Raw genomic sequence first — 56,432 nt, 5'->3', positions numbered from 1 at the left:
GCGAGTGTATACCTGGAATACAGAAATAAAAAGAAAATGCAAAAGGCTCTACAATTGATCAATGAGGTTAGTGAATCTTATTCCAGCCGTTTAGAGACCCTGGATGAAATTATTAAGGATTACACAGAAGCTTATCAAAAAATGAAGAAACTTGAGAAGGAGTCGACGCTTCAGCAACAAACTGGGACGTTTCTGCAATGATTTATATAGTTATCGGAATTATTAGCCTGCTTTTGGCCGTGTATTGTTGGATGTCTGTAACGGAGCGGAACATTAGGAAATGGGAGGATGATCGCTGATGAGACATCTCTACAAAGTAGGGGACTACATCTTCCTTACACACTTTAAGAAAGTAGTACAGCTTAAAAAGGACCACATGGTTCGCACAGCTTATGATGCAAAGGCCTCTGTCCGCCCCGCTACAGAGAAAGAAATCAAGAAATATCAGCGGAAAAGGAGAGAAACACAATGTTGAAATTGACCGCTGGGGAAAACATTCAAAGAGCCAAGCGAGATAGTGGAAGTCACACAGGCGTCCAAACAATTGAAGGGGGAAGAACAATGAAATTCTACGAAATCCATGATCCATATTACGCGCTTATTAAAGCAACAGACAAGGCAGATGCCGAAAAAGTTTACATCGAGAGCGTCGCCGACACGGACGATTACGAAAATTTTCAAGAGGAAGAAATCCGAGAAGTAGAACGAGACTATGCGCTTGTTATGTTTTCTCAAATACAAGATCATGACGGCACTTGCGCGGGCTATGACTTTATTTCGAAAGCGTTCAATGACCCTGATTTCAAACTTCTTAAAATGGACGGTTCGCTCTGATGAACACAGCATACAGAGTTTGGGACGGCGGGAAAATGCATTATTGGGATGATAAATATTTAAGCCTAGTAATTGAAGGTGGTGTATGTTGGACTTTATGGCGTTATGGTAATAAAGGATATTTAGTCGCACATTACGCTGATGATAAATGCGCCTTTATGCAAGGCACTGACCAATTTCAAACGAGTGGAAAACTCAAACGAATTTATGCAAGGGACATCGTGCAGCAGGAGGAAACAGCGCCCGGCGGTTTGTATGACCCGGAGCCATTCATAGGAGAAGTGAAAATGATTGACGGCTCATGGTGCATCGTCAACGAGAAAAAAGGAGAGTGCCGGCCGTTGTTTTCTGAGACGGCGACAAATAAAGTCATCGGCGACGTTTACCAAAATCCTGAGTTATTGGAGGGCGCGGGATGACTACCAAAAAAGTTAAAAAAGTAACAGTCGAAATTACAGCAGAAAAGGGAATTGTCCGCCTGTTCAGCGCAGATGGGGAAGAAATCAACAGATCAGAGACCTTCCATTCTTCCCCCGGAGGGACTACAACATCTTTTGACAAGGGTGATTTTGAGACGATGGATGACGAAGTGCTTTCGGAAGAACTGTGGTTTGCGATAGAACAAAACTTTTTTGTATACCATGTACTCAAAGCTTTACACATCGACGCTCAGGAGGGCGCGGAGTGAAATTTGCATTTAGAGTATTGATGCTTGTCATAATGTCGGCCGTTGCCGATTCCATAGGAATAATTCTGGCGTATTATTTCGACAATCCGAGTTTGCGATTAAATTGTGTGTCAGTTACTTCGGCGATCAGTGGGTACTTGGTTCGTGGGTGGTGGCCGCCGGAAGAGAAGAAGGACGCGGAATGAGTCTTGAAGAAAAGTTTAAGCTGATGTCTGAAAAAACAGCTCTACAACGGGGTAACTCAGAATTGAAGTACGAAAACGAAAAATTACAAGAAAGATGTATCGAACTGGAAACACGCAATGAGGATTTAGCACGGACTATTAAGAAGCAAAACAAAATGATCCGAGGGCAAAACTGGCGAATTCTGTTTTTCGCCCTCTCTTGGGTCGTATATGGCGCTGTGAGTGCTATGGAATATTTCTGGGGGTGACGGAATGATTGAATTTACAAGGCCTATACCTATTAAGAAAACATGTACACTGCATTCGTTCAAAAAAGCAGTAAGATCAGTGTCGTTCACTGATGACACCAACCATACCACAACCATTACTCTGTGTGAGATATGCCTAAATGAATTGCGATTCAAAGCGGGGGTTGAATTTGAAAAATTCACCAATGAAGGAAATCATCCCGAAGATGTTCCCGAACCTTCACAACCTGACAAAAAAGAATTTGAAATCGGTGATTATGCCTATCTGACATTGTTACGTCGCACCTTCAGAATAGAGACGTCTGTGGATGTGGAAGCCGCTAACACAACGAAGCTCATCCGTCCCGCTACTGAAGAAGAAATCATTGAATACAAAAAGAAACTGGGGGAAGAAGCATGAAAAAACTATTCAAATCAATCATTCTATCAGCGGCATTACTTACGGGAGCGGCGGCCGTTGCACCGTCAGCTTACGCCGCATGGTCGCCGTGGGGAAATTATAAAGGCGGCAAGATGCGGGTATACACGGACGCGACGACGTATACAGCGAAAGCTACCACCATCGACTATAAAATCCAAAAGAAAGGCAGCAAGAAATATTATTACAAAGCGATCCTGTACAAGTGGACGGATTCTGGATTGATCCACACGGGACAATATAGTTCCGGATCATTCACAGGCTCAACGCCGCTCAAAAGCTTTAGTGTGACATCTGCCCGGAGAAACACCGGAAATGGAACATACATCGTCAAATGTAACATGTATACTAAATCAAATTGGACTGGATTCGTCGGAAGTCCAACAAGTAACTGGTTTTTTATCACATACAACATGTAGGAGGCAAAAAGAGAGTGGAAGAATCAATCAATGATATTCACTGTGCTCTAAATTCCGTGTGTAACGAGTTTTATTATATGAAAAATATAAAAACAAAGCAGGGGAATCCCCTGCTGAGGGGGCATTGGCATGGTAAACAGATATAACTGGTCCGAAAAATTATACCTTGAAACATTGAAAGAGCAGAAAGCCGTTATTGAGGAAAATGAGCGCCAACAGGAAATTGCTGTCGATCAATTCCGGCAGGCTCAGGAAGAGATTCAACGGCTGCAGGCGGAGAACAGCAATTTAAGGAGGTTGCTTGCTACTTTCAGCGATGAAGAGAACGACCCTTTCGGAGTAGTAAAGCGGGCGTTAAACAGCCAGCTTCCTGCGGCATGGGAGGGTGATGCGGAATGAATATCATCAAAATCCGGTATGCATTCCGCCATAAAAAGACCAATGAAATTGCCTTGCATTATTACACCTTGAGCGAAATTGAATTTTTCGGAGAGACAATCTACTCAGATAAAGAAGGTTACGAGTTGATCAGTCGGGATGTGTGGACGGGCAAAAAGCTTATGGGAAAAGAAGTATATGCCGGAGATATTATCTGTTATAAATCACACGGCAGAGTGTTTAATCTAGTCGTTAAATGGTCAGACGAGGATGCCGGATTTTATGCGGGTGGAATACGCTGGGATTTTGTTCAAATGTATGGTGAATTAATCGGCAACGTGCATCAGAATCCTGAATGGCTAGGTAGTGGAACGAAATGAGTTTAAAAAAAGAAGAATTGCATGGATACCACTGCGATGACTGTGATGAATGGACGTTTATTAAAAATCTCAAGTATCCGGCAAGTGTCCATTGCGCATACTGCGGTGTTCAGGGTTTTGCGATAACATCTGAAGGTTTGAAAAAACTCACGGCTGAATGAAAGAAGGCATTGAAAGGAGGTGGTGAATTATGTAAAACATGTAGGACGAAATTTAACACGCGAAATGTTCCGACGGCAGTTACGTCAGAGAAGAAGTTAAAAATTAAAAATGGAGAGTGGTATGTGTGGTTCAAAACAAAAACAGAATAGTGGCACCCTCAAAAAAGGTTAAGGGGGCAGAGAAGGGGAGCTTTGGCGGGCCATCCCTTCTCTACCAAGCACTTCGCAGAGGCGCGAAGCTATATAAGTATAGCATGCTCCTACTTATTTTTTCAATGGTGTTTACCGGATTCGGTATTACATCAGGTGGAAACGACGCATTAGCTGCGGACAAGTACCGAAATTTTGAGGACTTGCGGGCAAATGAGGATCCTGGTAATTACAGCATTTTCACTAAGGATCTCGAGACTCCAGCCTTAATTCTTGCTCCTCATGGTGGTGGTATTGAGGGCGGCACAAGTGAGCTAGCAAGGGAGCTCAGCGGATCGTACTCTACTTATCTCTTTGAGGCGCTAAAAGTACCGGGTGCTTCCGACCTGCATATTACAAGCACCCACTTCGACGAACCTCAAGCGCTGGATATGCTGGGCAGGCACGATCTGACTATCTCGCTTCACGGCTATGCTTCAAGCGAAAAGCATACATTAGTAGGCGGAACGGACCGAGAGTTGGCCGCGAAAATGACAGATGCTCTTAACAGCGGAGGCTTCTCTGCAGAGTTGCTGGCGAGCAATGCACCGTTAGCCGGTACCAACCCGAATAACATTGCAAACAGAAACCGTACAGGGAAAAGTATTCAGCTTGAGATAAGTACAGGCCAGCGGCGATCGATGTTTGACAAATTTTCTATAACCGGACGAGCTGGTTCGAAAAATGCGGAGTTCTATCAATTTACCAATCTCATCGCGAAATTCGTTGATGAAAACGTAAATGAAATGGCGGGTGACCGTCGATGACCAATCCGGTGAATCAGTTGCAATACTCGCTCTCTATCGTTCCTGAAGACTGGGGGATAAATTCGAATGGTGAAAATCCAACAGAAACTACCCAGGGTTTCAATGACGCCGTTCAATATGCGGCGCAGCAGTCATTAAGTCATGTTTACATTCCTAAAGGTGACTATTTGATCGATGCCGTAAGCAAGTTCGGACGGCTTCCGGAGTTTGGCGGCGGGATTCGCGTACCGTCTAACATAGAAATTGAAATGCACCCGGAGGCGCGGTTTCATGTCCTTCCTAATAGCTCGCAGGGTTATTCATGCTTTTATGTAGGACAGGCTGAGAATGTCAAAATAAGCGGCGGGAAAATCATCGGCGATCGGGAACTGCACGATTATACGGTTCCAGAGGGGAGTTTGAAAAAGACGCATGAATGGGGTTTCGGGATCCATATTCACGGCAGCCGAAATGTATTAATCGAACATGTTCATATTTCTGATTGTATAGGGGATAACATTTGGATCGCTGCCGATGGCATGATGAACTGGTCGGGTACCTATACGCCGGCCAAAAGCGTAACGGTGAAGAAATGTGTTTTAACCAGGGGCCGCAGAAACAATTTAGCGACGAACGGATGTGAAGGGTTGCTTGTGGAAGATAACGACATTGAGGAAGCGGGCGGGGCCGAGATAGGCCCGCAGCTCGGCATCGATCTTGAAGGCTACGGGGATAAAGGCGTTAAATATGATCACCCGTATGAGCTTAGAATTGTAGGGAACAGGTTTAGGCACAATGGACGGGGGGCATTCCGAGCCCACACGAGCGGAAAAGTGATTGTTGAAGGTAATTTTAGCGATGATGTTTTTTCTTACGGTTACAGTACAGACGTGCTCATCAAAGATAACCACATCATAAATGAGAGCGGGAGATTGAAAGATTACGGTATTGACTCTATAGGCGTTTCAAGTACGGAGACAGGCAACCGCGTGAACATTTCCGGAAATACCATCCGCGGTTTCAGAACCGGTATTTGCGCCAGAGGTAAAGGAGTCATTGTCACCGAAAACACGTTGGAGGAAATCACATCAGTAGCAATTCATGCGTACCAGTGTGAAGACGTTCTTATAACGGGTAATCGTATTGACGGTAACTGTATTCATTTTCAGGTGCAGCTAGGTCTCGACGTAACGATTAGTAATAATAAAAGTAAAGGATCCACAGATAAATATACCATTAAGCTAATGGATTCTGACACTGTTTCACTTAGTAACAACAAAACAAAAGGATATGGAGGCCTGTACTGTGAGCGGTCTACAGGAGTCCAAGCCATGAGGAATGATTTCACACTAACCGCTTCCGGTTACGGGGTTTTCTGGGAGAAGCAAAGTGAGGTTCATTTAGAAGGTAACATCATAAGAAACGCGCAAAATACTGCAATCCTTGGGTATGCGGACCGCTACATTAGTTTCATTCGAGATAACCGAATCATTGACTGTAAGGCGATTATCGCACTTCACCTTATAGGCGGCCGAGCTCATTCTATTTTCGGAAATACCCTGTTGTTCAATAGGACAAAGGATCAGGGTTATGGAGTGTACTTAGACGGTACAGACGCAACGCGGTTAATTCAAAATGAGATCCATTCCGTGAGTGACAAGAAACTGACATATTCGTTTTACACAGAAAAAGCTAACAACTCTGAGCTAATTTACAACACGTATAGCTGCGGTGTAGTTAAAACGGCCGAGAATGACTTATTAATTGAATACACTAGGAGGTAACGCATGGCGGATCAACAGTACTTCGATTTATGTGAAACAGTAAAACAATCTGGTGTAGTAAAAGATGATCGAACAGGCACCGGGGCTATATCGTATTTTGGGTATCAAATGCGGTTTAACCTTCAGGAAGGTTTCCCGCTGCTTACGACGAAAAAGTTGCATTTTAAATCAATCGCACACGAATTGCTGTGGTTTCTTCGGGGTGATACAAACACGAAATATCTTACGGAAAACGGAGTCCGCATCTGGAACGAATGGGCGGATGAAAACGGAGAACTCGGACCAGTTTACGGCAAGCAATGGCGTAGCTCGGAAAGCCTAGAAATAAAAAATTCACAAGGGCTGAAGATTGTAGATGGGAATTCTATTGATCAAATCAAGAACGTAATCAATCAGATACGGACAAACCCGGACAGCCGCCGGCATATCGTCAACGCGTGGAACATTGGAGATCTTGAGAAAATGGCGTTGCCTCCTTGTCATTTGCTGTTTCAGTTTTATGTATCGTATGGGCAGCTGTCTTGTCAGTTGTACCAGCGGTCGGCCGATATTTTTCTAGGCGTTCCATTTAACATTGCGTCATATGCGTTACTTACTCATATGATCGCACACGTTACCGGGCTGCAGGTAGGAGAGTTTATTCATACGATTGGTGACGCTCATATCTATCTGAACCATTTGGAACAGATCGAACTGCAAATGAAAAGAGAGCCGCGACTGTTACCACGACTGGATATCAATCGTACTGTGACGGATATCGACGACTTTAGATTTGAAGATTTCGAAATTCTTGGATACGATCCGCATCCTCATATCAGCGGGAAAGTATCAGTTTAATTAAATAAAGGCGGGTTGCGATATGCGGCCCGCTTCCCTGAGAGGTGCTGTATTAGTGAAAACGATAAAACTGGGTAGGGAGTTTTTTGCGGAACTACCGATTGTACAAGGCCCGATAACTGCGCCTTCTGATAAATCAAAGTGGCGTACGGCGTATGTTGTAGGACGCACTGTCAAAGAAGCTAAAGCGATGTGGAAGAGGGTGAAAGCAAGATATCCAGAATGTAAGAATCCTTGCTTTGTCTCACGTAACGCTTACTTGCTGGACGCTATAAATCCGGAACTCGTATCGTTGTTTTTGCTGCCGGGTTATGAAGGAAACCCGATCGTGGATAATCCGACGTTTCGGTGGGTAATCGATAATGCATACGAAGTGACCTACGTTGAGGGCGTACAGACTCGCATGGACGGATTGATTACCTCTGAAGAGCTACGAGGAACTAATGCTCAGCTCAAACGCGATAAGCTTACAACATATCATACAGGTTTAGATCAAGAGAGGGGCCCGGACGAATGAAGATAAACATAAGAAGGATCGAGCGTTTGGAAGTTGAGAACGTCTATAACGGGGACTGCTTATTGACATCGTTTGCTTTCGGTATGAAAGTCGAAGCTATTATCGAATTCGATTCCGGAAATCGTTCGGAAGTTGATTTCGAGTTTCCTAAAGCTACTGATTTCTCATTCGCTGAAGCTGAGCGAATGATACGGAAGGAGTTATCGGATGAATCGGACAACAGTGAGGGCCCGGTAAGCATAGCAGAAGCTGCCGCGAATCTAGCCGAAGCAGCACAACCTGGAGACATTGACACAAGCAGGCTTAAAACAGGACTAGCAGAAGGATTGAAAAAATATGTCGGCGCATTAGAGGCCGCTGCACGAAAGGGGAAACACTAAATGCGAGCGATATGCAAAACCACGTCTGGAGAAACAATCGCCCTAACAGGTGCCGCGGTAAAAATTCTGCGTGAACATATAACTCAAGGTTCCGAAAATAAAATTAGCCCTGCGATCCCGCTAGGGTGGATCACAATTGGAAATACCGCTGTGAACTTCGCAAATGTAGAAACAGTGTTTTTCGAAGAAGGTGAGCGGGATGAAAGGGTTTGACATAAGAGGGCGGATTCAATTAAACGACTGCACGTACTTAACGATAGAAGCAAGTGATAGTGTAATCGAACAGCTGAGACGACACTTCGAAGATCCTGATCTTAGTTTTGATGAAGTTGAAAAGATTTGTTATCGCTTTTACCGAGTGCAGCGTGATTACCCCGAAGAGAATCTTTACGGGAGTAATGGTCTAATAGTGCCAAGAGATCCTGTATTATCATTGGAGGACCGTTACAAACCGGGATTCTTGTATAGACCGGACCTACCTGAAAGCCTTTATTTACGCTTAGACAGCGACGGTGTTTACGCTCACTCTTTTGGCGCATTATCTTGGTGAAAAACAGTTGATGGACTGGAGACGATAAAAAATGACAGACAAGCGCATATTCATCGAGCAAGTAATTGGCGGCTTTTATCATGCAAATACAAACGACTTTACAAGCGCGGTAATCGAGATTTTAAAATCTGACGGGAGTGTAGACGTATTTCACCGCTCCTGGATTACTTCGGAAGCTTTATATAATCATACAGACTTAGTCCGTGATGACATACGGGAGTTATACCGTAAAGGTACCTTTGAGCTGGTACATTCTAAATACTTAGACTATACATTCGTGTCTGACTGGTTCGTGGAATACAAAGAGAAAATCCCAATTGGCGCGATTGGTTACGATCCTTATAACGGAACTGCGCTTGCTAATCACTTAGAAGATCTTGGATTCAATACGATTCCGATACGGCAAGCAGCATTAACTTTAAATAAACCTACCGAGCATCTGATCCGAATTGAATCAGCAGGAAAAATAACATTTGATAACATGATGCGCTGGTATTTCTCGAATGTTGAAATAAAGAGCGATAAAAATACAAATCATTTTCCCGGTAAAAAGAAGCGAACGTGTAGCATCGCTGGGTTTAATGCCTTAATAAACGCACATGCCGCGTCCCTCTTCCGGGTAACGGTTTAACGAGAGGGGCTTCATTTATATGAAGGTTAACTGCGATACGTGCAACAAATCGTTTGACGTTTGGGCTCAAGAAAGGCAGCTTGGCAAAGGGATCGTGGAGACATTCTTCGTCTGTCCGCATTGCAAACGGCATTATACATCAGCTGTTACGAACCATGAAATCAGAAAGAAGATAGCCGCTCTGAAAGTACTCTGGGAAATCGAGGGACCGCCAACCGATAAAGAGGCGCGGAAACGATACGACGCCAAGGCTGCAAAACTTAAAACGACAATCGATCAGAAGATGGCCGAACTCAAACGAAAGGTGTGCGGTAAGAATGAACGAAAACCAGGGAACACAACTGCCGGATATTAATTCGTTAGTCGAGCAAATAAAGACGGCTTTAGAAAATGTAAGAGCTGAGGGGAAAAGGCCGCCAGATGAAATATTGATAAGTACTGATATTAAGGAAATGCTTGAGTCTGAATCCGGTTATCAAGCCACACGAGTTCGAAGTCCAAAAACAGCTTTTGGTATCCCTATCGCCGAAGCTGAGATTAACGAACCGTTTATGTTCTGCTGGATAGCCACTTGTTTACCAGGTAATGCAATAGATAACCCGGAAAAAAGAAAGAGGATATACGAAAGCAGCGCCTCGTTAATATTACTTGATGAATATGTAAGGTCAAGAAAACAAAACGAGCAGTAAACAGGAGTAATCGAAAGAAAACGAGAGGTTCGTAACTAGTATAACTGAGTTTCCGAAACGCCGGAATACGAGGGAATATGGACGAATATCAGAACTCCAGTAAAAATATATTCTTTGCGGTTTTTACGAGGGGGGTATACAGAGTTGAAAAACTCCAGTGAATAAAAACGAAAGAACAATAACCCCCTAAAAGAATTATATACACTATATATAAATAAATAATACATTATATTAATTTTATTATTATTTATTATATGTAGTTATTAATTATTAATTATTAATAACTAAGAGGTGGTCTTTTTGGAAGGGAATGTCCGTGTGGAGGATTTCATGAGCAAGAGCACTATTAAGAAGCTATTAGAAAACTATACGGAGCTCGCTGCCGGGGAGCGGCCGGACGATGTTGTATCCTCTGGGGGACCGAAGGCGTATGACGGAGTGACTGGAACGCAGCTGAATAAAATCATGCTAGACTCGGCTATCGAGAACTTGCCGCCGACTGTCCGCTCCTGTGTTAAATGTCGGTATGTATACAAACTGCCGATGAGCTTGGCGATTGATACACTTGGGATACCGAAGAAGGCTTATTACAAAGGCTGCAGTAAAGCTATTGATTTAATCTATAAGGAACTCAATGGGAAGTCTGCTAACGCAAAGGCTTTCCTTGAAAAAATTATAAAATAATGCTTGACAAAATAGGGGATTCAAGGTATCATTTGTGGTAAGGTGGTATTACTATGTGAACCACAGAGTGCGAAAAACAATCTTATATATAATAACTGATAAGCGTCCATTTGATGGGCGCTTTTTTTATTGGGGTGATAACTTTGATTGTCTTATGTGAGGGCTGCGGCAGGCAGTTGGACAGGCGTGAGATACCTAATTGGAGATACTTCTGTGATGACGAGAAGTGCCGGCAGGAGGCGCGCGAAGCTCACCTCAAGTCATTAGGTGAAGCCGAGTGAATTACTATGACAAGCATAAGAGAGACCAGCAGTCGCGCTCCTTTTATAAGAGTAAGGAGTGGCAAAGGTGCCGGCAGTTTGTTCTAAGGAGAGACAACTACCTATGTCAAGACTGTCTAAAGAACAAGCGGATCACTCAAGCCGATACTGTACATCACATCGATGAATTGAAAGACAATCCTGAAAAAGCATTAGATGAATCTAATTTGATTTCATTATGTTTCAGTTGTCATAACAAGCGTCACCCGGAAAAGGGCCGTAGAAGCGGCGGAGAAACGCCTAAGAAGCGGAGAATAAATATCTATGTAGAAAAGGCCAATCCGGAGGTATAGCCCCCCCTACCCTTAAATGTGCTTATTCAGAATTAAGGGACCGGGCGGGGCCCGTCGCTCACACCGCGCCGAAATTTTTCATGAAAGGGGGGTACTTACCCATGGAAAGAAAAAAGACATTCGAGCGGATAAAACGGTACTTAGGCGAATCTTATCAAGAATCCGACGACGAACTCATTCACATTTATTGTGATACGTACGAATTTTATTGCAGATTACGTGATGAAGTATCGAAATCCAAATTAATGATGCAGCACACGAATAAAGCGAAAGAGACAAATCTGGTAAAGAATCCGTTGGTCATCGAACTAACAAAAGCTACGCAAACGCTGAATAACTTGCTGAGATCGCTCGGCCTGACAGCGGCACAACGCAAAACGGTGCTGAAAGAAGGCGATAGTGATGAATTACCTGATTACTAAGCCGAGTGATACGCTTCTAACGCACTTGTATGCTGAAGAAGTGATCCAAGGTGATATTTTAGCGAGTAAAAAGGTTATCTTAGCTTGTAAACGACACATGAAGGATTTAGACCGCGCCGGAACCGAGGGTTTTCCTTGGGTGTTTGATGAAGAAAGAGCACATAACCCGATTAGATTTATGGAGAAGTTTTGTAAACCGTCCCAAGGTGATTTTAGTTCGCTAGTACTGCAGCCTTGGCAGCATTTTATTGTTGGGTCATTATGCGGCTGGGTACATAAAGACACTGGAGTTCGCCGGTTTAGGGAAGGTTTGGTGTTTATCGGGCGAAAAAACGGTAAAACAACCATGATTTCAGCACTTTCAAACTACTTTTTGATGGCAGACAAGGAGCCTGGAGCTCGTATATATTTATTGTCAAATGCCAAGGAGCAGGCTAGACTTCTTTTTGATGAATCGAAAGCCATGGTCGACAGTTCGCCGGTCTTAGAGAAACGGCTGTTGAACTTACGTGACGCAATAAAGCACCCAAAATCAAAGTCGAAAATCGAGCCGCGCGCCAGTGACAGTAAAAAGCTTGACGGTTTAAACACGCATCTCGCTGTATTCGATGAGATCCACGAATTTGTTGATTATAAACTCATAAATGTTATAAAAAAGTCACGTGGATCACGGAAACAACCTTTAATTCTTTATATAACAACGGCGGGGTACCAGCTTGACGGTCCGCTGGTTAATTATTATGAGCAAGGTGCTGACGTTTTGGACGGTGTTTTTCCTGACGAGCGTACGTTTTATTACCTGGCGGAGCTTGATTCCGCTGAAGAATTCGATAAACCTGAGACTTGGGTAAAAGCGAATCCAAGTATGGGTCTGTCTTTAAACCTAGAAATTCTCAAAGAGGACTGGGAAAAAGACAAAAGGACACCAGAAGAAAGGCTCGATTTCATAACAAAGCAGTTTAACTGGTTCTCGAGATCGTCGGATTTGTCTTACCTGGATTATGAAACAATACAGAAAAACAAAAAAGTGATAGACATAAACGATTTGAAAGGTAAGACCTGCACAGGAGCTTATGACCTTTCAGAGACTGAAGACTTTACGAGCGCGTGTCTTGAATTCCCTCTGCCGGAAACGGGAGAGATTTTTGTGTTGTCACATTCATGGATCCCTCGTAAAAAAGTTCTTGCAGACAACGAGAAAATACCATATACGGAATGGGCAGAGCAGGGTTTACTAACGATAACAAAGCATGATTATGTTCAATACGAGCTGGTATATGACTGGTTTATCGAACAAGCTCAAAAGTACCAAATAGACCTAATCAAATACGACAGAGCAAATGCCTTCAGACTCAACAAAGATTTAGAGGCTTATGGTTTCAAAACGGAAAAAGTTCGTCAAGGATTTGAAACTCTGAGTCCTGCTATGAAAGATTTAAAACATTTGTTTATTGACGGCAAGGTAATATCAAATCAAAATCAGCTGCTTCGGTGGTATATCAACAATGTTAAGCTCGTCAAAGACAGAAACGGGAATTTAATGCCTACAAAACAGAACAGGTATCGCAAAATTGACGGTTTTGCGGCTCTTTTGAATGCTCATACAAACGTAATGACGGATCTCACTGCGCCGGTCTCTACCGGAAATGTTAAGGTGTGGTCAATCAAAGAATTGATGGGGAGGTGACAATTTGGGCTTATGGAATAGGGCAGTGGGAGGCTTGCGGAACATCGTTAAAAATGGCATGCGAAAGGTTTTTTCGTCGGTTAAAGGTCCTGGATACGACTTTTCTCGTTGGTTTTTCCCTTACAGTAGTGGTTTTGGCACCAGAGCAGAGCACTCGTTAACCAGCAGTGAGCCTGTGTATGCCGCGGTATCTCGGCTTGCGAACTCGCTTAGCAGCATGCCGTTGAAGATGTATAAAGCGTACAAGCCAACAGAATCCAGTTCCTCAGCACTTCTTACGGATCAACCAAACAACAACATGACAACTGAGGAATTCATAAACCTCCTAGAGGTACACCGAAATGTCTACGGTAACGGCTATGCAATCAAGAAATACGACAGGTATTTTCAGGTAGAGGGGCTTGAGATACTTGATCCTTTGCGTGTTTTTCCTGTTTACGAAGAAGGAACTAAGGAGCTTTGGTATGAAGTTCACGGCGACTACAACGTCTATCATGTCCATAACACAAGCATGATTCATGTACACACTACCACGAAAGATGGAAAAAAAGGTATCTCTCGATTGGATGTGTTACGGGGAACCTTGAACTTTGACACTGAAGTCCGCACTTTCGCGTTGGAGCAGATGGATGGAGCTAAACTATCATTTATTTTGAAACTCGAAGCGAACGTAAATGAAGAAAAAATCGATAAAATGAGAGAAAGTTTTCAGACCTTTTACCGAGATAATGGCGGTGTTATTATACAAGAGGCTGGGACTGAATTAAAGGAACTTGAAAAGCAGTTTATCGATAAAAGTGTGTTTGATGTGGACAAAGTAACGCGATCCCGGGTCGCTTCAGTTTTTCATCTCCCTTTGTTTATGGTCGGGGAGTCGGATGGTAACGGCGTAACTCAAAAAACAGAAGAATTGTACAGTAATTTCGTAAAAGGTACGCTTCTTCCCATCGTCAGACATTATGAAACCGAATTTAACCGTAAACTGCTCACAACAGACGAACGAACATCCGGTTATTACTTTAAATTTAACATGAATGCGCTGCTACGGGCAGATACAGCGGTTCGTGGAACTTTTTATCAGCAAGGGATTCGAAACGCTTTTCTGACGCCGAATGAAGTTAGGGCGTGGGAAGAATTACCGCCGCTTCCGGGAGGGGACGTTCTACTCGCAAGTAAGGATCTATTTCCACTGGAGCAAGTAGCAAACCAAAAAATCACGGAAGGCATGGAGCCGGGAACGCCGAAGGAGAATCAAGCACCAGAAAAAGAAAAATTAGATGATGATATCGGTAATGCCTCAGGTAGGGGACGAAATTACGGGTTATAAAGCCGTTTGTTTCTTTATTTCGTGTGTTTGTGAACGATTTATTTAATTTAAATTTAAACACTTGAGAGGAGGTGAGTTAGAGATGTCAGTAAAAAAGGCAAAAAAATTCTGGGAAGTAAAAGCGACGGCTAACGATAGTTCAGTCGGAGAAGTGAGCATTTACAGTGAAATAGATTCTTCTGTTTGGTGGGGTGACGAGGTAACCGCTCAGACATTCAAAGAAGACCTAGATGCTTTGGGGGATGTAAAAACCCTGAATGTGTATATCAACTCACCTGGAGGAGACGTTTTCCACGGATCAGCGATCTACAGCATTTTAAAAAGGCATAGCGCTACGGTCAATGTTCACGTTGACGGTGTAGCGGCCAGCATCGCAAGTGTCATCGCAATGGCGGGTGACACTATTTTTATGCCTGCGAACACGATGATGATGATTCATAATCCTTGGACTTTCGCTATCGGTAATTCTGAAGAATTACGAAAACAGGCAGACGATATGGACAAGATACGTGACAGCATGATTGAGACCTACTTGGGGAAAGCCGGCGAAAAACTTGATAAGGATCATCTTATCGAACTGCTTAACGCTGAGACATGGTTAACAGCCCAGGAGTGTTTAAACCTGGGACTATGTGACGTTGTCGGAGAAGCGAAAAACGTGGCAGCAAATTGGAACAAAGAGCTGTTCGCTAAATACCGCAATACGCCAGCTGCGCTACTTAATGCGCAACAAACAGCGCCAACTGCTTCACAGTCAGAAAAGGATCGATTATTCCGGGAACGCTTAAAGGCTGAAGCTGAGACCGAGCTTATGGAAATTAACAAAACATTGGGGGAACTATAATGAATCTTTATCAATTAAAAAACTCACTTACAACTGTAGGGGCTGAATTAAAACGTGTCGAGGAAGAGATCGCAAATACCGCAGGAGATCCTAATATCGATATCAGTAACATAGAAAATTTAGAAAGACAAAAAATCAATTTGAAAAAGCGTTTTGACATTTTAAAGAACCAGCACGATTCCCTGGAACAAGAACAAGAACAAGAAATCAAGGCTCGGGCTAATCAAAACGGAGCTAGTCAAGTTAAGGGGATGGACAGTCCAGATCCTAAACAGCGAAAAATTGCGGCAAAAGCTGAATTGTTCCGTGCTACTATGCGCGGCAGGGAAGTCTCAGAAGAAGTCAAAGCACAACTGGGTGGGGTGAAAGCGGTCCTTGGCGATAACGGGGATTCCGGCGGCGAAAAGCTATTGCCTACAACTATGACAACTGAACTGTTACATGAACCATTCGTCAAAAATCCGCTGCGGGGACACTCAACATTCACGAATGAGATCAACTTGGAACTGCCTAAAATCTCATTCCAATTAGATGACGATGAGTTTATCGGGGATACAGAAACAGCAAAAGAGCTCAAAAGCACTGGGGACATCGTAAAGTTCGGCCGAAATAAATTTAAGGTGTTTGCTCCTATTTCTGAGACAGTCTTACGAGGAACAGATACGAATTTAGTTCAGACCGTAGACCGTGCTTTAGAAAGTGGGCTCGCTGCTAAAGAAAAGAAAGTGGCGTTTGCAACAACGCCTAAAAAAGGCGAGGAACACATGTCTTTTTACTCAGCCGAGATTAAAACAGTTGAAGGCAGTACTAAATTAAAAGCAATTAAAGCGGCTATTGCTGATTTACACGAGGATTACCGTGCAAATGCAAAAGTTGCGATTACCTATGCAGAATATATGGATATTGTTGAAGATCTTACTAACGGAAACGCTACGCTTTTCAATGCTCAACCGGAGCAGATCTTAGGAAAGCCTGCAATTTTCTGTGATGCTGCTGTGGACCCTATTGTCGGTGATTTTTCATACTCTCATTTCAACTATGATCTGCCTGTCACGTATGAGCGGGACAAAAATGTAAGAACAGGTATTGAGGACTTCGTTTTAACCGCTTATATCGATCACCAAATTAAATTAAAGTCCGCTTTCCGTATCGTTAAAGTAAACGATACACCCTAATGCGCCCCAAGGGTTAACGGCGTCCGTTACGGATACAGAGGTATCCCTTAATTGGGATGCCGTTACCTTTGAAGGGGGCATTAAAGAGTATGAAGTATACAGGGACGGCGTCTCATTAGGCACTCGTGTTAAAACGTCGTTTTCAGAAAGCGGCCTGAAACAGGAAACAACATACCGTTATCAGGTTAAGGCGATTTCTACAGCTGGAAAAGCCTCACCATTAAGCGACGAATTAATTGTTACGACAAAGTCTACGGATCCAACAAGCGTAACTGTCGAGCCGACCACGAAGACATTAGCCGTCGGCGAGACTTTTCAAATAAAAGCATCTGTATTACCGGCCGAAGCGAAACAGGATGTAACCTATACTTCCAGCACTCAGACGGTGGCATCGGTTAGTAGCGGGGGGCTAGTGACAGCAAAAACAGCGGGGAATACAACGATCACTGTCTCTTCAAAACACAAGACATCCGTGAAAAAGTCTCTAACTGTTACCGTTACACAACCAACTGTTCCGGACGGTGAGTAACATGGCTGTGAATTTAGAGGATATGAAAGGCTATTTAAGAGTAGACGGAGATGAGGAGGACAACCTTATCTCCTCCTTAATTTCTGCGGCGGAAAAGCACCTGCAAGAATCAGGAGTTAAGGACACTGAGAATGATCTTTATTCGTTGGCCGTTAAAATGCTCGTAACCGAGTGGTATGAGCATCGGGGCGCAACAGATGAAGGCAATAAGAAACTGTCGTATTCTCTCCAGAGTATGATTCTTCTTCTGAAATGAGGTTTTTTTAATGAAAACCGGGGATTTTAACCGCCGTATCTCAATTTTATCGCCTGAAACCGCGACAAATGAGGAAGGTTTCACCATTGAAACGTGGGAGATTGTGGCTGAAGTATGGGCGGCAGTAAAAACGACACAAGGACGAGAATTTTATGCAGCGGCCGCTGTTCAAGCTGAACGGAAGCCGCGATTTGTTATCCGATTTTCTAAACGGATGAAGAGCCTTCTGTGCAACGATTTGCGCATCGGTTATGACGGAAGACAATTTGAAATTACAAGCGTTATAAACGATAACGAGGCAAATGTAACATTCACCATAGCAACCGAGGAGATTGGTATCAAATGAGCATGCGAGTTAATGGGATGCGGCAACTGGTATCAGAGGTCAGAAAACTCGGAAATCGAGCTAAATATGTCGAAAAGGGCGCATTAGAGGCCGGTGCGGAACCGGTTTTTAACGAAATGGAAGCCAACAAGCGAAGCTCACAAAGTGTCATCCTTAAAGGTGAAGTGAAAAATGGAGTTATTGATATCGGGCCTAGCGAACTTGATTTTATATCACGGTTTGCAGAGTTTGGTACAAGCCCGCACTTAATCGAGCTGAAAAACAAAAAGGTCATGTCTGATGGGTCAAACATCTACGGTAAGAAGGTAGATCATCCGGGTCATAAAGCTGAGCCTTTTGTAGAACCCGCTTTGATCAATAAACAAAGTGAGGCGCTAAATGAGATGAAAAAATATCTGCAAAGGAACTTAATTAGATGAATGTACGTGAAATTGTCGTGAAGAGCCTTAAACCACTAGGAGTACCTGTGGAGTTTCTTTCTTACAAAGGAAAAGACGATACCTACATTCGCTTTTTTTTCTATAATCAGAAGTCGGCTTTTTCATCTGAAGATGACGAAAAAGTGAAAGGTCATTATGTACAAATTGATATCTTCACTAAAAATGGGAACGAGTTTTCAAGGCTGGAAAAGGAAGTCCCAAGCCAGTTGAAGGCTGCTGGGTTCACATTTAGAAATCAATATGACGATTACGAGCATGAAACGGAGATCTATCACAAGATTCTCCGTTTTTTTTATGCCCAAAACACAGAAGAGGAGTGATTAACCTATGGCTGAAGGAGTACGCGTAGGTCTAAAAAATATTCATTTCGCGCCGATTATTGAAGAAACCGAAACATCAGTTACTTATGGAAAACCTGTAAAAATCGGTAATGCGATTGAGGCTAGTATTTCACCAAGCACAAACAGTGAGACATTGTACGCAGATGACGGTCCGTCAGAAGTTGAGACAGCTCAAGGTGCTACAGAGGTCGAAATAGGAACAGATCAGCTTTCGACAAAATCTCAAGCGTTACTGCTAGGACATAAAATTAATGCCGACGGTGTTTTAGAAAAACGCGATACAGACCAGGCACCGTACGGCGCTCTGTTATTCGAATCCGCCACTACTGGCGGTAAATCGAAGCTATACGCTCTGTATAAAGGCAAATTCATGCCGCAAGAGGAATCTTTTGCGACAAAAACGGATAGTCCGGAATTCCAAACCGATTCAATTTCGGGCACGTTTGTACGTCGGGAGCATGACAACTTATGGCAGCGCTCTGTTTTTACAGGTGACGATGGGGTCAAACCGGAAGTAATTGCAAATTGGTTTAAAGCGGTATACGAGCCATCTACGGGATCGGCTGAGGCAGTGTCTTTGAGTAAAAGCAGCACTGTGTCTGGATCAAAAACATCTTAAAGAGAGGGGAAATCCTCTCTTTCTTTTTTGTGCAAAAAACAATAGGAGTGTGTTGTTAAATGCAATTAACATTAAAAATTAACGGTGAGGACAAAGTATTCGTAGCCCCATTTATCAAAGGACGCTTGTTAAGAAACGCGATACAGCTGTCAAAAGAGACTAATTTCGACGAATTAACTGAAGAAACTCTTGATAAATTAGTGAATTATGTGGTTGAAGTGTACGGAAAACAGTTTACACAGGATGACTTCTATGACGGCATTTCAGCTCCGGACATGATAACCACCATCACTGAAACAATTCACCAAGTCGTCGGTACGACAAATGTAAAACAAAACGAACAGGTAACAGGCCTTGATGGTGAGCAGCACGGCGAGGTCGTTGGTTTGGAAAAAAACTAACGCCGGGGTACTTGTTCCCGCTGCCTTTCTTGGAGGAGATGGAACAGGACCTCAAAAAACTATACTTAGAAAATGCAGAACGGCCGGCTGATATTTACTATCTCGACGAGATGGATATCAGCTGGTTTTTTGAATTAAGTCATTTTGCAGACGGAAATTCGCCTCAGGTCAGTAAACAAGGCGCTATAAGAACGAAAAAACAGCCAAAACTCGGCTTCATTGATCAAATTCCAGGTTTTTAGAGGGGAGGTAACCTAATTGGCAGCAGAATCTATAGGCTCGTTACGCGTCAGCCTAGGTTTAGAGAGTCTTGATTTTTCTAGAGGGCTCAAGAACGTAAATGAAAAATTAAAGGCTTTGGACGCGGAGTTTAAGGCCGCCATGGCGGGTGCTGGGAAGTTTGATAACAGTTTAAGCTCCCTTCGATCAAAGGCCGATGTGTTATCGAAAACCATACAAACCCAAAAAGCAAAATTAAGTGAACTAAAACGGCAGTATGAAGAAAGCGTAAAAACTACAGGAAAATATTCAACCGAAACCGCAAAGCTTTTAACTCAATACAACAAAACAGTGGCCGCTATGCGTAAAACGGAAGATCAGCTTGATCTGGTCAACAAGAAAATTAAGGAGCAAAGCACAGGTTTTGGACAACTTGGGGCCAAAATTAACGCAAGCATCAACACTGTAACAACAAAGATGCGGGCCCTCGACGCCGAATTTAAAGCGACTACAGCCGGTATCAAGAATTTCGGTTCTTCAGCTGATCAATTAAGGCAAAAAGCGGATTACTTAAATAAATCAGTAAGTCTGCAGCAGCAACGCTTGAAGGATTTACGGAGACTGTACTTAGAAGCTAAGCGTGCGAAAGGAGCCGATGCACAAGAGACACAAGAGCTTAGTGCTCGGATGCATGAGGCTACCGCGCAGATGAAAGAAACGCAAGCGGCCTTACGTAATACAAATGCACAGATTGAACGGCAGGCTAACGCATGGAACAGGTTGGGTGACAGGGCCCAGGAGAGCGGGGAGCGTTTACGTACAGTAGGCGGAACGTTGCAATCAATCGGATCGGAAATTGCTACGTCCTTTGGAGTTGCTACGCTTGCTGTCAGTGGGGCTCTGGGGCTGGCTACGAAAAAGTCAATGGATTTCGAACAGCAAATGTCGAACGTGAAATCTGTCATGGATCCTGCTGAAGCAAATAAGTATAGCGATGCACTGACAGCGCTGGCCATCAAACTAGGAGCGGATACAAAATACTCCGCTCTCGAGGCCGCACAGGGTATGGAAGAACTCGTCAAGGCTGGTGTATCTACAAGGGATATTATGAATGGCGGTCTGTCAGGTGCGCTTTCGCTCGCAACAGCTGGCGATCTCGAATTAGCAGACGCTGCGGAAATCGCCTCTACCGCACTCAATGCGTTCAGAGACGATAATTTGAGTGTGGCTAAGGCTGCCGACATTCTCGCAGGAGCGGCCAATGCTTCAGCTACTTCTGTCGGAGAAATGAAGTACGGGTTAGCGATGACGTCTGCGGTTGCCGCTGGTATGGGTTTGTCGTTTAAAGATACATCTACCGCGCTTGCAGTGTTTGCGCAGAATGGGTTAAAGGGCTCTGATGCTGGTACATCACTGAAAACGATGTTAAGCCGTTTAGTGCCGATGACAGACGGTGCCTATACAACAATGGAGTCTCTTGGTCTTGTTTCATTAGATACGAAAAAAGCCTTCGAGTCTCTGGCTAAACAGGGCTTTAAACCGGCTAGCCAAGATCTCGGGGATATCTACAAAGCGATGGATGCTTATGTTATCAAGACAACCGGCTTGAAAAAAGGTACTGCCTCATTTGAAAAAGCATTTTCTAAGGCATCGATCGCGCTTGGCGTAATGGACAATAAATTTTTCGATGCTCAAGGAAACATTAAAAGCATGACCGAGATATCTGGAGAACTTTCTAAGGCCTTAGATGGTATGTCAGCGAAAGATAAACAGGAAGCGCTATACAAAATTTTTGGCTCAGATGCTATCCGGGGAGCATTAATTCTCGGCAAGTCCGGAGCTAAAGGTTTTACCGAGATGGCTAATGCAATGGATAAAATCAAAGCCGCTGACGTTGCCGCAGAAAGAATGAACAACCTGAAGGGAAGAATTGAAGAATTATCAGGTGCTTTTGAGACTGCTCAGATAAATATCGGAAGCGCGCTTACCCCGGTAATATCTGCATTAGTGGCTGTCTTGCAAAAGGTCGTAGATGCTTTTAACAATCTGTCACCTGGTATGCAGAAATTCGTCGCTATTACGTTAGCTGTAACGGCAGCTATTCTAGGTGTCGTAGCCGTTCTAGGCGCTTTTTTAGCCGCTGTCGGAGGGGCGCTTGTTGGTTTAGGTTCGTTGCAAATCGCTTGGGGGCTTTTATCGGCTCAAATTGGAGCAGCAGGCGGTATGATAGGCGTATTTACGTCGATTTTGGCGGCCCTGACGAGTCCGATCGCGCTAACAATAGCTGGAATAACGGCATTAGTTACTGTTTTTGTGCTCGTATATAAACACTCGGAGCAGTTGCAGAAGCTTCTCGGCGTAGTGTTTAACGGAATCAAAGCTGGTGCCTTAGTCGCATATGGAGGCGTTAAGGTAGCCTTTGACGGAATCATTGCGGTTGTTGATCGGGTGTCAGCGTATCTACTCGAAAAAGGACCGGCCATGTGGAACGGGTTTGCGGCAGGTGCGGTCAACATAGGGACCTCAATCCAAAACGGATTTAATTCGGCGATCAGCGTAATCGGCTCGTTCTTTTACGATATTGGACAAAGAGCGTTGAATTTCTTTGGAAAAGGGGTAGCTGATAAGGTTTCAGAGACTGCTGATATCTTTTTTGGTCAGTTAAAAACGGCTTTTTCGAGCGTAAGTGGAGTTGTTTCAATTGTCGCTCCGACTATTACAGCACTTGGACTGGCGTTATCGGGCGTATCGGGACCGATCGGGTTAGCGATCACTTCACTTGTTAGTCTTATGGGTTTTCTATACCGCTTATATCAATCTAATGAGCAGTTTAGAAACACGGTTATATCGGTATGGTCGCAAATTTCGAAAACGATCAGCGGTGCTATTACGGCTATTCAGCCGGCCATCGAAGCGTTTGGTCAGTACTTTAATGAAATTGCCGTGGCAGTCGCTCCTGAATTTGCTAAAACGCTGGATGTAATCGTGACTAGTTTAGCCACCCTGAAGCCAGCATTTACAGATTTGATGTCAGCTGTAGGGGAACTGGGCCCGTCATTTGCTCAACTTGGATCGACATTAGGAGCTTTCGCTGGGGAGATCGGAAAGGTTTTTTCAGAATCAATTACTGAACTGATGCCTGTGATTGGACAGTTAGCCTCTGCTTTCGTTCAAATTTTCCCGGCAATAATGTCTTTCGCATCTGAATTTGTGAAAATATGGGCGCAAATTCAGTCAAGTCTTTTGCAGGTAGTAATGTCAATAGTTTCGCAAGCATTGCCGCTTCTCGTCAATGCATTCACAACTATGATTCCGCCTATTTTATCTATGGTGCAGTCTGTATTCCCAGTTGTCTTAGCCTTGATTAAAGCATTAATCCCAATTATCACTTTCATTGCCCAGGCCATTTTACCGGATTTATTAGGGGCCGTACAGCTTGTATTTCCGGTTATTTTGTCTGTAATCCAAGCAGCGTTACCGGTGATCACACTCATAATTCAAGTCCTGGCATCGATTATTAAAGACTTGGCTACGAGCGTTTTGCCATTAGTCCTTAGCGCTGTTCAAGCTATTTTTCCAGTAGTGACGTCGATCATACAGGTTGCGGCAAACGTTATCGTCACAGTGCTGCAGCTGGCCGTGGCAGTGATAAAAAATGTCCTTATTCCAGCCATTCAATTCATACTCCAAGTTGTTCAGATTGTTTTTCCGGTTATCGTAAGTGTTATTCAAGGGGCACTTAACATTGTAACCAATATCATAACGCTTTTCTCTGCATTGCTTCGCGGTGACTGGCAAGGGGTATGGAACGCAGTTTTAGGGATTCTTAAAAGTGTGTGGTCAATTATCGCATCGGTTGTTACCGGGGCCGTAAACTTGGTCTTGTTAGTTGTGAAAACTGCATGGAATACCATAAAGTCAGTAACCTCTGCCGTTTTCTCAGCTATTGCGGGATTCCTTAAAAGCATATGGAATTCAATCTGGAGCACAGTGACCAGCTTGGCCGGGAAAGTGGCATCCGGAGCAGTCAGTGCGTGGAATACGTTATGGGGAGGAACGAAACGCCTGTTCGGGCGTATTAAGGATTTTGCTGTTTCTACTTTCAATAAAATGGTAGATAACGCAAAAGCGTTACCAGGTAGAATCGGAGACGGAATAAAAAACATGGCAGGAAAAGCCATGGAGGGCGTAAAAGCTCTCGGGAACAAACTTGTCGGCGGTTTGGAAGGTATCGTGAATGGACTAACACAGAGTGGTATCAACAAAGTACTTGGGACACTAGGTGTAGACAAGAAACATCAGATACCTAAGATGGAAATACCGCGATTTGCTAAAGGGACACCGGCTGGAGGTCATAAGGGAGGCCTGGCTATCTTGGGTGACGGTGGAGGACCTGAGTTATTCAGAACGCCTTCAGGCTTTACAGGTTTAAGCCCGGGCACTGACACTCTCTTTAATTTACCAAAAGGGACACAAGTCTTACCGCATGATATGACTAAGCAGCTACTGGCTCAAGGTGTTCCAGCTTTTAAGGACGGGACAAAAAAGAAATCACTTTTCGAAAAAGCGACCGATACAGTAACGAGCGCGAAAAACGCAGTTGTAAACACGGTAAAAGGCGCAGCAGGTAAAGTGAAGGATTTTGCCTTTGACGTATGGGATTACGCTACGAATCCGAAGAAATTGCTGTCAAAAATCATCAGTAGTCTGGGGTTAAAGCTACCGGAAATCCCTGCGGCGTTTGGTGAGCTGGCAAAAGGCGCGTTTAACAAAGTAAAATCATCTGCTGTGGGATTTTTAAAGAAACATTTAGATGATTCCGGCGGGGGATTCGGGAGCGGAGAAAAAGCAACAGGAAACGTGAAGCAGTGGATTCGTAAAGCAATGCAAATCACAAAAGTTCCGGGTAGTTGGTTCGCTCCATTGACTACCATCGCTATGAAAGAGTCCGGCGGCCGTACGGGCCCGTCGACAATAAACAAGTGGGATAGCAACTGGAAACGCGGCACACCTTCAATGGGGCTAATGCAGACGATTAAACCTACATTCGATGCGTATAAGGTAAAGGGAATGAATGATATCATGAACCCGGTTCATAACGCAGCGGCCGCTATAAAATATATCCTTGCTAGATATAAAACAGTGTTCAACGTCCCGGGAATCAAATCAATGCGAGCGGGCGGCCCGTACAAAGGATACAAAATTGGTGACATTGTCACTCAAAAACAGCTCGCTTGGGTAGCTGAAGAAGGCCCTGAAGCAATTATCCCGTTAAAAAATAATCGTCAGCGAGCAGTACAGCTTCATAAAGAAGCGGGCCGGCAGTTAGGCATTGATTCTGGATCTGATCAGACTGTCGTGGCCCAGGCCTTGGAACGCCTAATCGGTGTTGAACAGAGATCACTGGCTGTACTGAATCTTATCGCCCAGAAGAATCCGAATCTGTTTCTTGACGCAGATTCTTTGTCTAATTATATAGAGAACTCACAAGCTCAGAATATTACAAGGAAAAAACTACTGAGAGGTGATCGGTAATGTATCTAGTAATTATAAAAAATGGTAAGGTGATCGATCACCGTAAACAAGGACTTAAACTTTTGAGCTTTAAAATTGATTCATTATCACATAGAACCGAATGGCAAGAAATTGACGGTAGACACGGGTCAATTGATATGGGAACAACCTTTGACATTAGAAAGCCGAAAGCTGTATTTCTATTACAAGGTGAAGACCATCTTGACTATAATCTGCTCATTAGCGAAGCTTATGAGCTTTTTTCTACGGAAGATGAAATTGAAATTATCGACTCCCGGCAACCCGGAAAAGTATGGTCAGTAAAGGTTAGCAGCGTATTTGAGCCTGAGGATATCACACCGAGAAGCGGCAAACTGACAATTGAATTCACAGCCGCTTTCCCTTTTGCAAGTTCTCTGGGATCAACGCTTGATCCTTTAACATTCGACTCAGGTAAATGGCAAGTTGCCCAGGGGATGCTGCCTTCTGATGACCTCTCATACAGACACAAGACGGCGCATTTTCGAATATATAATGCGGGTAATGTGACAATAGATCCGAGCATGGATATGCCTTTAAATATTCAATACAAAGGGGCCTCCAATAATTTAGTCATTAAGAATAAGACTTCGAATCAAATGGTGTCTTATACAAAAAAGACCGGATCTTCTGATGTAATAAAACTTGAAGGGCTGAGGCATTTAAAAAATGGAATCAGCATTTATGCTGATACAAATCGTGGCTATATTAACCTATTACCAGGGTGGAATACATTTGAGCTAACTGGGACAATGAGTAATTTCGAAATAGAATTTGATTTTTATTTCTTTTATAGAGGGTGACGTTATGGCGATCGTAGCAGTTAGGGATTTGTCAGGCATAGCGGAGCCGCTCCCCGGTTTTGTAGTAACAAGAAGTAACGGATTGGAAGGCGAAAAGTCGTTATCGATTACCGGACTTTATACAGAGACAAATCGCCATGGATACCGATATGTGAAGAACGAAAACATTATCTGGTACAAAAACGAAGAATATATTATCAAGAATTACAAAGAAAAAACCTATAAAAATGGAAAAGGTGTCACGGCCACTGCTTTACACCGGATTTTTGATGACCTAATTAATTATCGGATTTATGAAGAAATATCCGGGACGTTTAGAATTGAAGAGTTATTGAAGTTTGCTTTCAAAGGGAGCGGCTACACTTTTGAGGTGGATAATACAAATCTCAAAACCTCAGTAAGGGTAGAAAACTTTGGATGGGACAATACTTTGTCGTTATTTCGTAGCATACTCGAGAAGTTCGGGGCCGAATTTGATTATTCAGGGAAACATATCTTTGTTGCGAAAAAGATCGGGACTTATAAAGATTCGCCGATTATGCACCATAAGCTCAATGTAAGCGAACCGGAAAAAGAAATTGATACAAGTAATTTTGCAACCTATATTCGCGGTTACGGGGCTCAAGATGAAAAGGGAAAATATTTAGTACAAGCAGAGTATACAAGTCCGCTAGCTGCTGTATATGGAATTAAGCATGCGGAACCAGTTAAAGACGAACGTTTTAAAGATAAAGATTCGCTTTTAACCGAGATGAAAAATAAGCTCGGCGACAGCCTTGATATTTCTTTGACGTTCACAGCTGTTGAACTGGAGAACATGGGATTTCACGATGTGAATAAGGGAGATAGTTTATGGTGTGTAATTGAGCCGCTTGACGTTAATGTACAGCTGCGCGTTTTGTCTATTGAAGATTATTCAAATGACAGGAAGTCTCCAGTATTTACATTCGGTTCAATCTCTAGGAAAGCATCAGATATTATTGCAGATTTCAATACGACAAAGAAAACCGTAGATAAAGTCGTTGATCAGTCAACAGGTAAAATTAAAGATTCGGCCCTAAATAAGGCGGGACTTGTATTAAAAACAGACTTTGACCGCCACGTCTCTAATTCAAATATTCATGTTACAGCGGATGAAAAAGCTGTATGGAACTCTAAAGAAAAAGCCGGAGCCGCAGATGCTGCTCTACAAGCAAGCCGGGAATACACGGATGCTTTAGAGCGAAAAATGGCAGTTGCTATTTGGATGTCCCCGCAGCTTAAAAACGGCTGGAAGCAGTATACATCATCGGATGGAGTTTTCACGATTCAATATTCGAAGGATATTACTGGGACCGTGTCTATAAGAGGAGCGATCGCCGGCGGTACTGTAGGAGCCTCGGCACCGGCTTTTACCCTGCCAGCCGGTTTTAGACCTCCGATTCCTCACTTTTATAGTGGGGTTGCCAGCTCTGCCGGCACGGGGAGTTCGCCGCAAACGCACCGTACTAGAATAAATACTAACGGTGACGTACTTATAGAAAGCTGCTCAAACACAGCAAATCCAAATGTTTTCATTTCAATAAATACCCAGTTCAAAACAATTTAAATGGGGGTGATCTCACGGTGAAATTTCAGTACAAAAAAGCTAAAACTAGCGGGTTCGATCGGCAGTATATTAAAGACTACAACAAAAATATTGAAGAAATAGGAACAGATATGTCTGATCTCAGCAATTCCCTTGCAGATCACAGAAACGCAAAAACCGCCCACACGTCGGATCAAATCGACCACGGCGGTTTTTCTTTGCGTAATTATATCGATGGCTTATACAACCGCATAAAAAATCTCATTTTAAATGCAGACGGTACCAATGTAAAGGAAGTTGTAGATGCCCGTGTAGATGCCGACGGTAATATTGCGCCACTGCTCAAAGAGCGGCTTGACAAGGAATACAACAAGCTGCTTCGCAAAATAGTAAGGAACGTTAACGTAGACGACTATGGAGCTGATCCTACAGGCGAGACAGATAGCTCAGAAGCGTTTAAAAGGGCGATTGGTAACGGTAAAGTGCAGCTTAATTTATCGGCCGGCAAGTACGTTGTCAAGGGCATCAAGCTTCCGTCATGGACTTACCTTATCGGGCAAGGGAAAGGGATTACCATCCTGCAGCTTCACGAGGATACGCCTGCAAGCGAGTGGGTTGTTACGAATGCTGATCATGTGAAGGGGAACCGAAATATAGTCGTGGAAGGGGTATCTCTCGACTGGAATCCGGACCGTCAAGGTGGCGTAGGAGCAACCGGGGGACTGAGCTCTAGTTGTTTACTTTTTGCTCAGGTTAAGTTTGGTATTGTTCGTGATGTAGAGGCGATCAGACCAGGGCTGCATTGTTTTGACATCTCTTCACCAACATATAACATCCAGGATGAAAATTATACGGAAAAAGGGTGCCGTTATATATGGATTGATCATTGCGATGGGTACGGTTACGGAGACGATGGAATCACGACACATTATAGTGAGTACGTCTTTATAACGCGTAATGTCATGGTTAATCCCAGCGGGAAAGCGCATAAAGAAGGAGAATCAAACTCAAACGGGATTGAGGTAGACGACGGCTCTAAGCATGTGTGGGTGATTAATAACTATACCGAGGGAAACGTACGCGGTGTTGAAGTTAAAGCACACACTGAATGGCCCGCCCCTAGTGACGTTCATATCACTGGTCACACATCTTATCATGATGTACGTTCATATGACCTGCGTCACATTGGGCATCATCTTGTAAATGATCCTTGGAGTGATCAGGCGCGTGACGTGACACTGCTGGATTGCACATCGAGGGAACCGATTCACAATACGCTGTATAAAGGATTGGAACCGAAGGCACTATCCATATCAGCTTATCAACGCGTTCAGATTATCGGATTTAAAGCGTTCGGGGATCCGACGTACGACTACAAAAACGGTTCGATGATCGCGATACAGTACAAGAGTAGAAAAATAAGCATCACGAATCTGCAAATGAGCGGATTTAGAACGGCTGAATACGACATTCACGTAACAGGCGGTGATCAGAGAACGGACGATGTTCTCATTTCGGATTTTGTTATCCATGATTCCGCTCAAAACGGTATCGGAATAGGCGGCGGTGTTTATAACGTAAACCTAGAAAATGGAATTTTGCATGTCGCAAGTGGTACGGCCGGTATAACGTCGCCTAATACTCAAACTAACATCCTATTAGTTCGGGCTTACGGCTATTCTCAAGCGGCTGTTTTAGCTGGACAGAATTATTCTACTGTTCCAAATAACGTCAAAGGAGGCTTCAGGACGGCGGCATCATCCGGACATCCACTGTCCAAATATAGTGCGATTATCGCGAACACTGGCCCAGCTTATGCTAAAAGTGATCGAAACCTAATTGCCGGGAATGCGGGCGGAGCTTCTACAGAAGGATCGCGAAATGGTGTTATGTTTTCATATGACTGCCATACAGTAGGTGACGGAGCTTCTGCAGGTGTTATGTTTTCAAAGGCTACAAAAAATAGTAAATCTTATTGCCTTGTAATGGGTCACGGTGACGGTAGCGCGTCAGAAGCGAATAAAAAAATCGAAATTAATGCTAAAGATGGGACTGTTCGAGCTACAAGTGCCATCGAAAGCGTATCGAATTTAAAGGACTTAGCGGAGTATTTTGAATCAGCTGACGGGAACAAGATCGAGGCGTCTCATCTTGTGGCCTTAGAGGGTGACAAAATACGTAAAGCAGAAAAAGGCGACAAAATACTTGGTGTCGTCTCAAAGACTGCTGGTATCGTCCTCGGCGGTGCTGCCTTCTATTGGAATGACCGTTTTCTCCGAGATGAATTCGGCGGCATTATTTATCGAGAAGTTATTGACGGCGATGAGGTTATTACAATTCCGGTAGAGAACCCGAACTATGATCCAGAAGCCGAGTACACGCCGCGGGAAGAGAGAGACGAGTGGCATGTCATTGGTCTAATTGGACAAGTCTTTGTGCGGGTGGATGAAACTGTAACAATCGGTGACAGCGTAGCAGCAGTTAACGGAGTTGCCACTAAAGCAGATAGCGGCGGATACGGAATCGTTATGAAAATGAAATCTCCGTATGATCCTGAAAAGGGTTATGGAATTGCTAAAATGTTCGTTTCACCGCAACACTAAGGAGGGAAGCCGATTGATCCATAACGATGCAGAACTGTCGTTCGAAATTAACGCACGAACAAAATCCAGAATCAAGACCGGAATTCAATTCACTACACAGGATATCGATACGGCCCGTCTAATCTTCCGCCTGACAAAAGACGGGGTGCCGTTACCGCTTTCTGCAGTGAGCGGGAAATTGGTAATGATTATGTCGAACGGCAGCCGCTTTATTAAAGACGTTGAACTGTTGAACCCACTTGAAGGCGTAGCCCAATACACATTTACTGCAGATGAGATCAAGCACGCTGGAGAAGTAACTGCAGAACTGAATTTATATTATGCTAACAGTCAGTCGCTTTCCGTACACGAGTTCTCATTTGTGATTGAAAAAGCTTTAATAGACATGGATATTGTCCCGCTGGCAGAGTATTACATTGATGATTTCGAGGCTTTGCGTCAGAAGATAAATGATCTTTATGATGAAATGATTGAGACCATTGACGACCTTCGGAAAAAGTTCGAAGACCTTGATAACATTGAAACAAAAGACGGGGCGCAGAAGAAGGCGGATGCTGTTCAAGAAAATCTTAATAATCATTCTAATGACGAAGACGTTCATGTAACCAAATCTAAACAGGAAAAATGGGATGCAGGCCAGCTCTTCAAATTGACGCAGGATAATGGTGCAGCGAAGTATCTAAGCGGTGTTGACTTTAACACGGTAACGGATACAGGCTTCTATTACATGAGCAGTGTCACAACAGCGCTAAATGGTCCAGTAAATAACAACGGCTATCTGTTCGTTCACAACTACGGTACGTATGCATATCAGGAATATACGTCATATAGTAGCAGCGACTCGACATCTTCAGGCCGCCGAAAATTTATGCGTAATAAAGTATCAGGATCCGATTCATGGACGACTTGGCGGGAGTTCGAATCAGTGGACGGCGCGCAGTCAAAAGTTGATGTCCACGCAAATAAAACTGATATTCACGTAACAAAAGCTGAAAAAGACAAGTGGAATGGATCCCAGCTCTCGAAATTCACTAAGGATGACGGTTCTGTTTTAATCAATATTTCAGATGGAATTGATTTTCATAAAGCTGCAATTGGGCAAAATAAGACGTTCACATTTTATACCGCAAGTACCGGATTAAATACGCCACCAAAACCCGCTCGCGGTATCTACTTGCATTCTTCGACTACTGCTGGCGAAGCATTAGCTTTAGCTAATGACGGTACTCTCTGGCGCAAATCATTCGTCAGTGGGGCATGGTCTGATTGGATTGCGCTAGAAACGTCGACTGGAGCCCAGCAAAAGGTGGATGCGCACGCAAATAAGGGGGACATACATGTTGTTCAAGCTGATAAAGATAAATGGAACTCGCCTTGGTCCTCTACCTGGAACAATGTCACTTTAATTAATGGAGCACAACAATACACAGGTGCTCCTTTTAAATTTTCTGTAGTCGACAATGAGTTGAAATTGTGCGGCTCTTTTGGGAAGCTGCCGGCGTCCGGTACGATAGTAGCGAGATTCGCTTATAAGCCCACTCAGGTTTCCGATTTACTGGTTCCGACAATTGGATCATACGGACATGCCCGGTTTGCTTTAACAACAGATGGAGAGCTGCGCTTTGATGGACTTTCAGCAACTGACTCTGCGAGTGTAACACGCGTGTCTTTTAATGAAGGAATCCCGTTATGGTAGAGGAGGCGAATAAGTTGCACGTCTTATATTATGACAAGAACTTCCTGTACATTGGCGAAGAATACATTGACTCAGATACTTTACCACCAAATAGCACGGATGTAGTTCCGGACCCAGAGATCATTACTCCGCGTTTTGATAAAAAGAAAAACACTTGGGTGGAAGCTGCTACGGATGAGTATAAAGATAGCATTAAACCGGATCCACCTTCACCTAGCGAGATCGAGGAAGTAAGGAAGCAAATTGCTGATCTATATTACCTTATCGCAATGGGGGGAGCTTAAATGGAAATGGACTGGTTTACGAGAATTAAAGGTTTGTATGATTCCGGCCTCTGGACGAAAAAGAAAGTACACGACACGGTAGGTGTAGGACGTATAACGCCTGAACAATACAAGGAAATAACGGGCGACACGTATGATCCAGATAACCCGCCTGTCGATGAATAGACAGCTTTTTCAATTTACTTGAAGGAGGTGAATAGGTTGGTTGATCGAAAAAAGGGGGGCAAGTCAGAGCCTGGAAAGGATGGTGAAGACTTTGCAATGGAACACATAGTGCAGGACCACGAAAAACGTATCGTAGCACTGGAAAAAGGGCAGGAAGAGCTGAAGAACGGCATGCTAAAAATAGAAAATACTGTTCTAAGTGAAGGCCGAGAGCAGCGAAGCATGCTGAATAGGATGATTCAGTACTCATTTGAAGACAAGCAACACAAGCGAGACAACAATGTGAAATTAAAGCAGCTGAAATGGACTACTATTTCTGGAGTCGTTTCTTCAGGCGGGATACTGTACCTGATCGTAGAAAAGATTTTCGGATAACTTATCATTCAGGAGGAATTGAATTATGAAAAACATGGACAAAGGCACTGTCATCCGGACGGTGCTTCTTTTAATTGCGCTTATCAACCAAACTATGTTGATGTTTGGAAAGTCACCTTTAGATATTACGGAGGACCAAGTGAATCAGCTTGCTGATGCGCTTTACACCTCAGGCTCTCTAATCTTTATGATTGGAACAACGGTGGCTGCCTGGTTTAAAAACAACTACGTAACGACAAAGGGACGTAAGCAAAAAGCCGTTTTAAAACAGCACAACCTAACAAAATGACGAGGCTGCCGACTTGGTAGCCTCTCTTTATTTTCAAAAAAGGAGACGATAAAACATGGTAAAAATCACTCGAGACTTTATCCCAGTAGGACATAATAACAGACCGGGATACGCAATGAACCCGGCGTACATCACAGTACACAACACGGCGAACACGGCAAGAGGGGCAAACGCAGCCATGCACGCCCGTTATGAGAAAAATCCAGAAACACCTACCAGCTGGCATTTTACAGTTGACGAGAAAGAGATATATCAACATCTGCCATTAAATGAGAACGGCTGGCACGCGGGAGACGGAAACAGCGGAACCGGTAACCGGAAATCTATCGGCATTGAAATTTGCGAGAATAGCGATGGGGATTTTGAAAAGGCTGTGGCAAATGCTCAATGGCTGATCAAAAAGCTCATGAAGGAGCATGGTATTTCACTTGCAAACGTGGTACCTCACCAACACTGGTCCGGAAAGTACTGCCCACGTAAACTGCTTGATCGCTGGAGCTCATTTAAAGCTGGTATCAGCGGGGCATCGTCTTCACCTGCGAAGACAGAAACAAAGGCCGGCGGCGGATCGACGTACACCGTTAAGAAAGGGGATACGCTATCTGAAATCGCTCAAAATGAAGGTATAAGCATGGCTACTCTTCAAAAGCTGAACGGCATCAAGAACCCGAATTTTATCAAGGTAGGCCAAGTATTAAAGCTGACTGGATCAGGAGGCTCTCCAACAAACGGCAAAAAGAAATCATCTTACACGCTGCCGTCAGGCATTTTTAAAGTGACAAGCCCTTTAACTAAGGGAACGGCCGTGAAACAAATCCAGACAGCTCTGGCGGCTCTTTATTACTATCCGGACAAAGGGGCGAAGAATAACGGAATAGATGGCTATTACGGACCGAAAACAGCAAACGCGGTCAAACGATTCCAGTCTATGTATGGGTTGACTGCGGACGGAATTTACGGGCCGAAGACGAAAGTGAAAATTGAATCGCTGTTAAAATAAGAAATACCCCTCTCTATATGGGAGGGGCTGTTTTTTACGTTAACGCTGTCTCCAATTAATAGCGCCGTCAGGATAAACAGCGGGAACAATAATACCCTTTTTAATACCGTTATCGGAAACGAACCAGTTTTCATCGTTTAACCACTCTTGATCGTATTTCGTTTCATCGAAATCACCGTTTTCGTCAATAAGGTCATTAAAAAGGCCGCGAAAGACCTCGATATTTTCATATGGACTGAGTATACCGTACATCCACATGCCTTCACCGCTGACATCGTGAATCTCTCCTAACTTTTCATCTTTATAGTAAAGGAACACTTATTTTCCCTCCTTAGATTGCAATTTTAAAAACTCGCTCGGTATTTCGCCTCTTACTAAATATTCTGTATCTCTTTTTGTCCAGCTTAGTGCTCGTTTCTTCCAGTAATCTGAGTGTTTATCATTTTTAATCAGCCGCTCGATTTGTTTAGGTGAGAGTATGGCTACACCTTTTACTTGACCAGAGCGGATTGCTTTTCGAAGAGCCGGCAGGTCTACTTCTATTGTACGATCCCCGTAGCTAGTAATGATGTTTTTATTTATGGTGAAACTGGTATAGGGGCTGTTGGACTTTGCCGCGCCCCTGAAGCCTCCTAGAATATGTTCTGTAACAGTAACCTGGCGTCCTTTATACATCCCGCTTTTATTTGCAGGAATCAAATTTCCTGAATTAGGATCAATGTGTGACTTAACAACGCCATTAGGAGCTTTAGTGGAAAAAACGTCATCATCTCCGCGGTATAAGTTTCTTGATTTTCCTGAACCCGCGTTTGCTTTTAAGATTTTTCCTGTTCCAATCATACCAATAGGACCGATTGCAGCTAATGCCTGATGGAAGCCGGATTCCCGCCTTTCATCAGAAATCTTATTGCCGAATATATCCCGGCCGGTTACAGCTTCGCTGAAACCATTTGCCGATGCAAGTCCGTATAAACCTTTCTCAGAATGCTGAAGGGTTTGAAATGTTTTCGGTGTTTTATAAATTTCGAGGGCTTTATCAGCCGTGTATATCGCTTTTCCAGTTGAATAGACTGCTTTTCCGCCTTTAAAGATGCGGCCCGCCCACCCAACAATCGGAATGTAGCCGGCAGCAGCCATTCCGCCAGCGGCCACTCGCTGCCCGGCAGTGAGTTTTTCTCCTGTTACGGGATCAACTCCATCTGCAGCCCGCTTATAATCGTAATATCCGGTAACCTCTCCTGTAAAATCATAAACAACACTCCGCATTTTTTCGTACCAAGGCCTGTTCGCAAGCTCTTCCTGTTCCTTGGCGATTCTCCGCTCTTCAGCCTGCTGCTTTTTGAACGAAAGATATTCGGATGACTGCTTATGTAATCCTGCTTGCATCTGATGGATTTCACTTTCCCGGTAAGCCTTGGCATTATAGTTGAGCGGGGTGGCGTTTTTGCCTTTCCCTGTGGCGGAAAAAAGAGCTTGGAAATCTGCAGCAATGAACTCTTCATTTATTTCTGTTGCTTCGTACTCTGAGGTGAGCGCTCTGTCCAGATCATTTACGTTTTGAATGGTATCTGTTTGGACTTTTTCGGCGGCAAGCAACTCCCGATCGACTTCATGCGTAGAAAAGGGCTCGAGGGAGACAATATCACTGATTTCATTGAGTATGGTTTTTATTTCTTTCCGCTGCTCGTCAATTATGGATTTTGATTTTGAGCGGGCATGGGCCAGTTCGTGTTCTAAGAAAGACTCTTCAACATATGAATCAGAAAGACCTGCATCCTCAATGGCTGCAGGAATGCCGGAAAGGAAAGCGATTTTCATATCAATAAGATCGAGCCACTGATCAGTAACTCCTGCATGATCTTGAAAAAACGCCTTTATATTATCCGCGCCTTTTCCGGAAAACTCATCAGAACCAAGATCAGCGACACCCTGAAAAGCTTTTTTCAGTTCGAGCATATGATTTCGTAGCTCTTTATAATCCTGTTCACGTTTTTTTGCGGCAGAAAGTATTGTACTCGCTTCAAAAACTTTCATAAAACATATCCTTTCATATGGATTTATAACAAGATTTTACCATATGATTTGAGCACCTGCAGTTAAATGCTAGCCTGTTATAAAGTGAGGGAAATCTCCTTTTCTCTTTAAAAGCGGGTGTGATTCAGAATCTGCTTTTTTTCTTGCATAATCAAAAAAACTTGTAGACTCGAAGAAGAGTAATGTTTTATCCGTGGTTCTGAACAGTTTTTCGATTTTATGCTTAATATCTTTTGCTGGATTTTGTTCAGTCTCGTAAATACCGTACGCAATGTATTCCGCTTCTGAATCTGATATGGCTTTAATAAGATGCTTGTCATAATCTTCATTGAGATCTTGACCGAATATAGTTAAGCCTCCGTTAATACGCTTTAAACTTCTATAACAATATGAAAGGTACGGATTTTGCTTTATTTGAGTCAGTTTCATATCGGAATTACCCTCCGAAACATATAAGGGGAACTTCTCTTCTTCAAATTGTTCTGTTATTGCCTTTAACAAGTCGCCAGAGGACGGAGTTTTTTTAATGTCGCCATACTCTTCATAAAAATGAAGGGCTCCATGCAGGTAAAATACACTCAGTTTATTTGCCTTTTCAAATACCTCTTCAGAAAAAATTAATGTATGATCCTGTATAGACCGCCACTTAAAGCCATCGCTTAATTCTTTGAACATGGGAGCGCAGCCCCAATATGTCAATAGATCATAATTTGTGGTGAAAATATTATGCCTAAACATATGAAAAGTCCACGCTATTTTATCTTGAATATGATTTATTTCCCAAAAAGGCGGATGCATGTCCTTTACAGCTTGGATTAGCAGTTTTTTAATATTACGATAACTCTTCTGCAGATGATCTGACGATATTTGATATGCATTATTCACCGCTTCTGTTTTCAAGAGCGAATTAAGCACCATTTCGAAATTTGTAGTGCCTAATACAGTTTCAAACAGTTCTCTATCCACAGGAGTTAATTCAGCCTTTATCTTTTCGTAAAGCCCTGTGTAGCCAAAATCGCGGTTAATAGCTTGTGAAAAACCATTTCCATACAAAAAATTATCTAATACTTCGGAATGGGCTGTAACTATATCCTCAAATTTAATCAATGTGAAACACCTCATCTTGATTATTATGTGCTGCGTTGCGTACAAGATAAACAGAGTAGTATACTTTTAATAACAAATTTCGGAGGTACAATAAGTGGAATACAAAACAATCACTGTTACAAAACCTCGTTTCGGGATTGGAAGGATCCTGTGTTTATTGGCTGGATTGTTTCTTTTAGCCATCGCGTTACTTGTGAGCCTGACTATCATTGGAATTTTCGCTGGCGCAGTCTTATTGATATTAAGCTTACCTTTTTTCGCTGCTGCGAAAGGCGGGGCTCGATATACGTGTCCAAACTGCGGTTACGAAAAAAATGGGGTGGCTAATGGGAAGGTAAACGCCTCCTGCAAACGCTGCAGGCAGAACATAGCTGTCAATTGGATAGACAAATCCACAAAAAATTCAGAAAGCCTAAGTTAGAAATACACCCTTTCCTTAAACGGAAGGGGTGTTTTTTACGCTTACAATTGACTGAAACTGCACTAAATTTGTCTCACTTCTGCTACCCTTCACACGAAATTCTTTTCGAACATGATCAACAAAATGCACCGAGCCCTTAATTTCATGTATGTACCCATTGTCATATACCTCAAATAGAAGCGGAGAACCCGTTTCCATGGACTGAGCCACGGTAATTTCCATCTCCTCAATACATTGCGCATCAAGAAGGGGTTTTTGAATCTTGTGTTTTTCGTCCTCCAGTCGTTGGAATCCCTCTCGTAATTCAGGGAGTATAAACTTTGAAGACCAAATGCTTTTATCATTAATCATCGTAAACACCTCGAGACAGATTATATGCGAATGTATGTTCTGTTATCAAGGGCTAAAATTTTACTGTTAGCAGGAGACTCAAGCAACATCAGCTCCGGAGGTCAATTAGTTCATTCGCGTCAGTAATGTCGAGTACAAGGACGATCCGTTCGAGTGCGTCCATTGGGCAGCGCTTGACTTTATTATTGCAGAGTACGCTAATCGTTCTTTCCGAGAGCCCAGTCTTTGCGGCAAGGTCCTTTTGTTCGATGTTTCGATCTTTGAGTATTTCTTTTAAACGAAGCCTCACTTTTTCAGCACCTCCACAGTGTCGATTACATTTAGTGTAATTTATTCCGGGAAATTACGCAATACGTAATTGACAATTACGTTTAGTGTAATTACAATTACGTTAAACGTAAATTACGGGAGGCGTAATCAATGCATTATCTCGCAGAGTATCAATCTTTTGATTCAACACAAGCATTAAACCGTGCGGTTTATGAGCATATTAAACGCAATTCATTTGATTTAAACGAAACGGAAAGGCTGACTCTTAAAAAAATTGCTCGGTATGCTGTTAAATTTTCCGGAGCCGCTCATTTGAAAGCTGAGACATTAGCAGAGCTAATTGGGAAATCGGTAAAGACAGCCCGCCGCGCGCTGAACAAATTAGTCAAGCTGGAGATTATAAAGAAAGTAGCAACTACTCGAAAAGTGAATGGAGGCCATGGTGCGAATATTCTTGTTGTCCTACCAGTCGGAACAGCTTCTAAAAACAATAATGACCAGTCGATAATGACCAGCCGTCAGGAAAGCGAAGAGCCAAGCGGGACAAGGGGTCCAGATCCGAAATTGAAAAATGAACCATCGAATCCTACTAAACAATTCAATTATCAAAATCTTGATACGGCAGTAATCCCGGCTGAAGCACTAAAAAACACTATTCCCGAGGTCATCTATACTGCAATGAGCCGTTATTTTGAAGCAGATGAGATATACAAGTATTACGGTGTATTGCTACGGGCAAAAGCAAGCGTAGACCGCAATATCCTTTTAGAAGACCATGCAATCTGTTTTACTCAAGTTTGGCATGCAACAATTATGAAAGCGAAACGTGGGGGAATTAAAAATTTCGATAAGTATCTCTATACGGGTTTCCGCCAGGCTGCCATTGAAATTAAGAGGCGGACAAGCAAAGGTAAGATGATGGAGCAGTTCAAAGCGTTATTCGAATAAATCATTATTTTTGTATTTAAGTATTTACTTCATTACAAAAATGGTTTAGAATGAACATAGGTTATCCAATAAATTCAATTTAAGGTCTCCAGTTATTGACTCCGCTTTATTGATTGGGAACGTTCGTTCTGTTAAAATCGGAGAAGCGGTAGGTAATTCGACATTATTTATCAGAAAATAAGAAATATTGCATTTCTTGGATTGTCTAATTTCCATATTTTCTGTAAAATGAAAGCTAAAAATGTAGAAAAGTGTGTCGACTACTGGGGAAATTACTGCAGGGGGGAAATTGCGTGAAACATAAAATAGCGTCTGAAGAAGTCGTTAATGTTTTAAATAACTGGTATTCTGCGATTATGAAAGGTGAAATACAAGCTGCGTTAACATTAAAGGAAGACTCTGAACGTATGCTCCCGGATATGGAAGACAACGAGTCAGTGATCCTTTATTGTCAATTAATACAATTAAAGCACAGAATGTTACTCCAAAGAATGGATGAGAACATTGACCTTCCGGAGCCGGTTCAGGAAAATAGCAGTATTGACGGCGTTCTCGAGTATTATTACTACTTCTTCAAGGGTATATACGAAGCCCACAGCAGCCACAACAGTAACGCCATTGACTTTTTCAAAGCAGCAGAATCGAAGCTGAATTGCATAGACGATGAGCTGGAGATCGCCGAGTTTCATTATCGAATAGGGACAACTTATTACCACATGAAATCCACAATATTGTCAGAGAACCACCTCAACCAAGCACTTCGAATTTTTTGTAAGCATCGAGATTATAGCCGCCGCCGTTTGACTTGCAGTATTGCACTTGCCCTTAACTATATTGATGAGATGGAATTCGCTAAAGCAGAAGCTCTTTTAACCGAGTGCGCTCAAATGTCCCAGTCTCTTGAAGATCGTTACATTTTCGGATTATCCGTATTTAACTTAGGTTACATGAAAATTAAGGAAAACAAACTGAATGATGCTGTTCTTTACATAGAACAAGCTCTCGCCATTGACGAGTTAAAAGAGAACGCGCCATTCGCTTACCTGCATTGTGTTTACGAAGCAGCAAGGAGTTACTTTAAACTTGGACAAGTAAAGGAAGCGCTAGAACGGCTTCAGGAAGGTTTTCTGAAGTCAACAGAAGCTGATAAAAAAATCTTCTTTTTAAAATTTAAAACGTTGCATTCATTGTACGTTTTAGAGGATAATAAGAAGGTAACAGAATGTATCCAATTGTTAGAAAAGAAGAAATCTTTTGTAGACGTAGAAGCCTTGGCGCTCGATATCGCCCACTTCTACAAGCACAAAAAAGATTTCGAAAAGAGCGTTAAGTACTACGAGAAATCAATTAACGCAACAAGGAGCATTCTGAAGTGAACACAGGGGAGAGACGGCGTTATGAAAAAAGCGGTTGTAAGTGTTTTGGCGGCGGTACTAATTGTATCAGCGGGTTACGTGTTTGTTCCTAAGCAACAGGAAAACAAAATTGCATCGCGCGGAGCTACACATAGTGTAAACGCTGATTCCGGCATTGTAGTAGCATCTCGAGGAGCTACTGCATAACGAAACCTGCTGAAGAGCAGGTTTTTTTATTTTTTATCATAATCGTTGTCGAAAAACCAGATATCTTCAATTGATCTGTTTAAGAGCTTGGCAAGCTTGTATGCTACGGGGAGGGTAGGAAGACTCTTCCCGTTTTTCAATGCAGAAAATGATGTCTCACTTATGCCGATTTTGGAAGCAAGGAATTTTTGAGAACGACCATCCTCCTCTAAGATCTTCCTCAGATTAGATTTCATTTTCATGCTCTCACCTCTACTACAGTTTCAACAATAGTTATTATTTTTCCTTTTTATTTAAGTGGACTTGCATTTTTATTTAAGTCCGCGCTTATACTCTAATGCAGGCTGCCGATCGTCGTTTCGTCATTCGTTCATTCTTCACTCCTTCCTCTCCTAACAATTTTTTAGTTGTTTGGTGTGGCGCTGTTCTAGGTTGGTTTACTTTAGTAGGCTGTTCTTTAGTTGTAACGCATGTAAATACTCTAGTAAGGAAGTGGTCGATATGTTGGGAGTTAACTTTAGTTGGTCAGGAGTTTTCTCTATGGAGCCGGTCATGTTTGGAGCTTACGCGTTAGTAGGCGGAGTAGGGCTTGTATGCATCGGGGCTGCATGGATGGAATCAAAAATGTGGGGCGGGCCGTTTGAGTACGTCGCTACTTTTGTAAATGGTCTGTTAAAAATAGGCTTACCGGCCTCGTACTTTTTCCTTTTACTGCGTTTTGTGATGGGTCTGTAAGTCATGCCTGGACTCGTCCAAAGATACCGGGCAAAACAAAGGTTGAAATATGCTTTGGGAGCTGCCGGCCTGTTTATTAGCAGAAAATTGTCGAACGGTAATGAAGCACGCCGCTACCCTAAAATTCACGATGTTCAACTTACCGATAGTCATATTCGTTATGTATTTACTTTGCTGAACGGAATGGATCCTAAGGATGTAATAAAGAAAGAATTTGTGTTCCAACAGGTTTTCGGCCGTAATCTTGAATTAAAAGGGGACATGAAAAGGTTTGTATTGTACGTGTACTCCCAAGAAATGAAGGAAATCGTTGCGTACGATCCATCGATTATGCTACCAGCGGTCAAAACACTGAAATTACCTGCTTTATGTGGGGCCGACAGGCACGGCAAAATTATTGCATACGACATGACTGTTAACCCCCATATCCTCATAGGAGGTCGCACGGGCTGGGGTAAATCAACACAACTGCGTCAGCTCTTAACAACGATGATTCTAAGCAAGAAGCCAGAGGAGTTAGAACTGTACCTCGGAGATTGTAAAAAAGCAGAATTTCACTTATTCCGTAATGTGGAGCACGTTAAAGCCAATCTTGTTCAAGAAAAGGACATAGGGCGGATGATTGAGCATATAAGCGCCGAGATGGATAAAAGAAGTGACCTATTGGATGCTTTTTCAGTGGAACATATAGATAAGCTGCCATCTGATAAAAGAAAACCCTATATTGTGTTGTGTATTGATGAAGTGATAAAGCTCAGTAAGAATCAGAGAATAATGGATCAGCTTATAGATCTGACCTCATTAGGTCGCGCGCTGGGCATTTTTGTTATCTTGTCAATGCAGCGGCCGGTAGCCAAGGTTATTGATACAACGGTTAGAGCCAACCTTAATGTGGCAATGGGCTTCCGTGTCCGGGACGCGATAGAGGCAAGGGTGCTCAGCACACCAGGAGCCGAAAAACTCCCGGTTCCCGGCAGGTTCTATATGGATATTGAGGGAGACATGACAGAGGTGCAGGCACCGTTTTTAACTCTGGAGGAGGCGCAGAAACTGTTAGAGCCGTTCAAAGTAGCGCCGGAAACCGCTAAACATGTATCGGATGACGATTTAACCATGGCTGAAGAAGAAAGTGATCAAATCTTTGGAAGGTGGATTGAATAATGAAAGCACGGGACAAAAGCATAATAGAGGCTTTAGAAAGCTTTAGAGCACTTGACCGCGATCAACTGGCCGAAATGTTTTATAGCCACACAAAAAGTCCAGTCACTAATGTCAATTTCGCATTGAAACGACTGAGGGACCGGGGCTACATTGAAGCAGACCAAAACAGGAAACCTTATGTTTACTTTCCGAAGCCCTCCAGGATTAAAACCGGTGGGCAAAAAGTTGACCATTTCTTGTCTATAGCTGATTTTTATCTGCAATTAAAGCGTGACGGCGGAGACCTAAAATTCTTCCACGTTGAGCCTGGTTATACAGAACATGTCCGACCAGACGTCTGTGTTATGTGGCGTGGTTCAGTGTGGTTTGTAGAAGTTCAACGTACACACTACACACAAAAAATAATGAACGAAAAAATGGCTAGATACTCAAAGTATTATCAATCAGGTGCTTGGCAGCTGCTCCCTTTTCATAAAGAAAAGGCACCATTTCCTTATGTTTGGATCATCACGGATCACAAATATCCGATTAAAACTGCAGGGTTTCGCGTGTTCCAGTCAAAAAATGTGGAGGCTTTTTTAAGCGAGGTAGCCACCAGACAAAAGGCCGCACAGCAAACGAAGCCTTCAGTAGGGTCACGGTTGTCGTCGTAATTAGGCTATTACTACGTAATAATAAATAAAAAATAAGTATGAATATAATAATATAAATAAAATATAATATGTTTATTATTTATATATTATATGTGTATTTCTTTAGGGGGGGGTTATTACTGCTCTCTCCTGTGCACTTCAACTTTTCGACTTTAAGAACCCCCTTGCTAAAACAAATCGAAAATATATTTTTCTTATTTAAGTATTTACTTATTTACAAAATTGTGATAAATTATAATCAGCATACTATACACAACTGGGGGGGTTACATATTGGCAAAAGGACGTCCTAAGCAATTTGAAAAGATGATCGCATATAATACTCGACTTCAAGCCGAGACCAAGTTGCAGGCTGATGCGCTTGTTGCAACATCTACGAAATTTGAAGGGCAACGGGAGTTGTTTGAAGAAATGCTCCGTCTTTATAAACAAGCTTACCCTGAGCATTATGAAAAGGCTGAGAAATATCGGGAGCTGCTTAAAGAAGATTAAGGAACCTGACTAAAAGTTGGGTTCTTTTTTTATTTTGTATTTTTGTATTTACTTATTTACATAAATACAAAAATGGTGTATATTAAGATTAACAAATTAAAGGAGTGGTTTTCCGTGACTTTTAAAACAAACCTCTTTTTGCGAATCAGCCAGATTAAAACGGATATTGAGCTGGAACTTATTTCAAGGCGTTCTGTTGAGCGGTTGATCGAGCTGCAGAGTGCTGCGGCCGCCATCCACGGAATTATTTGGCCGTTAAGATATGAAGGTGGTTTCGATTTTATCGACAAAGCTACTGCGGAGCTTGAGCAATTAAATTTTATGATTGGCGAGAAGCTGAAAAAGAGGGTACGTCGATGAAAATAAAAGCGAGATACTGGACGGCATTAACTTCTGACGAACGGGCGCGTATGATCAAATGGGCAGCTGAGGGAAACCAGCTCAAATACTGGATTAAGTAACGAAAAGTTTGCTGGCAAAGAGTGTATACCTGATCCAGATCGACTGCTGTACTGTTGTAATTTCGTGATATAATCGTTCTGACAACGATGAAGGACACGGAGGAAGATCGAAAATGGAAGAAAAATTTGAGACTAACGGTATTGATACGTCGATCACTTACGAATACAAGGAATTCCCGGACAAGCGAGCAGGACGATGTGATAACTGCGACTATACGCTGTTCAAAAGCTCGGTTAAGAGCGGGAAGTTTCTTCGGGAGTGCCGGCGGTGTGGAATGAAAAAGAATATCTAAGATAGGGGGCCGTGTAAGCCGCAGACACACATACACCCTTGAATCTGAAAAAGAAGGGTGTAATTATATAATCGGTGGGTAAGTGAGTAGTTTAATTAAAATTAAAATGACGACATTTGAAAATATAGGATCAGGGCCGATTCATCTTCCAGAAGAAGAACTGCATACCAGTGCTGCCTGGCTTGAATTGAAAGAGACGGATTCGGAGATCGGCGAAAAAACGCTTGAACAGCTGCTTTTAGGTATTGCCCACGTCCTGCAGCATATCGTGCCTGTATACGTCATGTGCGACCGAAATGACGTGCATGTCGTGCCGCAAATCAAAGCCGCACATACCGGACTTCCGACAATCTTTCTGTATGATCATTATCCGGGCGGAATCGGACTTGCCGATGAAGTATATAAGCGATTTGATGAAATCAATGAAGGGGCTGAGCGCCTGATCAGACAATGTCCATGTCAAGACGGATGTCCTTCCTGCATCGGCTCCGAAATAGAAGGAATAGATGCAAAGAAAGCGATACTCCGGCTCTTGAATTACGTGTAAAAGAAAAGGGGGACGAAAGATGTCCTTGAAAAATAAATTAAAGCGGATGAAAAACCACCTGAATGTGCCGGAAGCTGAAAAAAAGCCGGCAGCTTCACAACTTTCGGTCCCGGATATTCAAGTCCCATTTAGAGAAGAATGGGAGGCATTCGGAGTGAAGCCTTTCTTTTTTGAGGATGAATACTGTCTTATCCGCGAAACCGTCTATCCGCTTTCGCACCGCCACGGACGGTACAGCTTCAGTGAACTTGATGACGTCATGGCATTATGGAATAAAGGCGGATTGACACATACTTTATCAGCAGAAGGATACGAAAAAAGCCAGCTGTTCTTCTTTGATACTGAAACGACCGGCCTCGGCGGCGGGGCCGGCAATATGATCTTTTTGCTCGGTCATGCAAGAGTGTATGAAGACCGTGTCGCGGTTAAACAGCATCTGCTTCCTAAACCGGGAAACGAGACGGCTCTTTACAAAAGCTTTTTAAGTGAGGTTGACATTACGTCCCTTGTTACGTATAACGGAAAAGCCTTTGACTGGCCGCAGGTAAAAACTAGGCATACATTGCTCCGGGACAGGCTTCCGAAACTTCCTGACTTCGGTCACTTTGATCTTCTGCACGGGGCGAGACGGCTTTGGAAACATAAATTAGAGCGTGTATCGCTTTCGGCGGTTGAAAATGAAGAGCTTGCTTTTAAAAGGGACGAAGACACCCCTGGTTATTTGGCGCCGATGCTGTATTTTCAATTTTTAAAGGCGGAGGATCCGGCTCTTTTAAAGGGAGTGCTCTCGCATAATGAACAAGATGTGCTTTCCCTCATCGCTCTTTACATCCATATGTCAAAAAAGATCTTTGCATCTTCTGATCAGACGTCAGAACGTCAGGAAGCATACGCCATGGCGAAATGGTTTATCGCTCATAAAGAAACCGATCGGGCTGTTTCACAGCTGGAAGCGCTGCAAGGCAAAGCCTTTGAAGATTCAGATCGGGCCCTTTTTGACTTAGCAATGCTTTATAAAAAACAAAACCGCAGGCAAGACGCCGTGCCCCTTTGGGAGAAACTGACGGGCTCTGATCTTCACATATGCAGACACCAATCAGCGGTAGAGCTGGCGATCTATTTTGAGCATCACGCAAAAGATTACAAAAAAGCTCTGCAGGCCGCGCAGCAGGCGGCAGAAGACGGGGAAATATCGGAAAAAGAAGCTGAGAAGCTCCATGTGAGAATTGCCCGGCTCAAGAGGAAATATTCCTCTTGAAATATTGCCCGGGAAAGCGCAAAAGCCGAGCTGTTTCGCCAAAAATATTTTTTTCTGAATCCGCATCGATTTTGTTGTAGAATGGTGCCGCATCTTGTAAAATAGCGTTAGTTATTTATAGGGGAGAGTTGGTATGTATAAAGGTGTTTTTTACTTGTTCTTTGTCGTGGTTTTTTTGATTGCGTTTGTATTTTCGAATTTTAAAGACAGCTTGCTGACGCACTTTTAAATTGGGTGATTGAATTAGAACATGCACCCTCTTTTCTTCATAACCTAACAGTGTAATAAAAGTTAATGGAGAGGGGATTTAGCATGTTTCATCATCATTGTTGCAGACCAAACGTGATGCCGCCGATTGTCCATCCGACTCATTGCTGTGAACACCATTGTTTTTCTAACACAGTTGTGCCGCATATTCATCCGCAACATACAACTAACGTAAATCACCACAACTTTGAGCACGTTCATTACTATCCGCACACTTTTTCAAATGTTGACCCGACAACTCACCAGCATTTTCAGTGCGGAAGCCCTTGCTGCGATCATTAGTATTGAACGCTTAAGCAAGATCGGTTAGGATATCAGCAAATCAAAATGGGGCCCGATGGGGAGCCCCATTTTTTAAGCAGGTGATCAATTGAAAGTATTAGCCGTAACAGGATACAAGCCGTTTGAACTCGGGATTTTTAAACAGGATGACCAGGCCCTTGTTTATATAAAAAAGGCGATAGAAACCAGACTCAGAAGCTTTATTGACGAAGGCTTGGAATGGATTCTCATATCCGGACAGCTGGGGACTGAGCTTTGGGCGGCTGAAACGGCATACGATCTCAGAGAAGAGTATCCGGAATTAAAGGTTGCCGTTATCACGCCTTTCTACGGTCAAGAAGAAAAGTGGAAGGAACCGAATAAAGAAATGTATGAAGCGGTGCTTGCTCAGGCAGATTATGAGGAGAGCCTGACGCATCGGCCGTACGAAAGTCCGCTCCAATTCCGGCAGAAAAACGCGTTCTTTATTGAAAAGTCAGATGCGCTTTTGCTTTTATATGATCCTGAAATGGAAGGATCGCCGAAATATATGCTGCAGCAGGCAGAAAAACGCCGTGAAACAGACGGATATCCGATTTATTCGATTACGATGGATGATCTCCGTGCCGCCGTTGAAGAAGAAGATTTCTTTACATAACACGTCAGAGAATATTTGACAACGGGACGTGTTTCTGAATAAAATATAACATGATGATTCACGATATGAGGTGAAAAAGATGCTTGCTGATAAAGTAAAGCTTTCTGCGAAAGACATTTTGGAAAAAGAATTTAAAACAGGCGTTAGAGGTTACAGACAAGAAGACGTTGACAAATTTTTAGATATGATTATTAAGGATTATGAAACCTTTCATCAAGAAATTGAAGAATTGCAGCAAGAAAATCTGCAGCTGAAAAAACAGCTTGAAGAAGCAAGCAAAAAACAGCCGGTGCAGTCCAATACGACCAACTTTGACATTCTGAAAAGGCTGTCCAACCTTGAGAAACATGTATTCGGAAGCAAACTTTATGACGAATAGGGCAGATGCACTTGTCAAATGAGACAAGTTGCTTTATAATGAACAAGTGTTCTTAACGTTCGGGTAATCGCTGCAGATCTTTGAATCTGTAGAGGAAAGTCCATGCTCGCACGGTGCTGAGATGCCCGTAGTGTTCGTGCCTAGCGAAGAAATAAGCTAGGGCAGCCTTGATAGGCTGACGGCAGGAAAAAAGCCTACGTCTCCGGATATGGCTGAGTATCCTTGAAAGTGCCACAGTGACGAAGTCTCATCAGAAATGGTGAGAGTGGAACGCGGTAAACCCCTCGAGCGAGAAACCCAAATTTTGGTAGGGGAACCTTCTTGAAGGAATTGAACAGATAGAAGGACAGAATGCTTTCTGTAGATAGATGATTGCCGCCTGAGTACGAGGTGATGAGCCGATTGCAGTACGACGGAACAAAACATGGCTTACAGAACGTTAAACATTATTGATATGACAAATTAGAGCTCTCCTTTAAAGGGGAGCTTTTATCTTGAATGAAACGAAAGCTTAAAAGAGACAGGGTGATACGATGAAGAAGTACACACTAATAGCGACGGCGCCGATGGGAATCGAAGCGATCGTCGCCAAAGAAGTGCGTGATTTAGGTTATGAATGCAAAGTAGACAACGGAAAAGTCATTTTTGAAGGAGATGCGCTTGCGATCTGCCGCGCTAACTTATGGCTGCGGACGGCTGACCGCATCAAAGTACAGGTCGCCGAGTTTCAGGCGAAAACGTTTGATGAGCTGTTTGAAAAAACAAAAGCGATTGACTGGCGCGCGTACATCCCGGAAAACGCAAAGTTCCCCGTTACCGGAAAGTCCGTGAAATCAGTGCTTGCCAGTGTGCCTGACTGCCAGCGGATCGTCAAAAAGGCGATAGCGGAAAAGCTGAAACTGCAATCAGGAAAACAAAATGAATGGATTGAAGAAACGGGCCCTGAGTATAAGGTGGAGATTTCCCTTTTAAAAGATAAAGCCGTACTTACACTGGATTCATCAGGAACAGGCCTTCACAAAAGAGGATACAGGGTTGATCAGGGAGGAGCTCCGATTAAAGAGACGCTCGCTGCCGCGTTAATTCAGTTAACCAACTGGACGCCTGACCGTCCGTTCGTTGATCCGTTCTGCGGTTCCGGCACGATCGCCATCGAAGCCGCTTTAATCGGGCAAAACATTGCTCCCGGTTTTAACCGTGATTTTGTTTCAGAAGACTGGGAATGGATCGGAAAAGAACTGTGGGACAAGGCGCGTCTTGAAGTGGAAGAAAAGGCTAACTATGATCAGCCGCTGCAGATCTTTGCCAGTGACGTGGATCACCGGATGGTAAACATCGCCAAAGAAAACGCAGAAGAAGCGGGACTTGGTGACCTGATCGAATGCAAACAAATGCGGGTGCAGGATTTTACGACGAAACTCGAATACGGCGTAATCGTCGGAAACCCTCCGTACGGCGAACGGCTCGGCGAAAAAAGGGAAGTCGAGCAGATGTATAAAGAAATGGGCCGGGCATTTGAATCTCTTGATACATGGTCTGTCTACATGTTAACGTCAAATGAACAATTTGAAGAGGTCTACGGAAGAAAAGCAACCAAAAAACGGAAGCTCTTTAACGGTTTTATCAAAACGGATTATTATCAGTACTGGGCTAAAGTGCGGCCGCAGCGGAAAAAGCCGCAACAAAGAGAAGACGCCTGAAACAGCGTCTTCTCCGGCATCTTTACGTTTTATTCTGCCATTACCAGCGGTGCGCTTTTGCGTTGCTCCGTAAAATAATGTTGGTCTTGGACATTTCGGTGTGGCCGTTCACTTGCGATTTAGAGCGTTTCGGCCGCGTCCAATTGTGATGAAACAATTCAGAATGCTGATCTAATCGATCTTTATAACTCATGTAACCATCACTCCCGGATAGAATAATTTTGTGAAGATGGATATTCGATCGAATATCTGTTGTAGTTTGTGCAGGTCAGGTGCGGATCATTCAGAATGGCATGTATAGAAAGTGAAGCATCGGCATAGAATGATGATTATTTCTATTTGAGAGGTGATCTATTTTATGCTGAACAGCGAGCACTTCAGTAAAATACAAAAGGCGTTAGACGCAACTGCTTTCCGGCTGGAGGAAGCCGGAGCGGAGTTCGGTCCTTCCGCCATGACACACGCACAGGAAGAACTTGAAAATGCGGTAAAACATACACATTCAACAGACCATCCGTTCCTATGTACACATATCATTAACCGGAAATGATAATGGCAAAAACTTGGCGAGGCCAAGTTTTTTTGTTGTATTGAAAAGGGTTAAATGATATTATAGATGGTCTGAATGCCGAATAGTTAGGGGTTGGAGTTGGGTGACAACATCACGTTTGCCTTTTGCTTTAACAAAAGAAAAGAATTTTTACGAAGAATTGAACAATTGGATTGGTGACGTGTTTTACGATATCCTTCCCGAGAAAGGCTTTGACCTTCGGGATGAGCAGGTATTTATGGCGTTTCAGCTTGAACGGGCATTTAAAGAGAAAAAAGTCATGTTCGCTGAGGCAGGAGTCGGTACGGGGAAAACGCTGGTGTATCTGCTGTTTGCCATCAGCTATGCCAGATATACGGGTAAACCGGCCATTATCGCATGCGCCGATGAAACGTTAATTGAACAGCTTGTCAAAAAAGAAGGCGACATTTCCAAGCTGACAGAACATTTGGATCTGCAGATTGATACACGGCTGTCCAAATCCCATGAGCAGTATCTGTGTCTGAAAAAGCTTGAGAAAACGATGCAGCGTTCTGATGATGAAAAGTGGCTGGATCTTTATGAGTCGCTGCCTTCATTCGTACACGAATCACAAGCGATGCAGCGCTTTTATCCGTACGGCGACCGCAAACAGTACGCTGATTTGACGAATGAAGAGTGGGCAGGCGTCAGCTATGATTCCTTCCAAGATTGTTTAACTTGTGATATGAGACATAGATGCGGTTTAACACTTTCGAGAGATCATTACAGAAAATCAACGGATCTGATTGTTTGCTCCCATGATTTCTACATGGAGCATGTATGGACGGAAGAATCACGCAAAAGGGAAGGACAGCTGCCGCTTTTGCCGGATCACAGCGCCGTCGTGTTTGATGAAGGACATCTGCTGGAATTCGCCGCGCAAAAAGCGTTAACGTATCGCGTGAAGCAGTCGACGCTTGAGCTGTTTTTAGAGCGTCTGCTTCAAAATGATATCAGAGAGGAATTCGCCGAACTGATTGAAGATGCCCTTGCCGCAAACGATGAGTTTTTCTATGTGCTGTCAGAGGAATCGAAGGAAATCGCAGGCTCTCACCGATTGGACATCCAAAACGATCAGCGTGTTAAGCGTGCGGCTGACGAACTGTGCCGTCTGCTCGATAAAATCGGGGAGGCGCTCGTATTTGAATCGGAAATGTATACGATCGATAAGTACGAGCTGTCAGTCGTAGAAGAATACGTCGAACAAATGGCATATTCGCTGTCGCTGTATCAAAAGGATGCCATCAGCTGGCTTGAAACGCGGGATACAGACTCAACGTTTGTCGTTATGCCGAGAACTGTAGCCGAAGTTTTGGGAGAAAAGGTCTTTTCTAAAAAGATTCCTTATATCTTCTCATCGGCCACTCTTTCTGAGGGCGGTTCATTTGATTATATCGCTGACAGCCTCGGAATCCGTGATCCTTTATCATTCACCGTTGAATCTCCGTACGATTATGAGGAGCAAATGTCTGTTGCGCTTCACGGTGACATGACGTCTGAGCAGAAAACAGCCGAAACGATTGAAACCATTAAGAAGAATGAAGGACGCACCCTCGTTCTTTTCCCTTCCTTTGAAGACATGAAGGAATTTAAAGAACAGGCTGCCGCGTGGGAGCTGCCGTATCCGATATACTACGAAGGTGATGAAGAAATCAGCAGTCTGGTCGAAAAATTCCAGCGGGATGAAGAATCCGTGCTTTGTTCCGTCCACTTATGGGAAGGTCTTGACATTCCCGGTGACTCGCTCCGGAATGTGACCATTTGGGCGTTGCCGTATCCGCCTCATGATCCCGTGTTTACCGCAAAGCGGAACGGAGCGAAAAAAGATCCGTTTGAGGAAGTTGATCTGCCGTACATGCTCTTGAGAGTCCGGCAGGGAATCGGCCGCCTCATCCGTTCTAATCAGGACAGCGGAACCATATCCATTTATGCGGGCGGAGAAAGTGAACGGGTCTTGGCCGAAGTCAAAAAGATCTTGCCTGTTACACCGAAAATCGTATAAAAACAAAAGCTGCAGGATTCTTATCCTGCGGCTTTTTTAAATCCGGGAAGTTGACTTTATCACGGCATTCCATTAGCCTGTAATTGATAGTGAAAAGGGAGGGGAACGGATATGGATTTACATACATATGAAAAAGAGTTTTTTGATCTGTTAAAAAGAGTATCCCACTATGTCGAAGCCATTGCACTTATGCATTGGGACTTAAGAACGGGAGCCCCAAAAAAAGGCTCTGATGACCGGGCGGAAAGCATCGGACAGCTGTCGGCTGACGTTTTTCAAATCCAGACATCCGACCGGATGAAAGAGCTGATCGACATCCTTCTCGCGCATGCAGAAGAGCTGCCTGAAGATACAGTGAAAGCGGCGGAACTTGCGAAAAAAGATTATGATCATAATAAAAAAATTCCTGAAGATGAGTATAAAGAATATGTCATTTTAACATCGAAAGCTGAAACGGCTTGGGAGGATGCAAAGGCTGCCTCTGATTTTTCTATGTTTGCTCCGTACCTTGAGAAGCTGATTGATTTTAATAAGCGGTTTATTTCGTATTGGGGCTATGAAGATCATCCATACAACGCATTGCTCGATATTTTCGAACCGGGTGTTACGGTAAAGGTGCTGGATCAGCTGTTTTCTGAATTGAAGGAAGCGATTATTCCGCTTATCAAAAAAGTGACGGAATCCGGCAATAAACCGGACACTTCCTTTATAACGAAAACGTTTTCGAAAGAACAACAAAGAGACCTCTCCTTGTATTTCTTAAAAGAGTTCGGGTATGATTTTGACGGCGGCCGCCTGGACGAGACGGTGCATCCGTTTGCGACGACAATCAACCGGGGCGATGTGCGGGTGACGACCAGATATGACGAAAACGATTTCCGCACGGCGATTTTCGGAACGATTCATGAATGCGGGCATGCGATCTACGAGCAGAATATTGACGAAGCGTTGAGCGGAACGAACTTATCTGACGGTGCATCCATGGGAATTCATGAATCCCAATCGTTATTTTATGAAAACTTTATCGCCAGAAATCAACATTTCTGGACCGCCTATTATGAAAAAATGGTTGAGGCTTCGCCTGATCAATTTCAAGATGTGAAAAGAGAGGACTTAGTACGCGCCGTAAATGAGGCGAAACCGACATTTATCCGAATTGAAGCCGATGAGCTGACATATCCGCTTCATATTATTATCCGTTATGAAATTGAAAAAGCGATTTTCAGCAATGAAGTGACAGTGGAAGAACTGCCTGCATTGTGGAATCAAAAATATCATGATTATTTAGGCATTACGCCGCCATCTGACGCAAAAGGCATTTTGCAGGACGTACATTGGGCGGGCGGCGATTTCGGCTATTTCCCTTCCTATGCGCTCGGATATATGTATGCGGCACAGCTGAAGCATACCATGCTTGACGATCTGCCTGAATTTGACCAATTAATAGAACGGGGCGATTTTGAGCCGATCAAACAATGGCTGACAGAAAAGGTTCATCAGCACGGAAGACGCAAAATGCCGCTTGACATCATAAAAGATGCAACGGGAGAAGAGCTGAACGTTCAATATCTCATTGAGTATCTCGTCGGCAAATATTCAAATTTATATTTATAAACGAAACGCCCGGTATACACCGGGTGTTTTTCTAAAAATTCTAAAAACACGAATAATCGAAAACCAATTCTTTGTAAAAGTTCGGAAATATTCAAATTTCACTATGCAAAAGAAGTGTATCTTGTTATAATTTGATTAATATCATACGAACACTCATATAATCGCGTGGATATGGCACGCAAGTTTCTACCGGTCACCGTAAATGTCCGACTATGAGTGAGCAATGGAACGGCTTTATTCGGCCGTTGCGTGTAGATCATTCGGCATTGCTTGCTCTTTTTTTGGAGAGCGGGCAATGCTTTTTTTATTTTTTATAAGCGGGGGTAATCATTGTGGAAGCATTAAAACGAAAAATAGCAGAAGACGGAATTGTTCTTTCTGATCAAGTGCTGAAAGTGGATTCTTTTTTAAACCATCAAATTGATCCGGTTCTCATGCAGCAGATCGGCCGGGAATTTGCGCGCCGTTTTGAAAAAGACGAGATAACCAAAATCGTCACAATTGAATCTTCGGGCATTGCCCCTGCGGTGATGGCCGGCCTTGAACTCGGCGTTCCCGTCATCTTTGCGAGAAAAAGGAAGTCTCTCACATTAACGGATGATCTGCTGACGGCATCCGTCTATTCTTTCACGAAAAAAACAGAAAGTCAGATTGCTGTCTCCGGAAATCATCTGTCGAAAGATGACCGCGTGTTAATCATTGACGACTTTTTAGCGAACGGACAGGCGGCAGAAGGACTTTTATCCATCGTAAAACAAGCAGGCGCAGCGGTTTGCGGGATCGGAATCGTCATTGAAAAGTCATTTCAGCCGGGAAGAGATGAGCTGGTGAAAAAAGGATGCCGGGTCGAATCATTGGCGAGAATTCAATCGCTTGAAGACGGAAAAGTGACATTTGTACAGGAGGTCCGTTCATGAAAAACGGCTATGCCAAAACACTTTCACTCGGTATCCAGCACGTGCTTGCCATGTATGCCGGCGCCGTCGTCGTTCCCTTAATTGTAGGAGCGGCATTGGGACTGAACGCAGGACAGCTGACATATCTCGTATCAATTGACATTTTTATGTGCGGGGCGGCTACGCTGCTTCAAGTATGGAGGAATAAATGTTTCGGCATCGGCTTGCCCGTTGTGCTCGGCTGTACGTTCACCGCGGTAGCGCCGATTATTTCCATCGGTAAGGAGTACGGGATTTCAGCCATTTACGGAAGCATTTTGGCATCGGGTCTGCTTGTCATTCTGCTGTCGTTTTTCTTCGGCAAGCTCGTATCCTTTTTCCCGCCTGTCGTAACCGGATCTGTCGTGACGATTATCGGGATGACCTTAATGCCGGTCGCGATGAATCATATTGCCGGCGGGGAAGGCAGCAAGGATTTCGGTGATCCGGCTAACCTTGCCCTCGGATTTACGGTGCTCGTCATCATCGTGCTGCTTTATCGGTTTACAAAAGGATTTTTGAAATCCATTTCGATTTTAATCGGCATTGTCATCGGGACGGCCATCGCATATTTTATGGGAAAAGTGCAATTTGACAATGTGGCGAATGCTGACGCAATTCAAATGATTAAACCGTTTTACTTCGGGGCGCCGACATTTCATGCGGCACCGATTATTACGATGTCCATCGTTGCCATTGTCAGCCTTGTTGAGTCAACCGGCGTCTATTTCGCTCTCGGTGACCTGACAAACCGGCGCCTGTCTGAACGTGATTTAGCAAAAGGCTACCGTGCGGAAGGCCTGGCGGTATTCATCAGCGGCATTTTTAATGCTTTTCCGTACACGGCTTATTCCCAAAACGTCGGCCTCGTGCAGCTGACGGGAATTAAGAAAAACGCGGTTATCGGTGTCACGGGCGCACTTTTAATGCTCTTCGGCCTTTTTCCGAAAATCGCAGCCTTCACGACCATCATCCCGTCTTCCGTACTGGGAGGCGCGATGGTGGCCATGTTCGGCATGGTCATCTCCTACGGCATTAAAATGCTCAGTCAAATTGACTTTAAAAAGCAGGAAAACCTTCTGATTGTCGCGTGTTCGGTCGGATTGGGACTCGGTGTAACCGTCGTTCCCGATATGTTTAAGCACCTGCCGTCTTACTTAAATCTACTGACCACAAACGGAATCGTCGCCGGAAGCTTTACCGCCGTCCTTTTGAATATTATTTATAATATGATTCCTAAAACGAAAAAAAACCTTGATGTGACAAGGGTTCAAGAGGGTTAGTCACCCGTTTTTCTTTAAAATAACATCTTATTTTATCCAGATCGAGGATGCTTCCGAAAGTTTGCTGAACTTTTTGCGAGGCATCCTCTTTCATTTATTATTTTCATTGTTTGAAAAGAAACAAATTGAGTGATGAGGCATCCACTTTTTTTGCCGAAAAACCGTCCCGGACTATATGTACGTGAACGAGTATCTTGT

The 56,432-nt window shown here is 43.4% G+C and carries 69 protein-coding genes, 1 other RNA gene, 2 pseudogenes and 1 riboswitch (1 of these 73 cut by a window edge); of the genes and pseudogenes, 65 read left to right on the top strand and 7 right to left on the bottom strand.

Annotated features, from left to right (window positions below; translation table 11 throughout):
• From NQS30_RS14895 to NQS30_RS14690, 42 genes are all read left to right on the top strand, one after another.
• Positions 1-201 carry the 3' portion of a hypothetical protein gene (locus tag NQS30_RS14895; RefSeq protein WP_218791807.1) on the top strand. It extends 51 nt beyond the left edge of the window, so 201 of the gene's 252 nt are visible here — the last part of the coding sequence; its start codon lies off the left edge, out of view; it ends in the stop codon at positions 199-201.
• Between the two features lie 360 nt (positions 202-561).
• The gene (locus NQS30_RS14890; RefSeq protein WP_218791808.1) at positions 562-834 is read left to right on the top strand and encodes a hypothetical protein; all 273 of its coding nucleotides are present in this window, start codon (positions 562-564) and stop codon (positions 832-834) included.
• Complete coding sequence (locus tag NQS30_RS14885) at positions 834-1,253, top strand: YopX family protein (RefSeq protein WP_218791809.1); 420 nt, start codon at positions 834-836, stop codon at positions 1,251-1,253. Before NQS30_RS14890 ends, NQS30_RS14885 begins: the two co-directional genes overlap by 1 nt.
• A complete protein-coding gene (locus tag NQS30_RS14880; protein WP_218791810.1) occupies positions 1,250-1,522 on the top strand; it encodes a hypothetical protein in 273 nt (90 codons plus the stop codon). Before NQS30_RS14885 ends, NQS30_RS14880 begins: the two co-directional genes overlap by 4 nt.
• Positions 1,523-1,703: 181 nt before the next feature.
• Complete coding sequence (locus NQS30_RS14875) at positions 1,704-1,955, top strand: hypothetical protein (protein ID WP_232603430.1); 252 nt, start codon at positions 1,704-1,706, stop codon at positions 1,953-1,955.
• Between the two features lie 4 nt (positions 1,956-1,959).
• Positions 1,960-2,355 carry a hypothetical protein gene (locus tag NQS30_RS14870; RefSeq protein WP_218791811.1) on the top strand — a complete coding sequence of 132 codons (396 nt, stop codon included), beginning with the start codon at positions 1,960-1,962 and terminating at the stop codon, positions 2,353-2,355.
• Positions 2,352-2,792: a hypothetical protein gene (locus tag NQS30_RS14865; protein WP_218791812.1), complete on the top strand. Its 441-nt coding sequence runs from the start codon at positions 2,352-2,354 to the stop codon at positions 2,790-2,792. Before NQS30_RS14870 ends, NQS30_RS14865 begins: the two co-directional genes overlap by 4 nt.
• 129 nt (positions 2,793-2,921) lie before the next feature.
• Positions 2,922-3,191, top strand: coding sequence for a hypothetical protein (locus NQS30_RS14860; RefSeq protein WP_218791824.1), 270 nt, complete (start codon positions 2,922-2,924; stop codon positions 3,189-3,191).
• Complete coding sequence (locus NQS30_RS14855) at positions 3,188-3,550, top strand: YopX family protein (RefSeq protein ID WP_218791813.1); 363 nt, start codon at positions 3,188-3,190, stop codon at positions 3,548-3,550. Before NQS30_RS14860 ends, NQS30_RS14855 begins: the two co-directional genes overlap by 4 nt.
• 286 nt (positions 3,551-3,836) lie before the next feature.
• Positions 3,837-4,667 carry a poly-gamma-glutamate hydrolase family protein gene (locus NQS30_RS14850; protein ID WP_218791814.1) on the top strand — a complete coding sequence of 277 codons (831 nt, stop codon included), beginning with the start codon at positions 3,837-3,839 and terminating at the stop codon, positions 4,665-4,667.
• A complete protein-coding gene (locus tag NQS30_RS14845) occupies positions 4,664-6,430 on the top strand; it encodes a right-handed parallel beta-helix repeat-containing protein (RefSeq protein WP_218791815.1) in 1,767 nt (588 codons plus the stop codon). Before NQS30_RS14850 ends, NQS30_RS14845 begins: the two co-directional genes overlap by 4 nt.
• A 3-nt stretch (positions 6,431-6,433) precedes the next feature.
• A complete protein-coding gene (locus NQS30_RS14840) occupies positions 6,434-7,267 on the top strand; it encodes a thymidylate synthase (protein WP_218791816.1) in 834 nt (277 codons plus the stop codon).
• A gap of 55 nt (positions 7,268-7,322) precedes the next feature.
• Positions 7,323-7,784 (top strand): hypothetical protein, encoded by a 462-nt coding sequence (locus NQS30_RS14835; RefSeq protein WP_218791817.1) that lies wholly within the window; start codon positions 7,323-7,325, stop codon positions 7,782-7,784.
• Positions 7,781-8,164, top strand: a complete 384-nt coding sequence (locus NQS30_RS14830) for a hypothetical protein (RefSeq protein ID WP_218791818.1) — start codon at positions 7,781-7,783, stop codon at positions 8,162-8,164. Before NQS30_RS14835 ends, NQS30_RS14830 begins: the two co-directional genes overlap by 4 nt.
• Before the next feature lie 581 nt (positions 8,165-8,745).
• The gene (locus tag NQS30_RS14825) at positions 8,746-9,345 is read left to right on the top strand and encodes a terminase TerL endonuclease subunit (RefSeq protein WP_218791819.1); all 600 of its coding nucleotides are present in this window, start codon (positions 8,746-8,748) and stop codon (positions 9,343-9,345) included.
• Positions 9,346-9,364: 19 nt separating this feature from the next.
• A complete protein-coding gene (locus NQS30_RS14820) occupies positions 9,365-9,700 on the top strand; it encodes a hypothetical protein (protein WP_232603429.1) in 336 nt (111 codons plus the stop codon).
• Complete coding sequence (locus NQS30_RS14815; RefSeq protein WP_218791774.1) at positions 9,663-10,034, top strand: hypothetical protein; 372 nt, start codon at positions 9,663-9,665, stop codon at positions 10,032-10,034. Before NQS30_RS14820 ends, NQS30_RS14815 begins: the two co-directional genes overlap by 38 nt.
• Positions 10,035-10,364: 330 nt before the next feature.
• The gene (locus tag NQS30_RS14810) at positions 10,365-10,718 is read left to right on the top strand and encodes a hypothetical protein (RefSeq protein WP_218791775.1); all 354 of its coding nucleotides are present in this window, start codon (positions 10,365-10,367) and stop codon (positions 10,716-10,718) included.
• 277 nt (positions 10,719-10,995) lie between these two features.
• Positions 10,996-11,331, top strand: a complete 336-nt coding sequence (locus NQS30_RS14805) for an HNH endonuclease (protein WP_218791776.1) — start codon at positions 10,996-10,998, stop codon at positions 11,329-11,331.
• A gap of 80 nt (positions 11,332-11,411) precedes the next feature.
• Positions 11,412-11,753, top strand: coding sequence for a P27 family phage terminase small subunit (locus NQS30_RS14800; protein ID WP_212098145.1), 342 nt, complete (start codon positions 11,412-11,414; stop codon positions 11,751-11,753).
• Complete coding sequence (locus tag NQS30_RS14795) at positions 11,734-13,440, top strand: terminase large subunit (RefSeq protein ID WP_218791777.1); 1,707 nt, start codon at positions 11,734-11,736, stop codon at positions 13,438-13,440. Before NQS30_RS14800 ends, NQS30_RS14795 begins: the two co-directional genes overlap by 20 nt.
• 4 nt (positions 13,441-13,444) lie before the next feature.
• Positions 13,445-14,767, top strand: a complete 1,323-nt coding sequence (locus tag NQS30_RS14790) for a phage portal protein (protein ID WP_218791778.1) — start codon at positions 13,445-13,447, stop codon at positions 14,765-14,767.
• Between the two features lie 82 nt (positions 14,768-14,849).
• On the top strand, positions 14,850-15,611 hold the full coding sequence (locus NQS30_RS14785) for a head maturation protease, ClpP-related (protein ID WP_218791779.1): 762 nt from the start codon (positions 14,850-14,852) through the stop codon (positions 15,609-15,611).
• Positions 15,611-16,786 (top strand): phage major capsid protein, encoded by a 1,176-nt coding sequence (locus NQS30_RS14780; protein WP_218791780.1) that lies wholly within the window; start codon positions 15,611-15,613, stop codon positions 16,784-16,786. The genes NQS30_RS14785 and NQS30_RS14780 overlap by 1 nt, the downstream gene beginning before the upstream one ends.
• Complete coding sequence (locus tag NQS30_RS14775) at positions 16,776-17,315, top strand: Ig-like domain-containing protein (RefSeq protein ID WP_218791820.1); 540 nt, start codon at positions 16,776-16,778, stop codon at positions 17,313-17,315. Before NQS30_RS14780 ends, NQS30_RS14775 begins: the two co-directional genes overlap by 11 nt.
• A 1-nt stretch (position 17,316) precedes the next feature.
• Entirely contained in the window at positions 17,317-17,571 is a 255-nt protein-coding gene (locus NQS30_RS14770) for a head-tail connector protein (protein ID WP_218791781.1), read from the top strand.
• 10 nt (positions 17,572-17,581) lie between these two features.
• Positions 17,582-17,917: a phage head closure protein gene (locus NQS30_RS14765; protein WP_218791782.1), complete on the top strand. Its 336-nt coding sequence runs from the start codon at positions 17,582-17,584 to the stop codon at positions 17,915-17,917.
• Entirely contained in the window at positions 17,914-18,336 is a 423-nt protein-coding gene (locus NQS30_RS14760; RefSeq protein WP_218791783.1) for an HK97-gp10 family putative phage morphogenesis protein, read from the top strand. Before NQS30_RS14765 ends, NQS30_RS14760 begins: the two co-directional genes overlap by 4 nt.
• A complete protein-coding gene (locus tag NQS30_RS14755) occupies positions 18,333-18,677 on the top strand; it encodes a hypothetical protein (protein ID WP_218791784.1) in 345 nt (114 codons plus the stop codon). The genes NQS30_RS14760 and NQS30_RS14755 overlap by 4 nt, the downstream gene beginning before the upstream one ends.
• 7 nt (positions 18,678-18,684) lie before the next feature.
• The gene (locus NQS30_RS14750) at positions 18,685-19,317 is read left to right on the top strand and encodes a major tail protein (RefSeq protein ID WP_218791785.1); all 633 of its coding nucleotides are present in this window, start codon (positions 18,685-18,687) and stop codon (positions 19,315-19,317) included.
• A 59-nt stretch (positions 19,318-19,376) separates the two neighbouring features.
• Positions 19,377-19,718 (top strand): phage tail assembly chaperone G, encoded by a 342-nt coding sequence (gpG, locus tag NQS30_RS14745; RefSeq protein ID WP_218791786.1) that lies wholly within the window; start codon positions 19,377-19,379, stop codon positions 19,716-19,718.
• Positions 19,719-19,756: 38 nt separating this feature from the next.
• Positions 19,757-19,960 carry a hypothetical protein gene (locus NQS30_RS14740; RefSeq protein ID WP_218791787.1) on the top strand — a complete coding sequence of 68 codons (204 nt, stop codon included), beginning with the start codon at positions 19,757-19,759 and terminating at the stop codon, positions 19,958-19,960.
• Between the two features lie 16 nt (positions 19,961-19,976).
• Entirely contained in the window at positions 19,977-25,472 is a 5,496-nt protein-coding gene (locus NQS30_RS14735) for a phage tail tape measure protein (protein ID WP_218791788.1), read from the top strand.
• On the top strand, positions 25,472-26,293 hold the full coding sequence (locus NQS30_RS14730) for a phage tail family protein (RefSeq protein WP_218791789.1): 822 nt from the start codon (positions 25,472-25,474) through the stop codon (positions 26,291-26,293). Before NQS30_RS14735 ends, NQS30_RS14730 begins: the two co-directional genes overlap by 1 nt.
• 4 nt (positions 26,294-26,297) lie before the next feature.
• Complete coding sequence (locus tag NQS30_RS14725) at positions 26,298-27,881, top strand: phage tail protein (protein ID WP_218791790.1); 1,584 nt, start codon at positions 26,298-26,300, stop codon at positions 27,879-27,881.
• Between the two features lie 110 nt (positions 27,882-27,991).
• Positions 27,992-30,463: a peptidase G2 autoproteolytic cleavage domain-containing protein gene (locus tag NQS30_RS14720; protein ID WP_218791821.1), complete on the top strand. Its 2,472-nt coding sequence runs from the start codon at positions 27,992-27,994 to the stop codon at positions 30,461-30,463.
• Positions 30,464-30,476: 13 nt separating this feature from the next.
• On the top strand, positions 30,477-32,159 hold the full coding sequence (locus NQS30_RS14715; protein ID WP_232603428.1) for a BppU family phage baseplate upper protein: 1,683 nt from the start codon (positions 30,477-30,479) through the stop codon (positions 32,157-32,159).
• Positions 32,160-32,173: 14 nt separating this feature from the next.
• Positions 32,174-32,443: a hypothetical protein gene (locus tag NQS30_RS14710; RefSeq protein ID WP_218791259.1), complete on the top strand. Its 270-nt coding sequence runs from the start codon at positions 32,174-32,176 to the stop codon at positions 32,441-32,443.
• Positions 32,444-32,608 (top strand): XkdX family protein, encoded by a 165-nt coding sequence (locus NQS30_RS14705; protein ID WP_232603427.1) that lies wholly within the window; start codon positions 32,444-32,446, stop codon positions 32,606-32,608.
• 36 nt (positions 32,609-32,644) lie between these two features.
• The gene (locus NQS30_RS14700; protein WP_218791258.1) at positions 32,645-32,983 is read left to right on the top strand and encodes a hypothetical protein; all 339 of its coding nucleotides are present in this window, start codon (positions 32,645-32,647) and stop codon (positions 32,981-32,983) included.
• Positions 32,984-33,008: 25 nt separating this feature from the next.
• Positions 33,009-33,272, top strand: a complete 264-nt coding sequence (locus tag NQS30_RS14695) for a phage holin (RefSeq protein ID WP_218791257.1) — start codon at positions 33,009-33,011, stop codon at positions 33,270-33,272.
• Between the two features lie 55 nt (positions 33,273-33,327).
• A complete protein-coding gene (locus NQS30_RS14690) occupies positions 33,328-34,272 on the top strand; it encodes an N-acetylmuramoyl-L-alanine amidase (RefSeq protein WP_218791256.1) in 945 nt (314 codons plus the stop codon).
• A 39-nt stretch (positions 34,273-34,311) separates the two neighbouring features.
• Here NQS30_RS14690 and NQS30_RS14685 read toward each other — a convergent pair whose 3' ends face one another.
• The 3 genes from NQS30_RS14685 to NQS30_RS14675 form a co-directional block, all read right to left on the bottom strand.
• Positions 34,312-34,590, bottom strand: coding sequence for a hypothetical protein (locus tag NQS30_RS14685; protein WP_218791255.1), 279 nt, complete (start codon positions 34,588-34,590; stop codon positions 34,312-34,314).
• Positions 34,591-36,306, bottom strand: a complete 1,716-nt coding sequence (locus tag NQS30_RS14680; RefSeq protein WP_218791254.1) for a ribonuclease YeeF family protein — start codon at positions 36,304-36,306, stop codon at positions 34,591-34,593.
• A 69-nt stretch (positions 36,307-36,375) separates the two neighbouring features.
• Positions 36,376-37,413: a DUF4917 family protein gene (locus tag NQS30_RS14675; RefSeq protein ID WP_218791253.1), complete on the bottom strand. Its 1,038-nt coding sequence runs from the start codon at positions 37,411-37,413 to the stop codon at positions 36,376-36,378.
• Between the two features lie 94 nt (positions 37,414-37,507).
• Between NQS30_RS14675 and NQS30_RS14670 the strand changes: the two genes are divergently transcribed.
• Positions 37,508-37,834 carry a transposase zinc-binding domain-containing protein gene (locus NQS30_RS14670; protein ID WP_218791252.1) on the top strand — a complete coding sequence of 109 codons (327 nt, stop codon included), beginning with the start codon at positions 37,508-37,510 and terminating at the stop codon, positions 37,832-37,834.
• 15 nt (positions 37,835-37,849) lie between these two features.
• Here the strand turns inward: NQS30_RS14670 and NQS30_RS14665 are convergent, their stop codons facing one another.
• Together NQS30_RS14665 and NQS30_RS14660 are read right to left on the bottom strand one after the other, a co-directional pair.
• A complete protein-coding gene (locus NQS30_RS14665; protein WP_218791251.1) occupies positions 37,850-38,185 on the bottom strand; it encodes a YolD-like family protein in 336 nt (111 codons plus the stop codon).
• Positions 38,186-38,273: 88 nt separating this feature from the next.
• Positions 38,274-38,474 carry a helix-turn-helix domain-containing protein gene (locus NQS30_RS14660; RefSeq protein ID WP_232603426.1) on the bottom strand — a complete coding sequence of 67 codons (201 nt, stop codon included), beginning with the start codon at positions 38,472-38,474 and terminating at the stop codon, positions 38,274-38,276.
• A 131-nt stretch (positions 38,475-38,605) separates the two neighbouring features.
• On the opposite strand from NQS30_RS14660, the gene NQS30_RS14655 reads away from it, so the two are divergent.
• The 3 genes from NQS30_RS14655 (at position 38,606) to NQS30_RS14645 (ending at position 40,965) form a co-directional block, all read left to right on the top strand.
• On the top strand, positions 38,606-39,403 hold the full coding sequence (locus NQS30_RS14655; protein ID WP_218791250.1) for a helix-turn-helix domain-containing protein: 798 nt from the start codon (positions 38,606-38,608) through the stop codon (positions 39,401-39,403).
• A gap of 293 nt (positions 39,404-39,696) precedes the next feature.
• Entirely contained in the window at positions 39,697-40,779 is a 1,083-nt protein-coding gene (locus NQS30_RS14650; RefSeq protein ID WP_218791249.1) for a response regulator aspartate phosphatase, read from the top strand.
• A gap of 21 nt (positions 40,780-40,800) precedes the next feature.
• Positions 40,801-40,965 carry a hypothetical protein gene (locus NQS30_RS14645; protein ID WP_218791248.1) on the top strand — a complete coding sequence of 55 codons (165 nt, stop codon included), beginning with the start codon at positions 40,801-40,803 and terminating at the stop codon, positions 40,963-40,965.
• A gap of 26 nt (positions 40,966-40,991) precedes the next feature.
• Here the strand turns inward: NQS30_RS14645 and NQS30_RS14640 are convergent, their stop codons facing one another.
• On the bottom strand, positions 40,992-41,207 hold the full coding sequence (locus tag NQS30_RS14640; RefSeq protein ID WP_218791247.1) for a helix-turn-helix transcriptional regulator: 216 nt from the start codon (positions 41,205-41,207) through the stop codon (positions 40,992-40,994).
• A gap of 298 nt (positions 41,208-41,505) precedes the next feature.
• Between NQS30_RS14640 and NQS30_RS14635 the strand changes: the two genes are divergently transcribed.
• The 14 genes and pseudogenes from NQS30_RS14635 to NQS30_RS14570 all read left to right on the top strand — a co-directional run bounded on the left by NQS30_RS14635 (position 41,506) and on the right by NQS30_RS14570 (position 49,829).
• A complete protein-coding gene (locus NQS30_RS14635; RefSeq protein WP_218791246.1) occupies positions 41,506-41,700 on the top strand; it encodes a hypothetical protein in 195 nt (64 codons plus the stop codon).
• Positions 41,701-41,703: 3 nt separating this feature from the next.
• Entirely contained in the window at positions 41,704-42,861 is a 1,158-nt protein-coding gene (locus NQS30_RS14630) for an FtsK/SpoIIIE domain-containing protein (protein ID WP_218791245.1), read from the top strand.
• Positions 42,861-43,514 carry a replication-relaxation family protein gene (locus NQS30_RS14625; RefSeq protein ID WP_218791244.1) on the top strand — a complete coding sequence of 218 codons (654 nt, stop codon included), beginning with the start codon at positions 42,861-42,863 and terminating at the stop codon, positions 43,512-43,514. The genes NQS30_RS14630 and NQS30_RS14625 overlap by 1 nt, the downstream gene beginning before the upstream one ends.
• A gap of 272 nt (positions 43,515-43,786) precedes the next feature.
• Entirely contained in the window at positions 43,787-44,005 is a 219-nt protein-coding gene (locus NQS30_RS14620) for a hypothetical protein (protein WP_218791243.1), read from the top strand.
• 114 nt (positions 44,006-44,119) lie between these two features.
• Complete coding sequence (locus NQS30_RS14615; RefSeq protein ID WP_218791242.1) at positions 44,120-44,365, top strand: hypothetical protein; 246 nt, start codon at positions 44,120-44,122, stop codon at positions 44,363-44,365.
• A gap of 214 nt (positions 44,366-44,579) precedes the next feature.
• Positions 44,580-44,759 (top strand): DUF8096 family protein, encoded by a 180-nt coding sequence (locus tag NQS30_RS14610; RefSeq protein WP_218791241.1) that lies wholly within the window; start codon positions 44,580-44,582, stop codon positions 44,757-44,759.
• 97 nt (positions 44,760-44,856) lie between these two features.
• Positions 44,857-45,306: pseudogene (locus NQS30_RS14605) on the top strand (Zn-binding domain-containing protein); the annotation flags it as partial.
• Between the two features lie 19 nt (positions 45,307-45,325).
• A complete protein-coding gene (locus NQS30_RS14600) occupies positions 45,326-46,564 on the top strand; it encodes a ribonuclease H-like domain-containing protein (RefSeq protein WP_012117831.1) in 1,239 nt (412 codons plus the stop codon).
• A gap of 121 nt (positions 46,565-46,685) precedes the next feature.
• Positions 46,686-46,793: pseudogene (locus NQS30_RS14595) on the top strand (hypothetical protein); the annotation flags it as partial.
• An 83-nt stretch (positions 46,794-46,876) separates the two neighbouring features.
• Positions 46,877-47,113, top strand: coding sequence for a spore coat protein CotD (gene cotD, locus NQS30_RS14590; RefSeq protein ID WP_003153539.1), 237 nt, complete (start codon positions 46,877-46,879; stop codon positions 47,111-47,113).
• A gap of 88 nt (positions 47,114-47,201) precedes the next feature.
• Entirely contained in the window at positions 47,202-47,750 is a 549-nt protein-coding gene (locus NQS30_RS14585) for an SLOG family protein (RefSeq protein ID WP_012117830.1), read from the top strand.
• Between the two features lie 79 nt (positions 47,751-47,829).
• Entirely contained in the window at positions 47,830-48,129 is a 300-nt protein-coding gene (gene gpsB, locus NQS30_RS14580) for a cell division regulator GpsB (RefSeq protein WP_003153541.1), read from the top strand.
• A 55-nt stretch (positions 48,130-48,184) separates the two neighbouring features.
• An RNA gene (gene rnpB, locus NQS30_RS14575) (RNase P RNA component class B) lies at positions 48,185-48,566 on the top strand.
• A gap of 96 nt (positions 48,567-48,662) precedes the next feature.
• On the top strand, positions 48,663-49,829 hold the full coding sequence (locus NQS30_RS14570) for a THUMP domain-containing class I SAM-dependent RNA methyltransferase (protein WP_015240079.1): 1,167 nt from the start codon (positions 48,663-48,665) through the stop codon (positions 49,827-49,829).
• A gap of 40 nt (positions 49,830-49,869) precedes the next feature.
• Here the strand turns inward: NQS30_RS14570 and NQS30_RS14565 are convergent, their stop codons facing one another.
• A complete protein-coding gene (locus NQS30_RS14565; protein WP_169510007.1) occupies positions 49,870-50,022 on the bottom strand; it encodes a YpzG family protein in 153 nt (50 codons plus the stop codon).
• A gap of 165 nt (positions 50,023-50,187) precedes the next feature.
• On the opposite strand from NQS30_RS14565, the gene NQS30_RS14560 reads away from it, so the two are divergent.
• From NQS30_RS14560 to pbuX, 5 genes are all read left to right on the top strand, one after another.
• Positions 50,188-50,379, top strand: a complete 192-nt coding sequence (locus NQS30_RS14560; protein WP_003153550.1) for a hypothetical protein — start codon at positions 50,188-50,190, stop codon at positions 50,377-50,379.
• Between the two features lie 103 nt (positions 50,380-50,482).
• Complete coding sequence (locus NQS30_RS14555) at positions 50,483-52,402, top strand: ATP-dependent DNA helicase (protein ID WP_012117827.1); 1,920 nt, start codon at positions 50,483-50,485, stop codon at positions 52,400-52,402.
• A 111-nt stretch (positions 52,403-52,513) separates the two neighbouring features.
• Entirely contained in the window at positions 52,514-54,016 is a 1,503-nt protein-coding gene (locus tag NQS30_RS14550; protein ID WP_218791240.1) for a carboxypeptidase M32, read from the top strand.
• Between the two features lie 133 nt (positions 54,017-54,149).
• Positions 54,150-54,249: riboswitch (purine riboswitch) on the top strand.
• Positions 54,250-54,348: 99 nt separating this feature from the next.
• Positions 54,349-54,933, top strand: coding sequence for a xanthine phosphoribosyltransferase (gene xpt, locus NQS30_RS14545; RefSeq protein WP_015240076.1), 585 nt, complete (start codon positions 54,349-54,351; stop codon positions 54,931-54,933).
• Positions 54,930-56,234 carry a xanthine permease PbuX gene (gene pbuX, locus NQS30_RS14540; protein ID WP_218791239.1) on the top strand — a complete coding sequence of 435 codons (1,305 nt, stop codon included), beginning with the start codon at positions 54,930-54,932 and terminating at the stop codon, positions 56,232-56,234. The genes xpt and pbuX overlap by 4 nt, the downstream gene beginning before the upstream one ends.
• The last annotated feature ends 198 nt before the right edge of the window (positions 56,235-56,432 follow it).

This window comes from Bacillus sp. B1(2022) (assembly GCF_040259625.1).
GTDB lineage: Bacteria > Bacillota > Bacilli > Bacillales > Bacillaceae > Bacillus > Bacillus velezensis.
Note: the sequence above shows the minus strand (reverse complement) of the source record. Positions and strands in the feature narration are given on the sequence as shown.

Excerpts from the sequence above, each read along its gene's own strand:
- NQS30_RS14890 (WP_218791808.1), top strand. The coding sequence starts at position 562 with ATGAAATTCTACGAAATCCATGATCCATATTACGCGCTTATTAAAGCA.
- NQS30_RS14885 (WP_218791809.1), top strand. The coding sequence starts at position 834 with ATGAACACAGCATACAGAGTTTGGGACGGCGGGAAAATGCATTATTGG.
- NQS30_RS14880 (WP_218791810.1), top strand. The coding sequence starts at position 1,250 with ATGACTACCAAAAAAGTTAAAAAAGTAACAGTCGAAATTACAGCAGAA.
- NQS30_RS14875 (WP_232603430.1), top strand. The coding sequence starts at position 1,704 with ATGAGTCTTGAAGAAAAGTTTAAGCTGATGTCTGAAAAAACAGCTCTA.
- NQS30_RS14870 (WP_218791811.1), top strand. The coding sequence starts at position 1,960 with ATGATTGAATTTACAAGGCCTATACCTATTAAGAAAACATGTACACTG.
- NQS30_RS14865 (WP_218791812.1), top strand. The coding sequence starts at position 2,352 with ATGAAAAAACTATTCAAATCAATCATTCTATCAGCGGCATTACTTACG.
- NQS30_RS14860 (WP_218791824.1), top strand. The coding sequence starts at position 2,922 with ATGGTAAACAGATATAACTGGTCCGAAAAATTATACCTTGAAACATTG.
- NQS30_RS14855 (WP_218791813.1), top strand. The coding sequence starts at position 3,188 with ATGAATATCATCAAAATCCGGTATGCATTCCGCCATAAAAAGACCAAT.
- NQS30_RS14845 (WP_218791815.1), top strand. The coding sequence starts at position 4,664 with ATGACCAATCCGGTGAATCAGTTGCAATACTCGCTCTCTATCGTTCCT.
- NQS30_RS14840 (WP_218791816.1), top strand. The coding sequence starts at position 6,434 with ATGGCGGATCAACAGTACTTCGATTTATGTGAAACAGTAAAACAATCT.
- NQS30_RS14830 (WP_218791818.1), top strand. The coding sequence starts at position 7,781 with ATGAAGATAAACATAAGAAGGATCGAGCGTTTGGAAGTTGAGAACGTC.
- NQS30_RS14825 (WP_218791819.1), top strand. The coding sequence starts at position 8,746 with ATGACAGACAAGCGCATATTCATCGAGCAAGTAATTGGCGGCTTTTAT.
- NQS30_RS14820 (WP_232603429.1), top strand. The coding sequence starts at position 9,365 with ATGAAGGTTAACTGCGATACGTGCAACAAATCGTTTGACGTTTGGGCT.
- NQS30_RS14815 (WP_218791774.1), top strand. The coding sequence starts at position 9,663 with ATGAACGAAAACCAGGGAACACAACTGCCGGATATTAATTCGTTAGTC.
- NQS30_RS14810 (WP_218791775.1), top strand. The coding sequence starts at position 10,365 with ATGAGCAAGAGCACTATTAAGAAGCTATTAGAAAACTATACGGAGCTC.
- NQS30_RS14800 (WP_212098145.1), top strand. The coding sequence starts at position 11,412 with ATGAAAGGGGGGTACTTACCCATGGAAAGAAAAAAGACATTCGAGCGG.
- NQS30_RS14795 (WP_218791777.1), top strand. The coding sequence starts at position 11,734 with ATGAATTACCTGATTACTAAGCCGAGTGATACGCTTCTAACGCACTTG.
- NQS30_RS14785 (WP_218791779.1), top strand. The coding sequence starts at position 14,850 with ATGTCAGTAAAAAAGGCAAAAAAATTCTGGGAAGTAAAAGCGACGGCT.
- NQS30_RS14780 (WP_218791780.1), top strand. The coding sequence starts at position 15,611 with ATGAATCTTTATCAATTAAAAAACTCACTTACAACTGTAGGGGCTGAA.
- NQS30_RS14770 (WP_218791781.1), top strand. The coding sequence starts at position 17,317 with ATGGCTGTGAATTTAGAGGATATGAAAGGCTATTTAAGAGTAGACGGA.
- NQS30_RS14765 (WP_218791782.1), top strand. The coding sequence starts at position 17,582 with ATGAAAACCGGGGATTTTAACCGCCGTATCTCAATTTTATCGCCTGAA.
- NQS30_RS14760 (WP_218791783.1), top strand. The coding sequence starts at position 17,914 with ATGAGCATGCGAGTTAATGGGATGCGGCAACTGGTATCAGAGGTCAGA.
- NQS30_RS14755 (WP_218791784.1), top strand. The coding sequence starts at position 18,333 with ATGAATGTACGTGAAATTGTCGTGAAGAGCCTTAAACCACTAGGAGTA.
- NQS30_RS14750 (WP_218791785.1), top strand. The coding sequence starts at position 18,685 with ATGGCTGAAGGAGTACGCGTAGGTCTAAAAAATATTCATTTCGCGCCG.
- gpG (WP_218791786.1), top strand. The coding sequence starts at position 19,377 with ATGCAATTAACATTAAAAATTAACGGTGAGGACAAAGTATTCGTAGCC.
- NQS30_RS14740 (WP_218791787.1), top strand. The coding sequence starts at position 19,757 with ATGGAACAGGACCTCAAAAAACTATACTTAGAAAATGCAGAACGGCCG.
- NQS30_RS14730 (WP_218791789.1), top strand. The coding sequence starts at position 25,472 with ATGTATCTAGTAATTATAAAAAATGGTAAGGTGATCGATCACCGTAAA.
- NQS30_RS14725 (WP_218791790.1), top strand. The coding sequence starts at position 26,298 with ATGGCGATCGTAGCAGTTAGGGATTTGTCAGGCATAGCGGAGCCGCTC.
- NQS30_RS14720 (WP_218791821.1), top strand. The coding sequence starts at position 27,992 with ATGTCTGATCTCAGCAATTCCCTTGCAGATCACAGAAACGCAAAAACC.
- NQS30_RS14705 (WP_232603427.1), top strand. The coding sequence starts at position 32,444 with ATGGAAATGGACTGGTTTACGAGAATTAAAGGTTTGTATGATTCCGGC.
- NQS30_RS14695 (WP_218791257.1), top strand. The coding sequence starts at position 33,009 with ATGAAAAACATGGACAAAGGCACTGTCATCCGGACGGTGCTTCTTTTA.
- NQS30_RS14690 (WP_218791256.1), top strand. The coding sequence starts at position 33,328 with ATGGTAAAAATCACTCGAGACTTTATCCCAGTAGGACATAATAACAGA.
- NQS30_RS14680 (WP_218791254.1), bottom strand. The coding sequence starts at position 36,306 with ATGAAAGTTTTTGAAGCGAGTACAATACTTTCTGCCGCAAAAAAACGT.
- NQS30_RS14665 (WP_218791251.1), bottom strand. The coding sequence starts at position 38,185 with ATGATTAATGATAAAAGCATTTGGTCTTCAAAGTTTATACTCCCTGAA.
- NQS30_RS14655 (WP_218791250.1), top strand. The coding sequence starts at position 38,606 with ATGCATTATCTCGCAGAGTATCAATCTTTTGATTCAACACAAGCATTA.
- NQS30_RS14645 (WP_218791248.1), top strand. The coding sequence starts at position 40,801 with ATGAAAAAAGCGGTTGTAAGTGTTTTGGCGGCGGTACTAATTGTATCA.
- NQS30_RS14640 (WP_218791247.1), bottom strand. The coding sequence starts at position 41,207 with ATGAAAATGAAATCTAATCTGAGGAAGATCTTAGAGGAGGATGGTCGT.
- NQS30_RS14635 (WP_218791246.1), top strand. The coding sequence starts at position 41,506 with ATGGAGCCGGTCATGTTTGGAGCTTACGCGTTAGTAGGCGGAGTAGGG.
- NQS30_RS14630 (WP_218791245.1), top strand. The coding sequence starts at position 41,704 with ATGCCTGGACTCGTCCAAAGATACCGGGCAAAACAAAGGTTGAAATAT.
- NQS30_RS14625 (WP_218791244.1), top strand. The coding sequence starts at position 42,861 with ATGAAAGCACGGGACAAAAGCATAATAGAGGCTTTAGAAAGCTTTAGA.
- NQS30_RS14610 (WP_218791241.1), top strand. The coding sequence starts at position 44,580 with ATGGAAGAAAAATTTGAGACTAACGGTATTGATACGTCGATCACTTAC.
- NQS30_RS14600 (WP_012117831.1), top strand. The coding sequence starts at position 45,326 with ATGTCCTTGAAAAATAAATTAAAGCGGATGAAAAACCACCTGAATGTG.
- cotD (WP_003153539.1), top strand. The coding sequence starts at position 46,877 with ATGTTTCATCATCATTGTTGCAGACCAAACGTGATGCCGCCGATTGTC.
- gpsB (WP_003153541.1), top strand. The coding sequence starts at position 47,830 with ATGCTTGCTGATAAAGTAAAGCTTTCTGCGAAAGACATTTTGGAAAAA.
- NQS30_RS14570 (WP_015240079.1), top strand. The coding sequence starts at position 48,663 with ATGAAGAAGTACACACTAATAGCGACGGCGCCGATGGGAATCGAAGCG.
- NQS30_RS14565 (WP_169510007.1), bottom strand. The coding sequence starts at position 50,022 with ATGAGTTATAAAGATCGATTAGATCAGCATTCTGAATTGTTTCATCAC.
- NQS30_RS14560 (WP_003153550.1), top strand. The coding sequence starts at position 50,188 with ATGCTGAACAGCGAGCACTTCAGTAAAATACAAAAGGCGTTAGACGCA.
- NQS30_RS14550 (WP_218791240.1), top strand. The coding sequence starts at position 52,514 with ATGGATTTACATACATATGAAAAAGAGTTTTTTGATCTGTTAAAAAGA.
- pbuX (WP_218791239.1), top strand. The coding sequence starts at position 54,930 with ATGAAAAACGGCTATGCCAAAACACTTTCACTCGGTATCCAGCACGTG.